Origin of the sequence: Acinetobacter sp. V115_6, from assembly GCF_031799025.1 — a bacterium.
Classification (GTDB): domain Bacteria; phylum Pseudomonadota; class Gammaproteobacteria; order Pseudomonadales; family Moraxellaceae; genus Acinetobacter; species Acinetobacter pittii.
Genome location: NZ_JAVQNO010000002.1, coordinates 1 through 51,626, shown reverse-complemented (window position 1 = coordinate 51,626; position 51,626 = coordinate 1). Strand labels below are relative to the sequence as shown.

48 protein-coding genes and 1 pseudogene are annotated in these 51,626 nt (G+C 38.1%); 20 read left to right on the top strand and 29 right to left on the bottom strand.

The features are described from left to right. Positions 1 to 255 precede the first annotated feature (255 nt). Complete coding sequence (tyrS, locus tag RMA94_RS00535) at positions 256 to 1,488, bottom strand: tyrosine--tRNA ligase (protein WP_002115433.1); 1,233 nt, start codon at positions 1,486 to 1,488, stop codon at positions 256 to 258. Between the two features lie 61 nt (positions 1,489 to 1,549). On the opposite strand from tyrS, the gene RMA94_RS00530 reads away from it, so the two are divergent. Both RMA94_RS00530 and RMA94_RS00525 read left to right on the top strand, forming a co-directional pair. After that, positions 1,550 to 2,677, top strand: coding sequence for an anhydro-N-acetylmuramic acid kinase (locus RMA94_RS00530; protein ID WP_311081437.1), 1,128 nt, complete (start codon positions 1,550 to 1,552; stop codon positions 2,675 to 2,677). Positions 2,678 to 2,804: 127 nt separating this feature from the next. Next, positions 2,805 to 3,647 carry an alpha/beta fold hydrolase gene (locus RMA94_RS00525; RefSeq protein ID WP_202724776.1) on the top strand — a complete coding sequence of 281 codons (843 nt, stop codon included), beginning with the start codon at positions 2,805 to 2,807 and terminating at the stop codon, positions 3,645 to 3,647. A 60-nt stretch (positions 3,648 to 3,707) separates the two neighbouring features. On the opposite strand, the gene erpA is transcribed toward RMA94_RS00525, so the two are convergent. From erpA to RMA94_RS00505, 4 genes are all read right to left on the bottom strand, one after another. After that, positions 3,708 to 4,043 carry an iron-sulfur cluster insertion protein ErpA gene (erpA, locus tag RMA94_RS00520; RefSeq protein ID WP_002115421.1) on the bottom strand — a complete coding sequence of 112 codons (336 nt, stop codon included), beginning with the start codon at positions 4,041 to 4,043 and terminating at the stop codon, positions 3,708 to 3,710. A 124-nt stretch (positions 4,044 to 4,167) separates the two neighbouring features. After that, entirely contained in the window at positions 4,168 to 5,172 is a 1,005-nt protein-coding gene (locus RMA94_RS00515) for a putative solute-binding protein (protein ID WP_005804873.1), read from the bottom strand. A gap of 351 nt (positions 5,173 to 5,523) precedes the next feature. After that, a complete protein-coding gene (locus RMA94_RS00510; protein ID WP_002115480.1) occupies positions 5,524 to 6,531 on the bottom strand; it encodes a putative solute-binding protein in 1,008 nt (335 codons plus the stop codon). A 255-nt stretch (positions 6,532 to 6,786) separates the two neighbouring features. After that, positions 6,787 to 7,791 (bottom strand): putative solute-binding protein, encoded by a 1,005-nt coding sequence (locus tag RMA94_RS00505; protein ID WP_032038234.1) that lies wholly within the window; start codon positions 7,789 to 7,791, stop codon positions 6,787 to 6,789. Positions 7,792 to 8,044: 253 nt separating this feature from the next. Between RMA94_RS00505 and RMA94_RS00500 the strand changes: the two genes are divergently transcribed. After that, positions 8,045 to 9,973, top strand: coding sequence for an ATP-binding cassette domain-containing protein (locus RMA94_RS00500; protein WP_069122206.1), 1,929 nt, complete (start codon positions 8,045 to 8,047; stop codon positions 9,971 to 9,973). A 50-nt stretch (positions 9,974 to 10,023) separates the two neighbouring features. Here RMA94_RS00500 and RMA94_RS00495 read toward each other — a convergent pair whose 3' ends face one another. The 6 genes from RMA94_RS00495 to dnaA form a co-directional block, all read right to left on the bottom strand. Then, complete coding sequence (locus RMA94_RS00495; RefSeq protein ID WP_069122204.1) at positions 10,024 to 10,950, bottom strand: hypothetical protein; 927 nt, start codon at positions 10,948 to 10,950, stop codon at positions 10,024 to 10,026. A gap of 136 nt (positions 10,951 to 11,086) precedes the next feature. Continuing rightward, positions 11,087 to 11,479 carry a cytochrome b562 gene (gene cybC, locus RMA94_RS00490; RefSeq protein WP_023187717.1) on the bottom strand — a complete coding sequence of 131 codons (393 nt, stop codon included), beginning with the start codon at positions 11,477 to 11,479 and terminating at the stop codon, positions 11,087 to 11,089. A gap of 35 nt (positions 11,480 to 11,514) precedes the next feature. After that, a complete protein-coding gene (gene gyrB / locus RMA94_RS00485) occupies positions 11,515 to 13,983 on the bottom strand; it encodes a DNA topoisomerase (ATP-hydrolyzing) subunit B (RefSeq protein ID WP_069122202.1) in 2,469 nt (822 codons plus the stop codon). 52 nt (positions 13,984 to 14,035) lie between these two features. After that, positions 14,036 to 15,118 carry a DNA replication/repair protein RecF gene (recF, locus tag RMA94_RS00480; protein ID WP_069122201.1) on the bottom strand — a complete coding sequence of 361 codons (1,083 nt, stop codon included), beginning with the start codon at positions 15,116 to 15,118 and terminating at the stop codon, positions 14,036 to 14,038. A gap of 14 nt (positions 15,119 to 15,132) precedes the next feature. Next, on the bottom strand, positions 15,133 to 16,281 hold the full coding sequence (dnaN, locus tag RMA94_RS00475) for a DNA polymerase III subunit beta (protein WP_069122199.1): 1,149 nt from the start codon (positions 16,279 to 16,281) through the stop codon (positions 15,133 to 15,135). Positions 16,282 to 16,378: 97 nt separating this feature from the next. Further along, complete coding sequence (gene dnaA / locus RMA94_RS00470; RefSeq protein ID WP_069122197.1) at positions 16,379 to 17,788, bottom strand: chromosomal replication initiator protein DnaA; 1,410 nt, start codon at positions 17,786 to 17,788, stop codon at positions 16,379 to 16,381. 681 nt (positions 17,789 to 18,469) lie between these two features. Between dnaA and rpmH the strand changes: the two genes are divergently transcribed. From rpmH to mnmE, 5 genes are all read left to right on the top strand, one after another. After that, positions 18,470 to 18,604 (top strand): 50S ribosomal protein L34, encoded by a 135-nt coding sequence (gene rpmH, locus RMA94_RS00465; protein WP_000831329.1) that lies wholly within the window; start codon positions 18,470 to 18,472, stop codon positions 18,602 to 18,604. A 29-nt stretch (positions 18,605 to 18,633) separates the two neighbouring features. Then, complete coding sequence (gene rnpA, locus RMA94_RS00460) at positions 18,634 to 19,026, top strand: ribonuclease P protein component (protein WP_005063921.1); 393 nt, start codon at positions 18,634 to 18,636, stop codon at positions 19,024 to 19,026. Positions 19,027 to 19,036: 10 nt separating this feature from the next. After that, complete coding sequence (gene yidD, locus RMA94_RS00455; protein ID WP_003656027.1) at positions 19,037 to 19,357, top strand: membrane protein insertion efficiency factor YidD; 321 nt, start codon at positions 19,037 to 19,039, stop codon at positions 19,355 to 19,357. Positions 19,358 to 19,362: 5 nt separating this feature from the next. Next, complete coding sequence (gene yidC / locus RMA94_RS00450; RefSeq protein ID WP_130174276.1) at positions 19,363 to 21,123, top strand: membrane protein insertase YidC; 1,761 nt, start codon at positions 19,363 to 19,365, stop codon at positions 21,121 to 21,123. 90 nt (positions 21,124 to 21,213) lie between these two features. Beyond that, on the top strand, positions 21,214 to 22,569 hold the full coding sequence (gene mnmE, locus RMA94_RS00445) for a tRNA uridine-5-carboxymethylaminomethyl(34) synthesis GTPase MnmE (RefSeq protein WP_311081427.1): 1,356 nt from the start codon (positions 21,214 to 21,216) through the stop codon (positions 22,567 to 22,569). 48 nt (positions 22,570 to 22,617) lie between these two features. On the opposite strand, the gene RMA94_RS00440 is transcribed toward mnmE, so the two are convergent. Further along, a complete protein-coding gene (locus RMA94_RS00440) occupies positions 22,618 to 22,881 on the bottom strand; it encodes a metal/formaldehyde-sensitive transcriptional repressor (protein ID WP_205470114.1) in 264 nt (87 codons plus the stop codon). A gap of 42 nt (positions 22,882 to 22,923) precedes the next feature. Here RMA94_RS00440 and dmeF point away from each other — a divergent pair, with 42 nt between their 5' ends. Together dmeF and RMA94_RS00430 are read left to right on the top strand one after the other, a co-directional pair. After that, the gene (dmeF, locus tag RMA94_RS00435; RefSeq protein WP_311081426.1) at positions 22,924 to 23,913 is read left to right on the top strand and encodes a CDF family Co(II)/Ni(II) efflux transporter DmeF; all 990 of its coding nucleotides are present in this window, start codon (positions 22,924 to 22,926) and stop codon (positions 23,911 to 23,913) included. 95 nt (positions 23,914 to 24,008) lie between these two features. Next, positions 24,009 to 24,707, top strand: coding sequence for a DsbC family protein (locus RMA94_RS00430; protein ID WP_205470112.1), 699 nt, complete (start codon positions 24,009 to 24,011; stop codon positions 24,705 to 24,707). 51 nt (positions 24,708 to 24,758) lie between these two features. Here RMA94_RS00430 and RMA94_RS00425 read toward each other — a convergent pair whose 3' ends face one another. From RMA94_RS00425 to RMA94_RS00400, 6 genes are all read right to left on the bottom strand, one after another. Next, complete coding sequence (locus RMA94_RS00425) at positions 24,759 to 25,010, bottom strand: GlsB/YeaQ/YmgE family stress response membrane protein (protein ID WP_130174275.1); 252 nt, start codon at positions 25,008 to 25,010, stop codon at positions 24,759 to 24,761. 172 nt (positions 25,011 to 25,182) lie between these two features. Further along, positions 25,183 to 25,710 (bottom strand): hypoxanthine phosphoribosyltransferase, encoded by a 528-nt coding sequence (gene hpt / locus RMA94_RS00420; RefSeq protein WP_002115408.1) that lies wholly within the window; start codon positions 25,708 to 25,710, stop codon positions 25,183 to 25,185. 214 nt (positions 25,711 to 25,924) lie between these two features. Continuing rightward, a complete protein-coding gene (gene guaD / locus RMA94_RS00415) occupies positions 25,925 to 27,250 on the bottom strand; it encodes a guanine deaminase (protein WP_057070383.1) in 1,326 nt (441 codons plus the stop codon). Between the two features lie 56 nt (positions 27,251 to 27,306). Beyond that, the gene (locus tag RMA94_RS00410) at positions 27,307 to 28,362 is read right to left on the bottom strand and encodes an aromatic ring-hydroxylating dioxygenase subunit alpha (protein WP_311081423.1); all 1,056 of its coding nucleotides are present in this window, start codon (positions 28,360 to 28,362) and stop codon (positions 27,307 to 27,309) included. Between the two features lie 292 nt (positions 28,363 to 28,654). Then, positions 28,655 to 29,815, bottom strand: a complete 1,161-nt coding sequence (locus RMA94_RS00405) for a glutathionylspermidine synthase family protein (protein WP_311081422.1) — start codon at positions 29,813 to 29,815, stop codon at positions 28,655 to 28,657. A 21-nt stretch (positions 29,816 to 29,836) separates the two neighbouring features. After that, positions 29,837 to 30,202, bottom strand: a complete 366-nt coding sequence (locus RMA94_RS00400) for a hypothetical protein (RefSeq protein ID WP_311081421.1) — start codon at positions 30,200 to 30,202, stop codon at positions 29,837 to 29,839. Between the two features lie 178 nt (positions 30,203 to 30,380). Between RMA94_RS00400 and RMA94_RS00395 the strand changes: the two genes are divergently transcribed. Continuing rightward, positions 30,381 to 30,962 carry a nucleotidyltransferase family protein gene (locus RMA94_RS00395; protein WP_069122187.1) on the top strand — a complete coding sequence of 194 codons (582 nt, stop codon included), beginning with the start codon at positions 30,381 to 30,383 and terminating at the stop codon, positions 30,960 to 30,962. Positions 30,963 to 31,013: 51 nt separating this feature from the next. On the opposite strand, the gene RMA94_RS00390 is transcribed toward RMA94_RS00395, so the two are convergent. Together RMA94_RS00390 and RMA94_RS00385 are read right to left on the bottom strand one after the other, a co-directional pair. Further along, on the bottom strand, positions 31,014 to 31,967 hold the full coding sequence (locus RMA94_RS00390; RefSeq protein WP_025464217.1) for a TerC family protein: 954 nt from the start codon (positions 31,965 to 31,967) through the stop codon (positions 31,014 to 31,016). A gap of 318 nt (positions 31,968 to 32,285) precedes the next feature. Then, a complete protein-coding gene (locus RMA94_RS00385) occupies positions 32,286 to 32,882 on the bottom strand; it encodes an undecaprenyl-diphosphatase (RefSeq protein ID WP_005804895.1) in 597 nt (198 codons plus the stop codon). Positions 32,883 to 33,017: 135 nt separating this feature from the next. On the opposite strand from RMA94_RS00385, the gene RMA94_RS00380 reads away from it, so the two are divergent. Then, positions 33,018 to 34,268, top strand: a complete 1,251-nt coding sequence (locus RMA94_RS00380; RefSeq protein WP_014207673.1) for a low temperature requirement protein A — start codon at positions 33,018 to 33,020, stop codon at positions 34,266 to 34,268. A 67-nt stretch (positions 34,269 to 34,335) separates the two neighbouring features. On the opposite strand, the gene mpl is transcribed toward RMA94_RS00380, so the two are convergent. Next, positions 34,336 to 35,709, bottom strand: a complete 1,374-nt coding sequence (mpl, locus tag RMA94_RS00375) for a UDP-N-acetylmuramate:L-alanyl-gamma-D-glutamyl-meso-diaminopimelate ligase (protein WP_069030245.1) — start codon at positions 35,707 to 35,709, stop codon at positions 34,336 to 34,338. Between the two features lie 240 nt (positions 35,710 to 35,949). On the opposite strand from mpl, the gene RMA94_RS00370 reads away from it, so the two are divergent. Next, complete coding sequence (locus RMA94_RS00370) at positions 35,950 to 36,312, top strand: DMT family protein (protein WP_075384089.1); 363 nt, start codon at positions 35,950 to 35,952, stop codon at positions 36,310 to 36,312. Positions 36,313 to 36,382: 70 nt separating this feature from the next. Here the strand turns inward: RMA94_RS00370 and RMA94_RS00365 are convergent, their stop codons facing one another. After that, on the bottom strand, positions 36,383 to 36,841 hold the full coding sequence (locus tag RMA94_RS00365) for a hypothetical protein (RefSeq protein WP_238517626.1): 459 nt from the start codon (positions 36,839 to 36,841) through the stop codon (positions 36,383 to 36,385). A 228-nt stretch (positions 36,842 to 37,069) separates the two neighbouring features. On the opposite strand from RMA94_RS00365, the gene purE reads away from it, so the two are divergent. The 3 genes from purE (at position 37,070) to RMA94_RS00350 (ending at position 40,697) form a co-directional block, all read left to right on the top strand. Further along, the gene (gene purE / locus RMA94_RS00360; protein WP_002115451.1) at positions 37,070 to 37,585 is read left to right on the top strand and encodes a 5-(carboxyamino)imidazole ribonucleotide mutase; all 516 of its coding nucleotides are present in this window, start codon (positions 37,070 to 37,072) and stop codon (positions 37,583 to 37,585) included. Between the two features lie 9 nt (positions 37,586 to 37,594). Then, positions 37,595 to 38,716: a 5-(carboxyamino)imidazole ribonucleotide synthase gene (locus RMA94_RS00355; RefSeq protein ID WP_002115409.1), complete on the top strand. Its 1,122-nt coding sequence runs from the start codon at positions 37,595 to 37,597 to the stop codon at positions 38,714 to 38,716. Between the two features lie 688 nt (positions 38,717 to 39,404). Continuing rightward, positions 39,405 to 40,697, top strand: coding sequence for a lytic murein transglycosylase (locus RMA94_RS00350; RefSeq protein ID WP_311081413.1), 1,293 nt, complete (start codon positions 39,405 to 39,407; stop codon positions 40,695 to 40,697). 63 nt (positions 40,698 to 40,760) lie between these two features. On the opposite strand, the gene RMA94_RS00345 is transcribed toward RMA94_RS00350, so the two are convergent. The 6 genes and pseudogenes from RMA94_RS00345 to RMA94_RS00320 form a co-directional block, all read right to left on the bottom strand. After that, positions 40,761 to 41,135 (bottom strand): hypothetical protein, encoded by a 375-nt coding sequence (locus RMA94_RS00345; RefSeq protein WP_014207668.1) that lies wholly within the window; start codon positions 41,133 to 41,135, stop codon positions 40,761 to 40,763. 101 nt (positions 41,136 to 41,236) lie between these two features. Next, positions 41,237 to 42,203, bottom strand: a pseudogene (locus RMA94_RS00340) (M57 family metalloprotease). A 137-nt stretch (positions 42,204 to 42,340) separates the two neighbouring features. Continuing rightward, positions 42,341 to 43,246 (bottom strand): matrixin family metalloprotease, encoded by a 906-nt coding sequence (locus RMA94_RS00335; RefSeq protein WP_311081412.1) that lies wholly within the window; start codon positions 43,244 to 43,246, stop codon positions 42,341 to 42,343. 329 nt (positions 43,247 to 43,575) lie between these two features. Then, positions 43,576 to 45,516, bottom strand: coding sequence for a molecular chaperone DnaK (gene dnaK, locus RMA94_RS00330; RefSeq protein WP_002115449.1), 1,941 nt, complete (start codon positions 45,514 to 45,516; stop codon positions 43,576 to 43,578). A 118-nt stretch (positions 45,517 to 45,634) separates the two neighbouring features. After that, positions 45,635 to 46,189, bottom strand: a complete 555-nt coding sequence (grpE, locus tag RMA94_RS00325) for a nucleotide exchange factor GrpE (protein ID WP_002115470.1) — start codon at positions 46,187 to 46,189, stop codon at positions 45,635 to 45,637. Between the two features lie 162 nt (positions 46,190 to 46,351). Continuing rightward, positions 46,352 to 47,245: a LysR family transcriptional regulator gene (locus RMA94_RS00320; RefSeq protein ID WP_238516033.1), complete on the bottom strand. Its 894-nt coding sequence runs from the start codon at positions 47,243 to 47,245 to the stop codon at positions 46,352 to 46,354. A 107-nt stretch (positions 47,246 to 47,352) separates the two neighbouring features. On the opposite strand from RMA94_RS00320, the gene RMA94_RS00315 reads away from it, so the two are divergent. Both RMA94_RS00315 and RMA94_RS00310 read left to right on the top strand, forming a co-directional pair. Then, positions 47,353 to 48,219 (top strand): MBL fold metallo-hydrolase, encoded by an 867-nt coding sequence (locus RMA94_RS00315; RefSeq protein ID WP_075384087.1) that lies wholly within the window; start codon positions 47,353 to 47,355, stop codon positions 48,217 to 48,219. A 391-nt stretch (positions 48,220 to 48,610) separates the two neighbouring features. Next, positions 48,611 to 48,841 (top strand): hypothetical protein, encoded by a 231-nt coding sequence (locus RMA94_RS00310; protein WP_000733015.1) that lies wholly within the window; start codon positions 48,611 to 48,613, stop codon positions 48,839 to 48,841. 167 nt (positions 48,842 to 49,008) lie between these two features. Here the strand turns inward: RMA94_RS00310 and RMA94_RS00305 are convergent, their stop codons facing one another. Next, positions 49,009 to 49,335: a hypothetical protein gene (locus tag RMA94_RS00305; protein ID WP_017399657.1), complete on the bottom strand. Its 327-nt coding sequence runs from the start codon at positions 49,333 to 49,335 to the stop codon at positions 49,009 to 49,011. A 210-nt stretch (positions 49,336 to 49,545) separates the two neighbouring features. Between RMA94_RS00305 and RMA94_RS00300 the strand changes: the two genes are divergently transcribed. Continuing rightward, positions 49,546 to 50,616 carry an alpha/beta hydrolase gene (locus tag RMA94_RS00300; RefSeq protein ID WP_017399656.1) on the top strand — a complete coding sequence of 357 codons (1,071 nt, stop codon included), beginning with the start codon at positions 49,546 to 49,548 and terminating at the stop codon, positions 50,614 to 50,616. 158 nt (positions 50,617 to 50,774) lie between these two features. After that, positions 50,775 to 51,332 (top strand): peptidylprolyl isomerase, encoded by a 558-nt coding sequence (locus RMA94_RS00295; RefSeq protein ID WP_311081408.1) that lies wholly within the window; start codon positions 50,775 to 50,777, stop codon positions 51,330 to 51,332. The last annotated feature ends 294 nt before the right edge of the window (positions 51,333 to 51,626 follow it).

The window sequence follows — 51,626 nt, the reverse complement described above, 5'->3', positions numbered from 1 at the left end:
AAGAATCTAAAGAATCTAAAGAATCTAAAGAATCTAAAGAATCTAAAGAATCTAAAGAATCTAAAGAATCTAAAGAATCTAAAGAAATAATAGAGTAAATACTCTACCCTGCTTTATATTTCTTATTATTTTTAATTTAATTCTTAACTATTAATTATGTTTAGATGGTTCCACGTGGAACGCTTTAATTGATTTTGTGATCCAGAAATAAAAAAAGCAGGATTACTCCTGCTTTTTTAATCTATAACTTTTTTATTAGTCAGTGAAAATTACACGTGCAATTGCTTTTTTACCTGATTGAATAATAAAGCTTCCGTTTTCTTTTACAGAGAAGCTTGCATCAACAGCATTCCAGTCAACTTTTACCGCACCACGAGCTACCGCATCTTTTGCCGCAGCTGCATTCGGATTTAGGCCTGCTACACGTAAAATCGTAGCAATAAAGATTTCCCCTCCAAACTCACCAAGTGAAATAGTCACTTCTGGTGTGTCTTCAGGTACTTCACCTTCTGTAATACGGTTACCAGCACTCTTATGGGCATTAGCAGCAGCTTCTGCATCATGGAAGCGTTCAACCAGCTCAAGCGCAAGGATACGTTTTACTTCTTGCGGATTACGACCAGCAGCAATTTCATCTAATAGAGCTTTGATCTCATCAAGAGATTTGAAGCTTAATAAATCGAAATAGCGTTCAATTAAAGAGTCTGGCATTGATAAAACTTTTTGGTACATGGCCCCTGGTGTATCAAATACACCAATATAGTTACCTAAAGATTTAGACATTTTATTTACGCCATCTAGACCTTCTAGAATCGGCACAGTGATACACACTTGAGATTCTTGGCCATAACGGCTTTGTAAAGTACGACCCATAAGTAAGTTAAAGGTCTGGTCTGTACCGCCTAACTCAACGTCAGCTTCAAGCGCAATTGAGTCATAACCTTGAACTAAAGGATATAAAAACTCATGAATTGCAATCGGCTGATGATTGCTATAACGCTTAGTAAAGTCATCACGCTCTAACATACGTGATACGGTTTGCTGACTTGCTAATTGAATAAGGTCAGCAGCAGACTTTTGATTAAACCATTCTGAGTTAAAACGTACTTTTGTTTTATTCGGATCTAATATTTTGAAAACTTGTTCTTGATAAGTTTTAGCATTGGCTTCTACTTGTTCACGTGACAACGGCGGACGAGTTGCGCTTTTACCAGTTGGGTCACCAATCATCGCTGTATAGTCACCAATTAAGAAGGTAACCTCATGGCCCAAGTCTTGGAAAGTTTTTAGTTTATTAATAAGAACCGTATGTCCTAAATGTAAATCTGGTGCTGTAGGGTCAAAACCAGCTTTAATTTTAAGAGGGCGATTCTCTTTAAGCTTTTTCAGTAAATCTTCTTCTGAAATAATTTCGTGCGTGCCTCGTTGGATGAGGGCAAGCTGTTCTTCGGCGGGCAAGAAATTTGACATCACAAAACCTAAACACATCAGTTATTCAATTTGTGCGATATACTAACATTTTTTCAGCGTCTTGCAGGGGAAGTTGCATATGAGCGCAATCTATATCGGCGTAATGACTGGCACTAGTATGGATGGTGTGGATATTGTTGCGGCTTCATTTGAGCCACTACAGCTTCATGCCACTCTTACAGTTCCATTCGAACCCGAGTTACGTGATGAGCTTATGGCATTAACTTTACCTGATGACAATGAAATTGACCGCATGGGTAAAGCTGATGTTGCTCTAGCCCAAATGATTGGTCATGGAATTAATACTCTCATTGAAAAGCACCAATTAGACCGTAGCCAAATAAAAGCAATTGGTTCGCATGGACAAACTATTCGTCATCGTCCAGAACATGGCTTTACGCTACAAATTGGTGATCCAAACATTATTACTGAAATCACTCAGATTCCGGTTGTTTCAGATTTCCGTCGTAGAGATATGGCAGCAGGTGGTCAAGGCGCGCCATTAGTTCCAGCTTTCCATCAAGCATTATTTCAACATCCAAGTATTCATCGTGTAATTTTGAATTTGGGTGGTATTGCTAATGTGAGTATGCTGCCTGCCAATAACAGTGTCGGCGTATTTGGTTTTGATACAGGTCCTGCAAATATTTTGATGGATGCTTGGTGCCATCGCCATACAGGTCATCCATATGATGAAAATGGTGACTGGGCAGCTTATGGTCATCCTATTCGCTCTTTACTCGATCGTCTTCATGCGCATGAGTATTTTTCTAAAGAACCACCTAAGAGCACAGGACGTGAAGACTTTAATATTGATTGGTTAGATGATCAGTTAATCGATTGGCGAAATGATTTAACTTACGATGAGTTAGAAGATACACCTGAAAACATCCAAGCCACCTTATTAAAACTCACTGTGCGTGCCATTCAAAAAGCGATTTATCGCTCTGAGATGGAAACAGGTGAAGTATATGTTTGTGGCGGTGGTGCTTATAACTCTTATTTGTTAGAACAATTACGCTGGCGTTTACGTAAGCACAATTGGTCTGTTCAACCTACCGATGTGTTAGGACTTTCCCCTACTTGGGTCGAGGCTACAGCATTTGCATGGTTAGCAATGCGCTTTGTAGATGGTTTAAGTGGTAATTTGCCAGCAGTAACAGGTGCTTCGGATTTCAGAATCCTAGGTACGATCACGGCGGTATAAAGCTACCTTTGCGATTTAATTAGACAGATTAGACCTCATAACACATTTACTGACCCGAAATGCTGTTATTTAAATGAGCATAAAAACTCATGATAAATGCCAACAAAAATAAGTAAGGCATGTTGTTATGGATCTGACCAAACGTATTCATCAATATACACGCGGGGCTTGGACATTCGATGTGATTGATTCAGGCCCTATAGATGGTCCTCTCGTTGTTTTATTGCATGGTTTTCCAGAAACTGCTCATAGTTGGGAGCAGACTTCGGAATTATTGCATGAGCATCAATTTAGAACACTTGCGATTCATCAACGTGGTTATAGTTTAAATGCTAGACCTCAAAGCCGATTTCAATATTCCTTGAGTCAACTTATAGAAGACGTAGCAAGTTTAATTAAACAGCTTGGCCAGCCAGTTTATTTAATGGGGCACGACTGGGGCTCGGCAATCGCTTCGGGCGTTGCTATAAAGTATCCACAATATATTCAACATCTCACTTTAGTTTCTGTGCCCCACCAAGCTGCATTTTTAAAAGCTTGTTTAAGCAGTAGACAACTTTTTAAATCTTATTATTTTGCAATTTTTCAGTTACCGATTCTGCCCGAACTTTTATTTAAAAAGATACCTAAATTGGGTCGTAGGTTTCTAAAGTCATCAGGCATGACTGAACAGCAAATTGCGATATTTGAGGCTGAGTTTATAAAGGAAAATAGATTAACCACGGCGTTGAATTGGTATCGTGGCTTTTTTTGGGACAAACCTCAAAATCCATTTAAAGCTATAGACGTCCCCACTCTTTTTATTTGGGGTAAACATGATATTGCCGTTACAGAAAAAAGCGCCGAGCTAAACTCACATTATTTTAAAAATAGTTATGAAGCAGTTTTTATGGATGCGTCGCATTGGATTCCCTATCAGAATGCGCCTGAACTGGTGCAATACTTTTTAGAATCTGTCCGTAAAAAATAATGATTTGATCAATAAAAAAACCTCTCAAAATAGAGAGGTTTTTTAAATTTTAAAATTCTATTAAATCGAGAATGAAGAACCACAACCACATGTTGTTGTTGCATTCGGGTTTTGTACGATAAAACGCGAACCTTCAAGACCTTCTACATAGTCAACTACTGAACCAATTAGGTATTGGTAGCTAAGTGAGTCAACCAGCATTTTTACATCGCCATTTACAAATTCTGCATCATCTTCATTTACGCTTTCAGCAAAATTAAAGCCATACGAAAACCCTGAACACCCGCCTCCTGTTACATATACACGTAACATGAGATCGTCATTCCCTTCACTATCACGGAGTTGGCGTACCTTATTGGCAGCATTATCTGTCAAAACTAGAGCTTGGGCATTCATGATGATTGTTCCTCGGATTTTGCTGTGCCTTTCAAAATAAAAAAGACCCTATATTGAGTATAGCATAATCAATATAGGGTCTGTCTTCGAAGTTTAAAGCGAATCTTGAGTATTTTTATCAAGATTATTTGTAATTCTCATCCTGTAAGCCACATTCGAAGTTTTTAGCATCTTGCTTGCAACGGAATTGCCATAGTAGTTTCATCATGCGTTTATCGTACACACCGCGTTGTGTAAGGTTAATTCGAGATTCACGCATAAGCTTTTGGTAACCCGGTTTATCGGCTGCTGGGACATCCATCCAGTATTTTTGTGGAATATCAGCTTTCATCTTACCCAAGATGGTAAAAGCACGTGGTAGCTGACCCGAAACCCACTCCCTAGATTTCTGGCCAAAACCAGCTGGGAACTTATCAGGTCGGATAATAATATTTCCTGTGACCTGTAAGATTGGATAATTCACGATCGCACCTTTTGTGCCTAAACCTTTTTGTAGTTCCAAAGGTTTAAATGCTGCTGCTGGCGCACCAATAATATCAACTTGATGGTTATTAAATTTTGCACCGAAATTTGTGACATCAGCACTCACAGCCTGTGCCCCGACCTGCTGAACCATAATTTTTTGTGCTTCATCATAATCAAGCACAGCAATTTTCTTACCTGCAGCTTTCGCTACTGTATTAATGCTGCGATCATTTACTAAAAGGTAAGCATCACCAACCGGAATAACACCGACAACCTCATAGCGACCATTAACCATATATTTACTAAAAGTCGGACTCGCTAAACCTTGCATCACTTTTACAGCAAGCTTGAGGTCAGGAATCGCTCCAATTGCGTCTAATGAACCAGTAAATGAGTTAAATTGACGCCCGCGCATCCCTGACACGCTAATACCATCACATTTACCTGCTTTAAAATCTTCGGCAATCACGGCTTCATTCTGGTTTACTTTAAGCTCGATATCAGCTCCCCAGTTTTTTGCGGCAAGTTGATAATCCTTCATCAGCGCATAAACGTCGCCATTTTTTCCAACGAAGTCAAAAACACATACTGTTTGTTTAGCCTCGGCTGCAAAAGAAACTGTGGTAAGTCCCATCGCAAGTAATAGCGTTTTGGAAAATTGCATATTCTTTTTCCTTTCCTTGTGGAGTTTTTGTTTTTCGATACCAAGAAATTTCACACCATCAGGTATGAATCGGATAGGCTTCATATAAAAATCATGATGGAATATTTGTATAGACCGTATTTGCTTTTATGATTTTATTTCCCTGAAAAATAGATAGCGAATGACCTATCTATTAGCAATTATTTTAATCACTCAAGTCCTTGATCTATTTTTATACCTTCATGTTTCCTTATGAAGTTTTTATCTAAATTTAGCTTAACGTCTTTCTAGTTATCCACAATGGCAGAACTGACAGCTCATATAAAACAAAAAGCCTAGAACTCAGTCTAGGCTTTTTGAAAGAAATTAGGATTATTCACCAGGCATTGAACATTCAAAGTTAGCTTTGTCTACAGAACAACGCGCTTTTTTGAGTACAGACATCATTCCAGCATCGTAAACACCGCGTTTAGTTAAGTCCATACGGCCATCACGCAACATTTTTTGATACTTAAGTTTGTCTTCTGCACTTAAGTTCATTTTGTATTTGCCAGGAATTTGCGCTTCTAAACGGTTGATCATTGCAAAGCTCTTCGGTAACTGTTTAACAAACCAGTCACGAGATTTTTGACCAAAACCAGCTGGGAATTTATCAGAACGTAATACTAGATCTGCTGTAACGTGTAATACAGGGAAGTTCCACATTACACCGTTTGCGCCTAAACCTTTATTTAACTCTAATGGTTTGTAAGCATAAGCAGGCGCACCTACCATATCTACCTGACCATTATTAAATTTAGCAGCAAAGTTTGAGATATCAGAAAGAACTGCTTGAGCTCCTACACGTTGCACCATAATTTTTTGTGCATCGTCATAGCCAAGTACAGCGAATTTTTTACCCGCAGCTTTTTCAACAGAGTTGATGTTTTTGTCGCGTACGAAAATGAAAGCTGAACCTAGCGGAGAAATACCAGCAACTTCGTATTTTTTACCACCCATATTTGTGGTCATTTTTGCTGCATTACGTGCATCTAATACATAAGTAATTGCACGTTGAGCGATTTGGTTATTTGGAACACCACCAAGTGAGTCGATAGATCCTGCGAATTTGTTATATTGGCGTGCACGCATTGCTGTCATTGCCACAGCATCACATTTACCCGCTTTAAAATCATTATCAGCAACAGCCTCGTCCTGACGAGGAACTAAGTTAATTTCAGTACCCCAGCCTTTTGCAGCAAGAGCCCATTCTTCCATCATTTTATATGAGTCGCCTGCTTTTCCTAAGAGGTCGAATACACATACGGTACTCGCTGCTTGCGCTGAAGCAGAAAAACCAACAACAGAAGCGGCAGCCATAGCAAGTACGATTTTTTTCATTTTCTTCATCCTTCCACGGAACAGATTTTTTGTTTGAAGTTTCCTTTCAAACACAGATATTAATCATGTTTTTTAGAAAAAAATAGAGCTTTTACTCAAATATTTTTATCTCATTGAACCATTGTTTGTTGGTTTTAAATTATTTATTAAAAGGAAAAATCGCTAATTTTCCGTAAGTTACTTTTTATATTCACAATTTTCATACCCATATTCAGCTTTGAAATATATGTAGCGTTTTTGTGTTTAAAAAATAAACTACTCTCCATTAAGCGTACATTCAAAATTTGTCCGTTCAACTGTACAGCGGGCGCGCTTTAGCACACTCATCATTGTTGCATCGTATACACCTTGTTTTGTTAAGCTGAGGCGACCTTCACGTAAAATTTTTTGATATTTAGTTTTGTCTTCTGCTGAAAAATTAATTTTAATTTTTGAGGGTACGCCCATTTCTAGCCGTTTTATCATGGCAAAATTCTGAGGTAATTTTTGTATAAACCAAGCACGTGACTTTATACCGAAATCTGTGGGGAACTTATCACTTCGGGCAATTAAATCACCCGTAACGTTAACTACGGGGAAAGTAAACATTGCCCCTTTCACGCCAACCCCTTTACCAATCTCTAAAGGTTTATAAGCATAGGCTGGTGCCGCAATTGCATCGACTTGGCCACTATTAAACTTTTTCACAAAATCGGTAATTTCTGAAGGAATGGGCTGAGCGCCAACGCTTTCCACCATAATTTTTTGTGCTGCGTCATATTGCAAAATAGCAAACTTAGTCCCACGTACTTTTTCAATTGAATTGAGATTTTTATCCTTCACAAATAAATAAGCTAATCCAATCTGGACAATACCAACGACCTCGTAATTGGTTCCATTTTGTGCAGTCACCATGCGATGTTTATTACGCTTATCTAAAACATAACTAATAGCTTTTTGAGCAATTGCATTACTGGTTACCCCTCCAATCGCATCAATTGAACCTGCAAATTTATTATAATTTCGCGCCCGCATGGAGGTCATATAAGCGGCGTCACATTTTCCTTCACGCAGTCTCCGGTCAACTAAGCCTTCATCTTGAAATGGAATTAAAGTGATATCTGCTTGCCATTCTTTCGCTGCAAGCGCCCACTCTTCCATCATTTTATAGGACTCACCTGACTTTCCTAATAAATCAAACACACAGACACTTTGCCCAGCATGTACTGTCCCCACAGCACAGCAAAATACTGCACCAATTATCCCCAATCTTTTTTTCATTTGACTTTCCTTAGTCTAGTTTTATTAGTAGCTCATTAATCAACCAAATTTCAAACTGTTTTTATTTTAGCCATATTTTTTTAAAAGTATTCTATCTTATTCAATATTTTGAAAATTTCGGATGAATAGCGAAATTTAGGATGTCTTGATATATCTAATTATTAATACCTGCTCACTAAAATCCGGAAAGTTTTGTTTTCATCGGCAGTTCTCTTTAAAATACAGCATCCCTAACTCACCTCGATACAATAAGATGATTCAATTTGACCAAGTTTCTTTACGCCGCGGTGGACGTGTTTTATTTCAAAAAGCGTCTATGCAATTACACCCAGGTTGGAAGATTGGTCTAACTGGTGTAAATGGCGCGGGTAAATCGACCTTATTTGCTGCACTACTTGGAAGTTTAGGTGCAGATGAAGGTTCACTTACTCGTCCGACAGGCTGGACCGTGGCGCATATGGCCCAAGAAGTGAAAGCCCTAGATATGCCTGCAATTGATTTTGTTCTTTCAGGTGATGAAGAGTTTTGGGATATTCAAAATAAGCTTGCTCAACCAGATCAACTGACTGATTTTGAACTGGCTAAATTGCATGGCCGCTTTGATGAAATTCATGGTTATTCAGCGCCCTCTAAAGCTGCGCAGCTCATGGCAGGTCTTGGCTTTCTAGAAAATCAATTACGTTTGAACGTTGAGAGCTTCTCAGGTGGATGGCGTATGCGTTTAAATTTGGCGCGTACATTGATGAGTCGTTCTGATCTACTCTTACTGGATGAACCAACAAACCACTTAGATTTGGATGCAATTCTGTGGTTAGAAGATTGGCTTAAAGCCTATGAAGGTACACTCATTCTAATTTCGCATGACCGCGACTTTTTAGATGCGATTACAGATCATATTCTTCACATTGAAAATCAAGAACTCACGCTTTACACCGGAAACTACTCTACGTTTGAAACCACACGTAGTGAACGTCTTGCCCAGCAACAGCAAGCTTTTGAGAAGCAGCAAGAAACACGTGCTCATCTACAAAAGTTTATTGACCGTTTTAAAGCAAAAGCGACTAAAGCTCGTCAGGCACAAAGTCGTATTAAACAACTTGAGCGCATGCAGCAACTTGCACCAGCCCATATAGATACGCCGTTTACTTTTAGTTTCCGTGAACCAACTAAAATGAGTTCACCTTTGCTGACTTTAGACAACGCCAGCATTGGTTATGGTGATAAGCAAATAGCCGAAAAAATCAGATTACAAATTACGCCAAACTCACGTATTGGTTTACTGGGTATGAACGGCGCAGGTAAGTCAACATTGATTAAGAGCTTGGTAGGTGATTTACCACTCTTGGCAGGTGAACGTAAAGCTTCCGAGCTGCTTAATATTGGTTACTTTGCGCAGCACCAGATGGATGCTTTAGATGGTCACGCTAGCCCAATGCTACAGCTTGCACGTATAGCAGATAAACAAATTAGTGAAGCCACTCTACGTTCGTTCTTAGGGAGTTTTGGCTTTAGTGGTGAACGCATGGATACACCATGTGAAAGCTTTTCTGGTGGAGAACGCGCTCGTTTAGCCCTAGCACTCATTGTATGGCAGCGTCCAAATGTTTTAATTCTCGATGAACCAACAAACCATTTAGATCTTGATATGCGTCATGCACTGAGCATGGCATTACAAGATTTTGAAGGTGCCGTTGTTCTGGTTTCCCACGAACGTCAACTTATTGCAAGTGTATGTGATGAGCTTCTTTTAGTACACGGCGGTAAATGTACTGAGTTCGAGGGTGATTTACAGGACTATGCTAAATGGCTACGTGAAGCACGTCAGCAGCAAATCAATGCTCAGACTGCCGTCGCACAGAATAATTCGTCCTCTGCCGCTCCAGCGCCTGCTAAAGTTGATAAAGAAGCACAGCGTAAAGAAGCAGCTCGCCGTCGTGAACAGACTCGACCTATTCGTAAAAATATTGAAAAGGTTGAATCACAAATTGAAAAGCTACAACCGCAGCTCGCCAAAATTGAAGAATCCTTAGCAGACACATCTTTATATGATGCTGCACGTAAGGATGATCTACTCAAACTTATGAATGAGCAGACAGAGCTGAAAGCTAAACTTGAGCAACACGAAGAGCAGCTTTTGGAACTCATGATGGAATTAGAAGAAATGGAAGCTTCTTTTGATTAATCCATTTTCTAAAATAAAAAAGCCGATTTCTTAATCGGCTTTTTTATTGATTAATAAGGCGTATAAAAAGCCCCTAATTCATTTAAATTGGTATTTATCGGTAAAGGCCAGACATTGCTTGATAAGCTGTCTGCAATATATAAATCGTATCCGCCTCGACTCCCTGTTTGTCCTGCAAGAGACACCACCATGTAACGCTGATCTAAAGGAGCTGGATCGGAAGAATCATAATTAATATTGTTAAATGGCAAACGTGTAGTCTGTTTATTAGCCATATCATAAATATAGATCTGGTCATGAGGATTTGTTGGGCTATACCAGCGCACATATAAGAACCGACTTCCTTGCCACCATACTGGATAATATGAAGCGATATTGGTCAGTTGTGTATCATAAGCACCCGACTGATCAATACTAAAAATTCTAGAATTATTTCCAGCACCTTTTGCATACAAAATTTGAGTGGTATTCACCATCGGATAAGGCATCGATTCTTCTATATCCCAACCATTTTGAGTCACAGAAGTCATCGTCCGATCCGTCATTTTAACGATTTTTAGATCGCCATTTTGTTTAAAAATAATACGCTGGTTATCTATAAATTTAGGATCTTCATCGCGCTTATTATTGCCTTGAGTTAGATTAATGGGTAACTCAGTGCTTCCGACCTTCCATACATATACATCCCATGCATCGCCATAATGCTGTCCAGAATTCACTCCCATAAACGTTAACCATTTTCCATCTGGAGAAAAATGACCATTCATCATATGGTCAATTTTCCAATTTGCGCCGAGTAATGTGGTCTGCTGTGTTGTGAAGTTATAAAGATAAAGCTTACTGTCCCATGCCTCATAATCACTATAACGATGAAATACTAATTTTCCATAAAAGGTGGGGGCTATCGCAGCATGCAGTTGAAATAAACAATTAAAAAATATGATTCCAATGCATAAGAGTTTTTGTATTTTTTTCATAATTATATTTCCTATTGTTATTAGTAAGTACCGCATAGAGAATATAACTTCGAATAGTTTACTTGTTAAACAAAATACTTTTTTCGGATACAAAAAAAGGGCTAATGATGATTAGCCCTTTACCATAAAAAATCAATTATCTAAATTTTTTATGATTTTCATTTCGTATTTTGACTAAATTAATTGCTTCAGTTTTGGCTTGATCTAATTGTCCTTGCTCAACTAAAACAGTTACTTTATCAATTTCGGCAACAAGCTGATCTAAACCAGCTTGGTACTCTTTTACCTTTACATTTTCTGATGGCAAACCTTCGAGTTTATGCGGCAAATATTGCTTAGAAGAAACTGCTGCTTCACGCATTACAACAAGCTGTTTTTTCGCGTTATCAGCATCTTTCGCTTCAGCAAATGCTTTCGTACTCTTAGCTAAAGTTTTCATATTCGTTTCTAGGTCTGCCGCCCAAACAGCAGAACTTCCTAAAAACACACATGAAATTAATAGGCTAGCTAATAATTTCTGACTCATCATTCTCTCCCTAGACTGATTTAGAATCATGTTATGAATTAAGCATCAATATCCGCATTTAAAGCATTCTCTTCAATGAATGCACGACGTGGTTCAACATCATCACCCATTAAGCAAGAGAACATACGATCTGCTTCAATCGCATCATCAATTGTCACCTGCAACATATTACGGTTTTCAGGATCCATCGTTGTTTCCCACAGCTGTTCAGCATTCATCTCTCCAAGACCTTTATAGCGTTGGATCATCATACCGCGGCGTGAATCTTGTAAAATATGTTGCCAAACTTGATGGAAGTTAGTCACTTGAATACGGCGATCACCTTTTTGTAAAAAAGCACCGTCTTCTAGTAAAGTGAACCAACTCTTCGAGTTTTTGAGTAAACGTGCATATTCAGCTGAATTCAATAAAGCTGCATCAAGCAAATACGCATGCGGCAGATTATGAACATAGACAGTAATACGCGGCCAATAATGCGCAGATTTTTCACCTTGAGCATTTTCACGCTCAAATGCCTCTAAAGAGATTTCTGGACGTAAACTTGGCTGTAATCTGGTAATGATATCGCGTACCTGATCTGCCCATTGTTGTACATAAGCTTCATCATGGTTTTGATCACTCTTGAATGCTTCTACTTCAAGTAAAGCATCAAGTAAGCTAGCTGGATAACGTAAAGTTAAGCGCTGTAAGCTCTTTTGTGAAACTTGATAGTCTTGAATCACTTTCGCCAGTGCTTCACCAGTAATTGCAGGTGCTTCAGCATTGGTATGTAGAGATAGCTCATCAATTGCATTTGAGATGAGATAAGTTTCCAACGCATCATTATCTTTGATGTATTGTTCTTGCTTACCTTTCTTCAATTTATACAAAGGTGGCTGAGCAATATAAATATGCCCACGCTCAACCAACTCCGGCATTTGACGGAAGAAGAACGTTAACAACAAGGTACGGATGTGAGAACCATCGACGTCGGCATCGGTCATGATAATGATTTTATGATAGCGAAGCTTATCAGGGTTATATTCTTCACGACCAATACCACAGCCAAGTGCAGTGATTAAAGTACCCACTTCCTGACTAGAAATCATTTTGTCAAAGCGTGCACGTTCAACGTTCAGAATTTTACCTTTCAACGGTAAAATAGCCTGCATTTTACGATTACGGCCTTGCTTAGCACTACCACCAGCAGAGTCACCCTCGACTAGATATAATTCAGAAAGTGCTGGGTCTTTTTCCTGACAATCTGCCAATTTACCTGGTAAACCAGCAATATCAAGTGCACTCTTACGACGTGTCATTTCACGTGCCTTACGTGCAGCATCACGTGCACGCGCAGCATCAATAATTTTACCGGCAATCGATTTTGCAGCTTGCGGATTTTCAAGTAAGTAAGCAGAGAACTCTTTATTCATTGCTTGCTCAACCGCTGGTTTTACTTCACTCGATACCAGTTTTTCTTTAGTTTGAGATGAGAACTTAGGATCAGGTACTTTTACCGAAATAATCGCGGTTAAACCTTCACGGGCATCATCACCTGTCACATTGACTTTTTCTTTCTTGAGAATATTTTCATTTTCAAGATATTGGTTAAGACCACGTGTTAAAGCCGCACGGAAACCTGCTAAATGAGTACCACCATCCTTTTGAGGAATATTGTTGGTAAAACAACGTACGTTTTCTTGATAACTTTCATTCCACTGCAATGCAACCTCTACACCAATACCGTTTTCTGTATCTGCGGTGAAATGGAAAATCTCGTTTAGATGAGTTTTACCTTCGTTAATGTATTTTACAAACTCAGATAAACCACCTTCGTAGTCATATACATGTTCAAGGTTAATACGTTCATCACGTAAAACAATGCGCACGCCCGCGTTTAAAAATGAAAGCTCTCGTAAACGACGCGCTAGAATTTCAACGTTAAAAATGGTTTGACTAAAAGTTAGCTCACTTGGCCAAAAACGTACAGTTGTACCACTGCTATCCGTTTCACCAATCACACGTAATGGATATTGCGGATCACCGTGGTGATATTCTTGTTCGTGCACTTGGCCAGCGCGATTAATAATTAAATGCAATTTACTTGAAAGCGCATTTACAACCGAAACACCTACGCCGTGCAAACCACCTGAAACTTTATAGCTATTGTCATCAAACTTACCGCCTGCGTGCAAGATAGTAAGAATTACTTCCGCTGCAGACACCCCTTCTTCAGGGTGGATATCGGTTGGAATACCACGGCCATTATCGGAAACACTTACCGATTCATCTTCGTGAATCGTGACAATAATTTCGTCACAATGCCCAGCTAAAGCTTCATCGATTGCGTTATCGACAACCTCGAATACCATATGGTGTAAACCGGTACCGTCGTCTGTATCCCCAATATACATCCCCGGACGTTTACGAACTGCATCTAATCCACGTAATACTTTAATACTAGAGGAATCATAAGCCTTTTCATTGGTTTGTTCTGTTTGAGAGGCTGATTGAGACTCTGAACTCATGGTTTCTCCCTAGCAAATATAGGTTTATTCAAAGATGGGTAACATCAAAAAATTATGGTGAAGCAAGACTAACTTGACCGGATTCAACATTGAATAATTGATATGAAATAGACAGATCATGTAAGTGTTTTTTTACCGATGCATGATCTAAAGTTGTCATAAAAACCTGGCTACCAAGTTGGCTTAATCGTTCAATTAAACGTTGTTGTGCGGTTAAGTCTAATTCTGCTGTCAGATCATCTAATAATACCACAGTTTCCTTATTACTCGCATGCAACATTGCAATTTGTGACAGTTTTAAGGCAATAATCAAGAGTTTTTTCTGACCTCTTGATAAAACTACATCAGCATGTCCAAACGGGGTTTTTAAGCGCAAATCTGCACGATGTGGGCCATATTCGGTATAGCGTCGTTCGATGTCTTTTTGGTGTTGATTCAGCAAGTCTTGCATGAGTCCCTGCTCTGTATGAAAACCGGGACTATATTCCAGTTCAATTTCTAGATCAGGTAGCAATTGACTTAAATCATTTTGAAAAAAGACATTCCATTGTTCCACAATACTTAAACGCTGAGAGTGTAAAATTTCACCATAATCACTCAACATTTTATTCCACGGCTCTAAATCCGCTAGAGAAATATTCCGTCTGGTTTTAAGTAAAGTATTACGCTGCTTTAATGCACGAGAATAATATTGCCAAGCAAAATAAAACTCTGGTTCCACGTGGAACATCAGCCAATCTAAAAGCTGGCGCCGAGGTTTCGCCCCATGGTCAATAATATCTGTACTTTGTGGATCAATATGCTGCAAAGGAAGCAGTTTAGCGAGTTGTCCTTGTGTAGCCACCGTATCGCCATTAACCTTCATCAACTGCTCACCAGAGGCTAACTTTTGCATGCCAATTTTTTCAGTTGCAGATTGTGCGAAGACAATCGCATCGTCAGCAGAGTACTGAATATAATTTTTAGGTATATGGGTACGGAACGACCGCCCTGTTGCAAGCAAATGGATTGCTTCTAGTATTGAAGTTTTTCCTGAACCGTTAGCGCCATAAAATACATTAAACGGTTGCAACCCTTGGAGTGCAACCGTTTTTAAATTACGCACACGTTCAATATTTAAACGCGTAAGATGCATATTAGATAGCCAGATTATACACGCATCGGCATAACGACATAGGTTTGATCAGGATGTGCCGGATCTTGAACCAATACAGATTGATTTGCCTCAGTCATGCTCATATTTACATCATCACCATCAAGCACACCTAAAACATCCAGCAAATATTGTGCATTAAATGACATTTCAAGTGGTATGTTTTGATACTGAATCGCTAAATCTTCAATCGCTTCGTCTTGTTCTGGGTTATTTGCACGCAGCTGTAATGAATCTTGATTAAAATTCAAGAAAACACCACGTAACTTCTCATTACTCAAAATTGCAACGCGTTGTAATGATTGTTTGAACACATCATGGCTAATTAATACATGTTTATCGCCACCACGTGGAATCACACGACGATAATCAGGGAATTTTCCATCAATCAATTTCGTAGTAAAGCGAACAGTGATATCACCCTGCTCTTTATCACGACTTGGCGTATTAATCGTTACATTTAGTAATTCACGGCCAATAAGCAACGTTAATTGTTCATCTTCAATGCTAAGTAAACGCTGTAATTCCCCCACAGCTTTGCGAGGCACAATTGCTTGAACCAATTGAGATGAGGTAGAAGAAGCTGTAATTTCACAAAGTGCTAAACGGTGACCATCTGTTGTTACCGCACGCAATTGATTTTCATCAATTTCTAATAAAGTACCAGTTAAATAGAAACGTACATCTTGTACAGCCATCGCAAAAGCAGTTTTTTCAAATAAACGCTTTAACTCACGTTGAGTGACCTGTACTTGTGTACCCTGACTATTTTCAGTGGTCAATAATGGATAATCTTCTGCTGGTAAAGTACCTAAAACAAAACGACTATTACCAGATTTTAAAATACATCTTTGATCTTCAGTAATTTGTAAGTCGATCAATGCAGCTGTTGGCAATGATTTACAAATTTCCATCAACTTACGAGCAGGAACAGTTGTTTCACCTGCTTCAATGCATGCCCCTTCTGTTAAAACAGTACTGGCAACCAGCTCGACTTCTAAATCAGAACCAGTAATGGTGAGTGCCTGAGCATTAGCCTGAATTTTGACGTTTGAAAGAATATTCAATGTATGACGACGTTCTACCGCACCGACAACATGCGATAAAACATTGAGTAAGCTTTCTTTAGCGATTTTCAAACGCACGATTCATTCCTCTAGCAACTTGGAGCAAATATTTCATTTTTTAGCTGTGTACTATGCTGCACTTACGTAGACTTTGCAACAACGTCTTATTATTTCATTAACTCTGAAGTAAACGCAGTAGATTTTTATAATCTTCGTCAAAAATCGGATCTTCTTCTCGTAGACTCACAACTTTTTCACAGGCATGCATTACGGTACTATGGTCACGCCCACCAAAAGCCATTCCAATCTCGGGAAAGCTATCACCAGTTAACTCACGAGCAAGTCCCATTGCCAACTGACGTGGGCGCGCATAGATTCGAGTTCGTTTTGGGCCAACCAATTCTTTTAACGGAATACGGAAATATTCACTGACCACACGTTGGATATTTTCTACACTAATCGTACGTGCACGAATTGCCAACACATCTTTTAAAGACTCACGGACAACATCAAGATCGATTGGCGCACCTTTAAATCGAGAAATTGCTACAACTTTATTAAGTGCACCTTCAAGTTCACGTACGTTAGCAACCACTTGCTGAGCAATAAATAAAGCACAGTTTCGAGGTAAATCAACACCACTATTTTCGGCTTTCTTCAATAAAATTTCGATACGAGTTTCAATATCAGGCGGTTCAACGCCCACAGAAAGTCCCCAAGAAAAGCGAGAAACCAAACGCGGATCTAACTCGGTCAATTCTTTTGGATAACGATCTGAAGTTAAAATAATCTGTTTAGATTCATCAAGTAAAGCATTGAATGTATAGAAGAATTCAACCAAGCTTGCTTCTTTACCTGCCAAAAGATGAATATCATCGACCAACAGTAAATCTAAAGAACGGCAATTTTTCTTAAACTCTTCAACTTTGCCTTTTTGCAAAGAACTTACAAAATCCTGAACGAAGCTCTCAGAGGTCATATACATCACCCGTGCATTAGGCTTGGCTTGCAATAAAGCATTACCAACTGCCTGCATCAAGTGAGTCTTACCCAATCCTGTCGGACCATATAAGAATAAAGGGTTATGCTGTGAAGCACCTAATTGTGTTAATACCTTTCTACATGTTTCAGCAGCCATCTGGTTCGAACGGCCTTCAACAAATAAAGAAAAAGTAAATTGGGGATTTAATAGTTTCTTTTTCGGTGTTTTGGGGTTCACTACACTATTAGTAGTAGGTGAACTGGGAACAGAATCCGATTCTTTTTTTACTTTAATGCTTTGTTGGGGCGCAGTTTGCAAAGCAGCAGTTGTAGTTGCCGGCTGCTCACCTGATGACAAAATACTACCAGGACGAGAATCAACCAAAATCTCAACCTGACGTACACGGCCTTCTGATAACTGTTCGGCCAATATAGAAATTAATTCTAAATGGTTCTCTTGAATGTAACGCGTCCAATAAGGGTTAGGTGCATAAAGACGCAGTATTCCTTCTACTTCTTCAGCAACTAATGGGCGAATCCACATCGCAAAGACGTTATCAGAGAGCTCTTGTCGCAAGCGAGTTAAGCAGTCTGTCCAAAGCATGTGTATCCCCTATTTCTGCGTTTTTAAATTCAAATAATCTAAAGATTAACCCTTCCTGATAAGAAGGGGTCGCCATTCTAACCAAGTTATCCACATCTGTCATGACGATTTCGTTTGATTTTGTCTAAAAAGAAATCTCTTGTGAATAAATTTAAATTCAAAAGGGCTTGTGTATAACTTTTTGCACAACCTGTGGATAAATTAGCACATAAACTTATCCACAATCCATAAATATAATAAAAACAGAGTTATCAACAATTCAAATATATGTTTTTTAAATTTAAAAGTGTGAAATCCACAGAAAAAGTGCTCCCTAATAAGAGTAAATTTAAATTTCTAAATTTGAATTTATTTAATAGGGTGGCGATCTTTTGTGGATAACTACAAAATATGAATTTAAATTCAAATATAGCAAATCGAAAGCAAAAGGATATCTTCTTTTGTTGATAAATATGTATATAAGATATGTATATGTTAAAAGTTATAATAAAAATAGACAATTAGCTTGTGTATAACTTTTAAAACTATATTTTGCACTGAATTATGGCAAGGATAAAAAGAACTAAAGAGATTAAAAATTTGGGTTAAATACAAAACTTTCTTGGTTTTTCATTGACAGCGTAAACATTGCACAATAAAATCGCGGACCTTTATAGAAAGATCATTTTTGGGAGTTTCAATATGAAACGTACTTTCCAACCATCTGAATTAAAGCGTAAACGCGTTCATGGTTTCCGTGCTCGTATGGCAACTAAAGCTGGTCGTCAAGTATTAGCTCGTCGTCGTGCAAAAGGTCGTCATAGCTTAACTGTTTAATACTGTTACGCTGACCAGACTTGGGTGTGATGACACTTTACAGTTTTAGCACAGACGTGCGAATACGCTGTGCTGCAGATTATAAAAGTGTATTTGATGGTGCGCTTTTTAAAGTGCATCAACCCCATTTTTTATTTCTTGCAAAATTAACCGAACAGCCTAAAAGCCGTTTGGGTATTGTTGTTGCTAAGAAAAAAGTGCGCCGAGCGCATGAAAGAAATCGAATAAAACGTCTTGCTCGTGAGAGCTTTCGTCTACATCAGCCGAATTTTGGATCAGACATAGATGTTGTGGTGATGCCGAAAGTTGGTATAGAAACGATTACGAATGCTGAGCTATATCAACAATTAGACTTTGCTTGGCAAAAATTACAGCGCTTAGCAAAAAAACATTCTAAAGTTGGCACAACCTCGCAGAATTAAGAGATAGCCAATGGTCCGTTTTCTACGTTGGTTGATTCGACTGTATCAAATTGCGATTAGTCCGCTTCTTGGACCCCGTTGTCGTTATATCCCGACTTGTTCCCAATATGCGATAGAAGCATTGCAAACTCATGGTGCGATAAAAGGCGTTTGGTTATCTTCTAAACGGATTTGTCGTTGTCATCCGTGGGGAGGATCTGGATATGATCCGGTACCGCCAAAAGCAATTCGTTTTATTTCGTTTCATCAAATAGATTCTCAAACGCATCATGTTGCTGTACCCTTTCGTGATCGTTTACTGAAGCAAAATCTCTCTAACCATTTGGGGTAATAGATATGCAACAATGGGCCAGGTTTGCAATTCTCGGGGCCATGTTTGTCACCGCATATTTGCTCATTTTGGCTTGGCAAAAAGATTATGGAAATGCTGCAACTGCACCGCAACAACAAGCGGCAGCTGTAAGTTCGCATGAAGTATCTGCTGATTTGCCAAATGCTAAAAATGCAACAGTGGCTTCCGATGTGCCACAAGCAAATATTGCGCAGTCACAAACCACAGATGCAACTGCACCTGTGAATCAACAGCTTATTTCAGTACAAACTGACCTTTATCATCTTTGGATCAATCCAAAAGGTGGTGATATTGTTCGTATTGAATTACTCTCACACGACAAAAGCAAAGACAGCGATCAACCTTTTGTTATGCTTGAAAATGATGCCAAGCGTACATATGTTGCTCAATCTGGCTTAATTGGTTTGAATGGACCAGATAGTAGTCGTGGTGGTCGTCCATTATATGCTGTTGAAAAGACATCATATACTTTGGCTGATGCTAAAGGTGTACAGGACCAAAAGGGTCAATCTGAAAAAGTTTTAAACGTTCCAATGGTATTTAAAACACCTGAAGGCGTTGAAATCATTAAAACTTTTACCTTTACCCAAGGTCAATATCCAATTGTTGTAAAACATCAAGTAATTAACCGTAGCCAACAAAGCTGGCAAGGTCAGATGTTTGGACAATTAAAGCGCGATAATTCTGAAGATCCAGGTAAATCTTCTCAAGGTATTTTCACTCTAGGAACTTTCTTAGGTGGAGCTTGGGGAACGCCTGATGCACATTACAACAAGCTTAAATTTGCTAATTTCTCAGAAGAAAAAGTAAATACTGAAGCGAAAGGTGGATGGGTTGCGATTGTTCAGCATTATTTTGTAAGTGCTTGGATTCCTGGGAATCTTAAACTGACTCAAGCTAACGGTCAGCCTTATGTAGCTAAACTTGAATCTCGTCAGTCTGCGGATCAAATGAATATCATTGGTTTTACCTCACCAGTGATTAATGTTCCTGCTGGCACTTCAATGGAAGTTGATGCAAAACTTTATTCAGGTCCGAAAGTACAATCTGAATTAAAAGATTTAGCTGTTGGTTTAAATCAAACTGTTGATTATGGTTGGTTATGGCCGATTGCTAAACTCTTGTTCTTAGGTCTTCAATTCTTCCATAGCATTGTGGGTAACTGGGGATGGTCAATCATCTTGCTTACCATTATGGTGAAGATGATCTTGTGGCCTTTATCTTCAAAAAGTTATCGTTCTATGGCGAAAATGCGTGTGATTGCACCAGAAATGCAACGCATGAAAGAAGAGTTCGGTGAAGACCGTATGCGCTTCTCACAAGAAATGATGGCTTTATACAAGCGTGAACAAGTAAATCCACTTTCAGGTTGTTTACCATTGTTGCTACAAATGCCAATTTTCCTTGCTTTGTACTGGGTACTCATGGAAAGTGTGGAATTACGTCACGCACCATGGTTAGGTTGGATTCAAGACTTGTCAGCAATGGATCCTTGGTTCATCTTGCCGTTAATCATGGGTGCTACCATGTTTGCACAGCAAATGTTGAACCCGCAACCGGCTGATCCAATGCAGGCAAAAGTGTTCCGCATTATGCCGATTATGTTCACGGTATTTATGTTGTTCTTCCCTGCCGGTCTCGTACTGTACTGGATTGTGAACAACAGTATTACTATTTTACAGCAGTCGTTTATTAATAAGAGCGTTGAGAAAAGTCGTATCAATAAGACTGAATCAGCTTCTTAATCGTTGAACTTTTGCTGAATAAATCCGCTTAAGATGGTAATCTTAGGCGGATTTTTCTTTGGCTGGATTTTAGGTTTTTAGGTGAATAATATGCAAAGTCAAACCACGATTGCCGCAATTGCAACGCCACCTGGGCGTGGTGGTGTGGGCGTGATTCGCCTATCTGGACCTAAGGCTTATGAAATTGCTCAAAACCTGACACAAAAAAACTTGCCTGAAGCGCGTATGGCGGGTTTCCGTAAATTTTATGATGCTGATGGCAGCATTATGGATGAAGGGATTGTTCTATGCTTTCCCAATCCTCACTCGTTTACAGGTGAAGATGTTGTAGAACTACAAGGCCACGGCGGTCCAGTCATTCAAAATGCCTTGCTTGGTCGTCTATTTGAGCTTGGTGCAATCGCTGCAAAAGCTGGTGAATTTTCCATGCGAGCTTTTGAAAATGGCAAGATGGACTTGGTTCAAGCAGAAGCCATTGCCGATTTGATTGATGCAACATCACAAGCTGCTGCACGTTCTGCTGTTCGCTCTTTACAAGGCGCTTTTTCGACCAAAATTAATACCGTTTTAGAAAAACTAATCCATTTACGCTTACATGTGGAAGCCGCAATTGATTTTCCTGAAGAAGAAATCGATTTCTTGGCAGATGGCAAAATTTTAGCTTTACTTGAAGATGTTCAGCAGTCGGTACATGCCGTTCAAACATCTGCACGACAAGGTCAATTATTACGTGAAGGTTTACAAGTCGTTATTGCCGGTAAACCAAATGCGGGTAAATCGAGCTTGTTGAATGCGCTTGCTGGTGTTGAGCGTGCAATTGTTACCGATATTGCTGGTACAACTCGTGATGTTTTGCATGAAAAAATTAGCTTAAATGGCCTACCAATCACCTTAACAGACACTGCGGGCCTTCGTGAAACGGGTGATATCGTTGAAAAAGAAGGGATTCGCAGAGCAATTAAAGAAATTGAACAAGCTGATTTGTTATTGCTGGTTTATGACCTAAATCAAGGTGATGATCCATTAAAACTCGCTCAAGAATATTTTGCTGAACATATTGAGCCGCGTCGTTTAATGTTAATTGGTAATAAATGCGATTTAACTGGTCAGTTAGCTGAAATAAGTGATTTTCAAGGATTCCGTCATATTACCGTTTCTGCAAAACAAGAGATGGGTGTTCAAGGCCTCGTAGAGGCGATTACAACGCATGCAGGCTTTCATCCTGAGGAAGACACCTTTATTGCGAGAACGCGTCATTTAGACGCAATTAAGCGCACACAGCTCTATCTATCCGAGGCACATGAGCAACTTGTTGTATTTAATGCAGGTGAACTCGTTGCTGAATCATTACGTCTTGCTCAGAATGCTTTAGGTGAAATTACCGGTGACTTTAGCGCCGATGACCTATTAGGTAAAATCTTTGGTTCATTTTGTATTGGAAAATAATTAAAAAATTCTGAATGATACAGATGGCTGTGTCATTCAGTAATCTCGTTAACCGTATCTTTTTAGAACCTTTAAAAACTCATCTAATTCATTCTGATCAACTTGTGATTCTTTGAGCACATGGTGATGTAAATGCTGTTCCATCAATTCACTCATCAAACCGTTTATCGCACCTTTAATTGCGGCAACTTGTTGCAGTATTTCTATGCATGAAAGATCCGACTGTTCAACGGCATGCTCGATACTGTTAATTTGTCCTTTTAGTCGTTTTACACGATTAAGTATTTTTTTATCCTGACCAATGTGACTCATCTGTGTTCTCTTGTATAATTCAATATACTGGTAGGGAGTATATTGGGTTTAAATTTTATGCAGGATCATAGTGTATCACGTCATCATCAACATCAGTTTGATGAGGGAAATCCACTTGCACAAAAACGTATTTTGATTGCAACCATTTTAACGGCGTCCATGATGGTGTTAGAAGTATTTGGTGGGTGGTTCTTTAACTCAATGGCATTATTAGCTGATGGTTGGCATATGAGTTCGCACATGTTGGCACTCGGTTTAGCCTACTTTGCCTATCGTGCGGCCCGTCATTATTCAAAAGATCACCGTTTTAGCTTTGGAACCTGGAAAATCGAGATTTTAGCGGGTTATAGCAGCGCAATTTTGCTTATGGTTGTAGCTATTTTTATGGCATTTCAGTCGGTTCAGCGTTTATTTAATCCGGTTGAGATTTTTTATAATGAAGCTATTCCAATTGCAATTTTAGGTTTAGTAATTAACTTGATTTGTGCGTGGTTACTTCATGATGATGGTCACCATCACCATCACCATCACCATCACCATCACCATCACCATCAAGAGCATGGGGATCACCACCACGATTTAAACCAAAAAGCTGCATTTTTACATGTGGTTGCAGATGCTGTGACCTCCGTTTTTGCAATTATTGCGCTTTGTGCGGGTAAATATTTTGGCTGGGATTTTTTAGATGCACTTTTAGGAATTTTAGGTGCTATTTTGGTTGCAAAATGGTCTCTTGGGTTAATCAAAGAGACAGGAAAAACCCTTCTTGATGCAGAAATGGATCATCCTGTGGTTGAAGAAATTCGTGAAGTGATTGCTGAATTTCCTAAACACATCGAAATTACAGATATTCATGTCTGGAAAGTCGCAAAAGGCAAGTTTTCTTGTATTTTGGCGCTCGGAACTGATGATATTTCTTTAACCGCAGACCAGATTCGCCATGCTTTATCGATTCATGATGAAATCGTCCATATTTCGGTAGAAATTAACGATTTAAAACCTGCTTATGTTCCACGTGAAACATTGGCATAACTGAGTGGGAGTTTGGTTATAACTCGGTAAGCAGTTCTGTTTTAATCATCTGAACTGATTAAAATAAACTTCTCTCTTACCTATGAGTTGGTTTTATGCTTAAAAAATTAGGAATATTGGCATTATTTAGCTTAACGGCGAGTTTGAGTTTCGCTAATGTGGACTCGGTCAGAGAAAATATTAAAAAACAATATCCTAATTTAAAAATTAGCAATATTCAGAAAACTGAAATGCCTGGGCTATATAGCGCTAATCTGGATCAACAAATCATCTATGTGGGCGAAGATGGTCAGCATATGTTTGTTGGTTCTATGATTCGATTAAAAGATCAGAAGAATTTGACTAAAGATCTAGTTCTAGGACAGAACTCAATTGACTGGAATCAACTTCCTTTAAAAGATGCGATTAAAACGGTTAAAGGTAATGGACAGCATGTTTTAGCAGTATTTTCTGATCCAAACTGTCCTTATTGTAAACAGCTTGAACCTGAACTCGATAAGCTGAAAGATGCGACAATTTACACGTTTATCTATCCTTTGAAACCTCAATCTATTGTGGTTTCTAGGCAGGTTTGGTGTGCGCCGAATCAATCCTATTCATGGAAAAAACTGATTCAGCAAGGCGTTAGACCAACAGTTGCGAGCTGTGCTAATCCAATTGACCGTAATTTAGAGCTTGGAAAGAGATTAGGTTTTAATGGCACTCCTACCTTGATTTTTGCAAATGGTTTTAAAATGGTAGGTGCTCGTTCTGCAGAAGAAATTCAAGCTGTTTGGAAAGAGTTAGGTTTATAAAACAAATTAAAAAAAGCACCATTCGGTGCTTTTTTTATTGCCTGAAAGTAATTAACTTTTTCGTGCAATCAAGTTGTAAAGAAAGAGAATAATCACAGCACCAATAACGGATGCGATAAATCCAGCAACTGAATTTTCTCCGTAAAGCCCCAGTAATCTTCCGCCATAGGTAGCTAAAAGTGAACCTGCAATACCGATGAGGGTTGTTATGATAAAACCTGCTTTATCATCGCCAGGATGTAAGGCACGAGCGATTAAACCAGCAAAGAAACCAACCACAATAGCAACAATAAGTGACCACATATTTGTTCTCCAGTTGTTTTTTTGGTGAAGTTAATGATTTTGCTTCATATTCTATCGTGCGGTAGAGCTGTCTATTTTGTCTGTAGCAGATTGCGACTTTTTGTGTCTTTTTTGTTCAAAGCTAAGGCTTTATATAAAAAAATAGCACCTTGCGGTGCTATTTCTCTGAAATTTATAAACCAATTTCACCAATAAATGGCAAGTGGCGATATTTTTGATCGTAGTCTAAGCCGTAACCCACAATGAATCTGTCTTCAACTTCAAAACCTAAAAATTTCACTTCAAGATCAATTTCACGGCGAGATGGTTTACTCACTAATGTGCAGAGTTGAATCGAATTTGGCTCGCGAGTTTGCAACATTTCAACGACTTTGCTTAAGGTATTGCCTGAGTCGATAATGTCTTCAACCACCAATACATCTTTACCGCGAATTTCACCGTCAAGATCTTTTAAGATTTTAACATCTCGACTTGAAGTCGTACCGCCGCCGTAGCTAGACACTGTCATGAAGTCGAGTTCATGCGGTTTGGTAATTGTACGGCACAAGTCTGCCATGAAAATAACAGAACCACGAAGTAGTCCAATAAGAACTAATTCTTTATCACTATTTGCATAGTGAGCGTTAATTTGCTCGCCGAGCTCTTTGACTTTTGCTTGAATTTCTTCGGTTGAAATCATGATGCTCATTGCAACAGTCATGGCAGATTCCTACAAGATATAAAAGAAAAAATAAAAAAGGTGTTGACCTGCAACACCTCGAAAATCTGAGTTAATGGTAAAATTTTAAAGCAAAATGACGTTTCATGCACCCTTTGATGGCTGTGAAATTTTATCATTTTGCGGATTATGTCGATCACGCTTTAATGCAAGAGCGCATATTCCAAATAATAACAAAAACTTAACAATGCCTTTTTTATTTGGCTGTTTCTTTTTGATAAGCACGGTTTCCATAAATATAAGTCGCCTCAATATTACGGTCATCACCTAAAGTGAATAATGCAAACAGTGAATCTTCAACAGATTTGGATTTAGACTGGCGAAGTTCCTGTAATGCTGTTGGCTTGAGATTCAGTACCACAAAGTCTGCTTCTTTACCGACATTGAAGTTGCCTAACTGATCTTGTAAATCAAGCGCTTTTGCTCCACCTAAAGTTGCATGATAGAGCGCTTCATAAGCTGAAAGTTTATCACCTTGTAACTGCTGAACCTTATAAGCCTCGTTAACGGTTTGCAGCAAACTAAATGATGTACCAGCACCGATATCTGTACCCAAGCCTACTTTCACTTGTTTTTCCCAAGTTTTTTTCAGTGGAAATAAACCACTGCCTAAGAACAGGTTTGACGTTGGGCAAAATGCAATAGCCGATTGTGTATCATGCATACATTGCCATTCTTGATCTTCTAAGTGAACGCAATGAGCAAATACAGAACGTTTACCAGTCAGGCCATAATGTTGATAAACATCTAAATAGCCTGCTTGTTCTGGAAATAAAGATTTCACCCAAGCGATTTCATCTTTGTTTTCACTTAAATGGGTATGGACATACACATCTGGAAATTCTTGTTTTAACTGCCCTGCTCTTTCTAGCTGTTCAGGTGTAGACGTTGGTGCAAAACGTGGAGTAATCGCATAGAGAGCACGGCCCTTACCATGCCATTTCTCAATCAGTGCTTTGGTGTCGCTGTAAGCTGTTTCTGGCGTATCACAAAGCGCTTCAGGTGCATGGCGGTCCATGAGTACCTTACCAGCAATTAAACGCATCTGAACGTGTTCTGCGGCTTCAAATAAGGCATCAACAGACTCAGGATGAACCGTACAGAAAACCAGTGCTGTGGTTGTACCGTGTTTCAGTAGCTCTTGAACAAAGAACTGGGCAATTTCACTTGCATATGCTTTGTCCTGAAATTGAATTTCAGTTGGGAAAGTATAAGTATTGAGCCAGCTTAAAAGTTGTTCGCCGTATGCTCCAACCATTTCGGTTTGCGGGAAGTGAATATGGGTATCAATAAAGCCGGGTACAATCAATTGTTCTGGATAATGTTGAATCTCAACCCCAGCAGGTAGATGCGTCTGAGCGTCTTCCCATGCACCAAACCATTTGATTTTTCCATGTTCACTAACCAATACACCATCTTCCAAATAGCGCACTTGATTTGGAATATCTGTTGGCTCAGAGACGGTTTGCTGGATATCTAAAAAACGACCACGCACAACGGTGGTATTTGCGATCAATGACATGGAAAGCCTTTATATTTTCACTTTTTTCGATTGATTGTACCCCAGTTAGCCAATATTTAAACGGTATAACGTTTACTTAGTCCCCATTCAGCCAAAATCCGTCGATAAGTTGTTGATGAACGGTCTGCTTCAAAATGTGCTTCCATCATTAAATCAAGCGGCAGTTCTTCTGGCTTTTGTGATTCGACCATATCTTGGTCTTCGGCAAAAATTTGGGCATTAAATGCATATACCTTTTCTAAATCGCCTGTTTGGTCAAAGTTACGGGTGAGTGGAACAAATAAACGGGTTTTATTGATTGAAATAGGACAACAGGCATTCAAAATTTTTAAGACCCCACCTTCTGGAAAATCGACAGTAAGTACGGCAGAAAATGGTGGATAAACCTCAAAAGTGCGCTTCCACAAAAAGCCTTCTGGCTCGAGATGTTTTAGTTCATGTGGATAATTACTGACATTACTGATATAGACCGTTTTTAAGCCATAGTCGGTACGTTCAGTGTGATATTTAGGGACGATGGGATTATCGCGATTCGCAAAGGCATTGTGATGTACCCACGCAAAATGAGCGACATCAATAAACCCTTCAAGTTGACGTCCACTAGAACCACCAATATCGACGAAAGGCGGTAAAATTGATTGATGCTCTGCGTGGTCCCAAGTATCTAATATAGGAATATTGGCTTTAGCAATATCACGACCATGAATACTGGTCCAAATGAGACCATATCTTTGTACAACTGGAAATTTGGTCAGAGAAAAACGATCAGAAATTTTAGTTAGTTCGGGCTGAGCTGGTATTTGGGTACATTTCCCTTCGGTGTTATAGCGTAGACCATGATAAGGACAGACAATCTCCTCACCATCCACCCAACCTTTGGTTAATGGCACCCCACGATGTGGGCAAATATCTCGAACCAGATGAATTTCCCCACTTTCTGTTTTATATAACGCCATATTGACGTCTAGTAGCGTGACTCGTTGAGGTGCAGTAGAGACATCTTGAGTACGTGCGACGGGATACCAGTGAGTAGATAAAATTTCCCAATCTTTTGCTTCAAAACTGCTGTTACACGGCATGGCAAGGGGCGTTAAAGTTGGAATCGCATTCATGGCATCACTCCTTAAAAAAATCAGGGCTCTCACGAGCCCTTAAAATCTAGGCTTTTTTCTTTTTAGGAGATGCAAAGAGCTTGCCAATATTGATTTTTAATTGAAGAAATAAGAATAAAATTATTAAATTACATAATATTAAGTCATTATATTTTTGAATTTTTGTTCTAATTTAGCTTTAAAAACCAAAAATTATTATTCGCTATATATTTAAAATGCACTGATTGACCACGTGGAAGGCATAATAAAAAAGCACCTAAAAAGTGCTTTTTAAAATACCTCTAGGTACTTATTACTCGACAAAATAATGTGCTGCAAAGTGAGCATCATTACCAATAATGTCATAGCAATCTTCACGAATAGACATGCCTGAACATTGATGTCCAACCATCCATAAACCGAGTGTAGGTAGTTGCCCTGAAAATAATGGGGTATCTACCCATTTCTGTACGACATAACCGTATTTGTCATAGTCATCAAAATAAAAGCTACCAGAAGCCGCGCCTTGGTCATGGCCGTCTTGTAAAACTCGAATATTGGCCCCTTCCCTTGCCAAAATCGGCTTTTTCACCCATTTGCCAGACAACGCTTGTTGCGGGTCATAGGTATGGGTTTCGACCAACAATGGATGGTTTGGATAACGCTTCCAAAGCTCAACCAAAATCGCTTTATTTGAAAGTAACATTTTCCAGCAAGGTTCAATCCACTGTGTTTGTGGATGGATATATTGAGAAAAGGCTTCTTCCCAGATCCATTCCCATGGGTAGAGCTTAAATATGTTTTGAATGGGCTGATTATGAAGATCGACAAAGTCATGCCCGTTCCAACCTATGTTTTCCATAGAAAGCTCGGAAACTTGTAGATGAGCTTGATAGGCAGTATCCATCAAATACTCTAGATTGCCCCAGTCTTCTCTTCCCGCTTCCTGACAAGCAGCAAAATGCACATGGCTAGCACGCGGTAAAATTGTTTTCCAGCGTTTAATCAGGTCTTCATGAATACTATTGAATTGATCTCGGTTTGCAATGCCTGAGACTTGTTCTATCCACAGCCACTGCGCGACAGAGGCTTCGAGTAAGCCAGTCGGCGTGTCGGCATTATATTCCAGCATTTTGATATTTCGCCCATCGTAAGCGAAATCGAAGCGGCCATACAGCATGGGGGCATTTTGTTTCCATGAATGTTCAATATGGTTTATAGCTGTTTCTGGAATTTGAAAATAAGCAGGATAGTCGCCCCGTTGAATGAGTTCTCCTACTACCGATAAACACATCTGATGCAGTTCATTTGCCGCATCTTCCAGTTGTTCAATCTCCTTAAGGGTAAACTCATAAGCAACTCCTTCAGACCAGTAAATTGAGCCATCAAGAGAAGGTAAATTAAAATAATCAAAACCAATATTTTGATGCTCCACTCGCCAGTCTGGTCGTGGAGTAAATATTTTTCTTTTCATATTAAGTGAATGCCTAAAGACTTAGCCGCCGAAAGAAAAACCGCTACGGCCAAAACCACCACGAATTGGGGATGAAGAAGACGCGCTTTTCGCTGTGCTTGAAATAACTGGTCGGCCTACACTCAAATTGCTGTAAGGATGTAAGGTATTGCCGCGAAAAGAAACTTCCCGATTATTTCGATAATACGCAGGACCTAAATAGCGATTACCAATATAGCTAGAACCATGTCCACTGGAGCTATTTTCTTGTTTACATGTTTCATTATTCCAGTCGCGAGCACAGTCATATTGGTTGTTATATACGTCTTGTACTAAAGGACCATCATTATGGCTACATGCCGTGAGTAATAGAGGGACAACGACAAGATTAATTTTTTTAGAACGCATGAGACTCCACACATTTTAATAAGTATGTTCGGCATAAAATACCGAATAGCTGTTATCTATTATGTTTCTGATTAGGAAAGATAAATTTTAAGTTGGCATATGATATTGATCAGCGCTTTTAAAGTACAGAGCTTCTATGTACTATTACATGGTGGATAACTTTAGTATTCTTTAAAATATGACAAATATATATAATAATTATCAACAAGATTTTATTGATTTGGTAATGAAATCTCCTTGTTTATTAAAGATATTATCTATTATTTCTCAATTGCATCCAAAAGTTTATTTAAGTGCTGGTGCTGTGAGAAACACTGTTTGGTCATATTTACATGGTAAAACTTATGATTTAAATACAAGTGATATGGATGTGATTTATTATAATGCTAATGAATATGATGATAGTTATCAAAAAGAATTGCAAAGTGATTTAAAAAGCAAATTTCCAAATCAAGATTGGGATGTTGTTAATCAGGCTTTGGTACATACATGGTACCGTAAAGATAATGGTGAAAAAATTCAGCCATTAACTTCGATTGAGGAAGCATTATCATTATGGTCAGAAACAGCAACAGCTGTAGCAATACGTTTCGATACTTTCGGCAATTTAGAAATAATTGCACCTTTTGGCTTATCAGATTTATTTGAATTGAATCTACGTTGGAATTCAGCTTTAGTTAGCTATCAGACTTTCAAAAATCGTGTAGAAAGCAAAAATTGGTTACAACAATGGCCAAAATTAAAAATAGTCAATTCCTAAGTTAAAAAGGGCTTTCTATGAAAGCCCTTTAATATTATTCAAATAAAGATTCTATGAGATTTGTCGCTTATTATGACGTAGAGAAAGGTAAGCAGTGATTGCTAACACTATTACGATAAAGCTTAACGAGATCCAGATTGGCATGTGGAATACATCAAGCAACAACATTTTCGCACCAATGAACAATAAAATGATGCCTAAGCCGTATGGCAAGTAATGCAATTTAGTTGCAGCGCCAGCAAGTAAAAAGAACATTGCGCGTAAACCTAAAATTGCCATTAAGTTCGCTGTTAAAACAATAAACGGGTCGCTAGTTACCGCGAAAATAGCAGGAATAGAATCTACTGCGAAAATCACGTCCGAAGCTTCAACCAGAATCAAAACTAGAAATAACGGCGTTGCCCACAATAAACCGTTTTGACGTACAAAGAATTTGTCACCTTCAAGCTGTGGTGTAATACGCATATGGTTACGTAACCATTTTAAGAGCTTGATATCTTCAATATTGGTCTCTTCATCTTGGCCTTTTAAGAACTTAAAGCCTGTATATACCAAGAACGCACCGAAGATATAAAGTACCCAAGAAAACTCTTGAACGAACCATGCACCAATAAAAATAAAGAGGGTACGCAGTACGATGGCACCTAATACGCCGTAGAGCAAAATTTTACGTTGTAGTGCAGCTGGAATAGCAAACGCTGCGAAAATCATTAACCAGACGAAAACGTTGTCAATTGCGAGGGACTTTTCGAGTAAGTAACCCGCAAAGTATTCCATAGTTTTTTGGTTTGCTAAGGTCACCCCAACTGTTTGTTGTAGGTAAAGCCATAAACCACCACCAAATAGGGCTGCGACGCTTACCCACGCCACACTCCAGTAAGCAGCTTGCTTAATTGAGACATCCTGACCTTGCTTTTGCTTAAAGCCTAAAAAGTCAATCAGGAGCATCACAATGACTATGCCAAAGAATGCTATGTACAGCCATAAATTGCCGATCGATTCCATAAATCCTCCATACATCCGGCAATTGGGCATAAAAAAACCTCGACCAGTTGCCAGATGAATTAAACATCTGTATCAACATGATCAAGGTCTTGCCTACACCATGAATTTCACGATGCTCAGATACCGACTTTTTAATAAAAGTGTATTGACGATATCTGACACATAACATTGCTGTTATGTTTGGAGGAGGCTACTCCCCTTGTCAAACTAAATTCTGTTTTGGATAAAACATATCCAAGTCGACATAGAATGGCAGATTTTTTTGTATTACGCAACTGAACTTAAAGTCGTGGTATGAATGCCAAAAAGATCTATAGGTTATTTAATCAAACCGCGGTCTAAAAGTGGTTTGCATATAATTTGATAAAGGTGAATACAGAATGCGGTCAAACTTGTACCGTAAGCATTCCAGAAGTAATAACCTGCTGTATTGACTAGTAGTGCGACAATAAAAGCCCCTAACATGTCTAAAGGGAAATGCACACCTAAATAAATACGTGACCACGCCACTACAAATGATAAAAATAACAGAATGATTCCAATTATTTTGCGCTGAGCAAACAAATAAGATAAAGCAATGGTGCTGAAAATCAGCATATGATTACTTGGAAAAGATGCTGTTGGCGCATGTTCAATAAAAGTCGTACCCACACCCATTACAAACGGTCTTGCGTGATGGTAAAACAGAGAAATAACGTAACCGACTAAAAGTGATACGCAGGTTAAAAAGACAGATTTAATGACCCTATTTTTTAAATCTTGATCGCCATAAAACCATAAAAATGTAAGGATGAATAAGAGAATATAGAGGAGATCATTAGCAAAAAAGATAGCAAGACGAATGATAAATTGACTCGCATCCTGAGCCCCATTAATCACATGGAATAAGCTAAGGTTGAGTGTTTCTAAAGACATTCATATTCCAAACAAGAACAAAAACGTGAGCTATGATAAAGAATTAAGCTTAAGGTCTTGATAAAGAATTGTCACAAAAATGAAATATAGTTTGTTTGTGAGTAAAGATTAAACAGCAGGTCTAGATAATTTTTAATGCGTGTTCTGGACGTTAATATTAAAGTGTTAACGTGTTGGCACTTTATTCGAGAACGTTATTTTATGACTACTCAAGAAAAACAGAAAAAATTAAGCTTGAGGCCCCTATCCCCAAGAGATCCTGATCAGCAGCATAGAGCAGCGACTCCACTCGAATTATTGTTCGATTTAATTTTTGTGGTCGCGATTGCAACAGCGGGTCAGCAGTTACATCATGCAATTATTGAAAATCACCTCTGGCATGCATTACCAAGCTACCTGATGGTATTTTTTGCGCTGTGGTGGGCATGGATGAATTTTTCATGGTTTGCTTCGGCTTACGATAACGATGATGCATTGTATCGGTGCCTTACCTTTGTACAGATTGTAGGGTCATTGGTCATGGCAGCGGGTATCCCTGATGTATTTCGTAGTCAGGATTTTGATGTAATCATTATCGGTTATGTGATCATGCGCATGGCCTTAGTGACTCAGTGGCTCAGAGCAGCAAAACATGATCCTGAACGGCGAGTTACGGCTTATCGCTATGCAATAGGTATAGTCTTAGTACAAATTGGCTGGCTTGTGGCTAACTTTGCTCATGTACTTTCAATACCTCTATTTTTATTTCTGGTTGTAGTGGAGTTATTTGTTCCAATCTATGCAGAAAAATATTCACCAACGCCGTGGCATCCTCATCATATTGTAGAACGTTATGCCCTACTCACAATTATTGTGTTGGGTGAGTCGATTGTCGGTAGTTTTAATGCCATACGTGATGCTTTAGCCGCTCAGTCAATGAATATCCCTGCTATTTTCTTAATGGTCGGTGGATTGATGTTAATGTTTGCGATGTGGTGGGCTTATTTTGACCGTAGCGAACAACACCATCATGTAAAAGGTGTACGCCCATTTGTTTGGGGATATGGTCATTATTTTGTTTTTGTCAGTATTGCTGCAGTAGGTGCTGCGCTTGCTGCTGCCGTGGATGTTACAACCCATCATGCGCATATTTCTGATTTATATATGGGAATAGTTGTTGCGGTGAGTGTGGTGCTTTATACCACCTGTATTTGGATACTTTATGAGTTCCAATGCTTATCTGGAATCACGAAATGGTTTTATCCAATCACAGCGCTCATTATTTTATGTATTCCGTTTATTTGTAATAACGTGGGATATAGCGTTTTTGCGATGGGCATTGTCTATAGTTTACGTTTAATGGTCTCTAATAAATTTATGGCCAATATAGAGCCAGAAAAGCTTTAAAAGTCACTGATAAAAAAATGGGTTTCAATTTGAAACCCATTTTTTATTGAATCATCTAAAGCGAAATTTAAGCAGCTTTTGCTTTTAATGCGCTCATTAATTTTTGATGTAAGCCACCGAAGCCACCATTAGACATAATCACAATGGCATCGCCCTCACCTGCTTCATTGACAATACGCTCAATAATTTCATCAAGTGAACGGCTCACTTGAGCATGGTTAGAAGCAGCTTCAATCACAGGTTGTAAATCCCAATCTAAGCCTTCTGGCTGATACCAGATCACTTCGTCTGCTAAGCGTGCTGAATGTGCCAAGCCATCTTTGTGACTGCCCATACGCATCGTGTTTGAACGTGGTTCAATAATGGCCCATAAACGGCGTTCACCTAAGCGTTTGCGTGCGCCATCTAAAGTTGTGTCAATTGCTGTTGGATGGTGCGCGAAGTCGTCATAAACCTCAATGCCATTGACTGTGCCGAGTAACTCCATACGACGTTTCACACCGCCAAAGTTAGACAAAGCTTCACAAGCTTGTTCAAGCGTAACACCTACATGTTGAGCAGCTGCAATTGTTGCCAAAGCATTCGCTACACTATGTTGCCCTGTCATGCTCCATTTCACTTCGCCAACGACATTGCCATTTTCGAGTACTTTAAAATGGCTGCCATCAATTGAAATGAGTTCGGCAGAGAGAGCAGCTTTTTCATTCGCTTCTAGACTTGTACGAATTACTGGTGTCCAGCAACCCATTTCAAGCACTTCATCAATATGCGTTTCAGTAATTGGCGCAATAATACGGCCTTCACTTGGAATGGTACGCACAAGATGATGGAACTGCTTTTGAATCGCTGCTAGGTCATCAAAAATATCGGCATGGTCAAATTCAAGGTTATTTAAAATCGCCGTTTTTGGATGATAATGAACAAACTTAGAACGCTTATCAAAAAAAGCAGAGTCATATTCATCGGCTTCAACACAGAAGTATTTACCACCGCCTAAACGAGCACTTTCACTAAAACCAAGTGGAACACCACCAATTAAAAAGCCCGGATTTAAACCAGCCTGATCAAGTACCCAAGCCAACATAGTTGTAGTTGTTGTTTTTCCGTGAGTACCTGCTACACCAAGTACATGTTTACCTTGTAAAACATGATCTGCAAGGAACTGTGGACCAGAAATATATGGCAGGCCTTCGTTTAGCATGTATTCGACAGCATCAATACCACGTTTCATGGCATTGCCGACAATGACTAAATCTGGATGAGGCTGTAAATGACTACGGTCATAGCCTTGCATGAGTGTAATGCCTGCATTTTCTAACTGGGTAGACATCGGTGGGTAAACGTTTAAATCGGAACCGGTTACCTTATGTCCTAAATCACGAGCTAAAAGTGCTAAAGAGCCCATAAAAGTGCCACAAATACCCAAGATATGCAGATGCATTGCTCGCCTTCTCCACTGCTTTTGTACACAACATTAAAATGAATTGCTGTGTGTGCATTATTGATAAATTTGCCAGCAACGATAGCAAGGCTAAACTCGAAAAGATAGTCAAAAATCGTTGTTGTTCTATGTGATTGAGGCCCTGATAAAACTACAGCTTTATTTTTTAGATTTAAGCTGAATTACAGTTTTATCTTTTATAATGTTTTGTATCGTTAAAATACTTAAATCATCGTGATGATGAAGGATGTGCCTTTGAGCCCAACGGTTTTAGCTTTTACGCTATTAATTATTTCTAACTGCTTTATGACACTTGCATGGTATGGGCATCTTAAATTTTTGCACCACGCTCCACTTTGGCAAGCGATTCTATTCGGTTGGATTATTGCCTTACTTGAATACAGTTTTATGATTCCAGCCACTCGTATGTTAAGCGCGCAAGGCTGGTTACTCGGTGAAATGAAGATCACTCAGGAAGTGGTTACATTGGTAGTGTTTGTACCTTTTATGATTTTCTTGTTTAAGCAACCCTTTAAACTCGATTACTTATGGGCGATGTTATGCCTATTTGGTTGTGTTTATTTCGTATTTAGAAGCCAGTAAGCTCCTATGGCTTGTGAATTAAATGATTTATTCTATTTAATAACAAGCCATAGTTAGTAGACATAACTATTTATTTAGTTGAATACTTACATGCTTTTTTTAGAATTTTAGAAAATTGCTGATCTCTTGGCGTTGGGTCTTCATAGTCAAAAGCATAATTACTGTCTGTTGTAGTTAAACTTAAGGCGCCATCAGGCTCAAAATTAGACATGGCAAAACCATAGGTGTGATCGTCACAGTAAATGCGATATTCAGTAATTGAATATAAATTTCCTACCTCAGTTGCTCCAAGATAATAACCAGTCATCAGAACTGGTTCTCTCTCATCAGTAGCAGATGTTCCAGTAACAATAAATTTCTCTTGGACTTTACCAGTTAATGCTCCACTTTTGATTTCTCCGTTATAACCTTTTTCTTTATTTAAAGTTTTAATGGTTTTTTGAAATTCATCGATGTTTAAATTTACTAAAGCCGCGTAACTCGTTGTTGTGCAAAGTGTGAGTGTTAGGACTCCAAGAAATTTTTTCATTATTAAGCTCTTATTGATTTGATTAAGCGCGTTATATTAATAAAAATTGAGAATGTGTCACTGTTAAACCATGACATTTTTTGATGATATTAAAAATATTCACAGAGCTGGTCAGTTAAATTTTCGTGAGATGAAAAATCAGTCTATAATAATGGGCTTCCGAACCATTTAAAACTTGGCTCTCGTCGAGATTTATCTTCTTTTACTTTTGTCTCTGGAACATTAGCAATGAATGCGGCCGCAGCACAAGACGCTCAACCTCTCGTTGGAATTATTATGGGTTCTCAATCTGATTGGGCAACTCTCGAAAACACAGCCAATATGCTTAAACAGCTTGGTGTCCCATTTGAAGCGGAAGTGGTATCTGCTCATCGTACTCCAGATCGTTTATTTGAATATGCAGAAACTGCACGTGATCGCGGTATTCAAGTGATTATTGCTGGTGCAGGCGGTGCAGCGCATTTACCTGGAATGTGTGCCGCAAAAACTGATTTACCTGTTTTAGGTGTGCCAGTTAAATCATCAATTTTAAATGGCGTAGACTCTTTGCTTTCAATTGTACAAATGCCAGCAGGTATTGCAGTGGGTACTTTAGCGATTGGTCCAGCTGGTGCAACGAATGCGGCAATTATGGCTGCACAAATCTTAGGTTTAACTCGTCCTGAAATCGCGAAAAATGTTGCTGATTTCCGTGCTGCGCAAACTGATAAAGTTGCAAGCAAAAATATTCCGGGTCAGGTGTAAGAGGCTGAGATGGATAAAACTATCGGTATTTTTGGTGGTGGGCAACTGGGCCGTATGATGGCTCAAGCAGCGTTACCATTAAATATTCAATGTACTTTTTTTGAAGCAAATACAGATTGTCCTGCAGGTGTTTTAGGCCAGGTCTTTTCTAGCCAAGATGAGCAAGGTTTAAAGCAGTTTATTGAAAGTGCTGATGTTTTCAGTCTTGAATTTGAAAATACGCCAGTTGAAGATGTTGATGTTTTGACACAAACTAAAACATTGCACCCTCCCCGTGTTGCTTTAGCAACTGCGCAAAATCGTTTGTCAGAAAAAGCATTGTTTGATGAGCTTACTATTCCTGTTGCGCCGTATCGTGCTGTAGATAGCTTAGAAAGCTTGAAAAAGGCTGTGGCTGAGCTTGGTTTACCGATCGTGCTTAAGACTGCAACTGGTGGATATGACGGCAAAGGTCAGTTTGTACTTCGTTCAGAAGACCAGATTGATACTGCTTGGGCTGAACTTGGTCCTGCAAAAAGTCTAGTTGCCGAAAGCTTTGTTAAATTCTCTCGTGAAGTTTCAATTATTGCAGTGCGCGGCCAAAATGGTGAAGTAAAAACTTGGCCACTGGCTGAAAACCATCATCATAATGGTATTTTATCGCATTCAATTGTTCCTGCACCGAATAGTGAAGCTTTGCAACCCGTTGCTCAAGACTACATTACTCGTTTGTTGAATCACCTTAACTATGTAGGTGTGTTAACTCTAGAGCTATTTGTGACAGAACAAGGTTTATGTGCAAATGAGATGGCACCACGTGTGCATAACTCAGGCCACTGGTCAATTGAAGGTGCTGTTTGTTCTCAGTTTGAAAACCATATTCGAGCTGTTGCAGGATTACCATTAGGCTCAACAGAAGTTGTTCGCCCAACGGTTATGATCAATATTATTGGTCAACATCCTAAAACTGAGGATGTACTTGCCTTAAATGGTGCTCATCTGCATCTTTATAACAAGTCAGAACGTGCTGGCCGCAAATTAGGCCATATCACTTTAATGCCTGTGGATAGTAATGAATTGACGAATTTATGCCGTCAATTGGCGGAAATTTTGCCAGAACCACTCGCTTTAACAGCAGATATGACCCTCTAAAAGTATTTTTAATTCTCTAAAAAGCGATCTTTGGATCGCTTTTTTTATCTTTTAAATTTAAAAAATAATAGAACAGGTATATTTTAGGGTTGTGGATAACTTTAAGTGGAGCTTTTGAATTTAAAAAAGTTGCTGCAATTTGAATTTAAAACTACAAATAACTGTCTTGGTTGTTTTTGAATTTAAAATTAGTTATCCACAAAAGTATTTTTAAATTTAAATGAGAGAGCTGGATGTGTCTTTTTAAATTCAAAAATAGAAGTCTATTGGTATGAGGTTTTGAATTTAAAATTTTTGGCTAATCTTTAAATTTAAAAAATATGGATTTCTGTGGTGATTGGCTCCAACCTGTAATAAATAATAAGGTGATATAGAATAGGATTAAGAAATAGAAGGTTTTTTGCTCTGTTGTGGATAAAGTTATCCACAATAAAGAAGGTTTTTTATTTTTAAATTTAAAGAAGTCCTTTTGAATTTAAACTTGAGTATTGGTTTTAAATTCAAAACTAATAATTTGGATCTGGAGAATTTTAAATTCAAAAATAAAGTAGAAAATTTGAATTTAAAACATGGGAAATGAATTTAAAGTAGAGATTATGAATTCAAATTTACGTTTTCTCTCTGAAATTTTGGACTCATAATGGTATGGTACTTACAAATTTAAATTTAAAAATCGAACTAGGATAATATGCGACGTTTTTCTTGTATTGTTGGCTCTGTATTTTTAGCGATGACTCAGGCTCAAGCAGAGCTCGTAATTAATGGTTCTACAATATCTAGCAGTGCTACTGTTCCAGTAGTGACGAGTGAAGATTATACGCCTAATAATAATTTCCAAAGCTGTTTGGCAAATTTACGTTCTCAAGCAATTGCTGCTGGAGTATCGGGTACAACTTATGATCGTTATACCCAAAACTTGACCCCAGATTATTCAGTTATTGATAAATTAAACTATCAACCAGAATTTTCGACACCAATTTGGGATTATCTTTCTGGTCTAGTTGATGAAGAGCGCGTTGAGCTAGGTAAACAAAAACTGGCGCAACATCGAGATGTTTTAAACCGTGCTTCTCAAACCTACGGTGTGCCGCCGGAAACAATTATAGCAGTGTGGGGTGTCGAAAGTAATTTTGGTGATATTTCTGGTAAATATCCTTTATTACAAGCACTCGGCACTTTAAGTTGCGAAGGGCGTCGACAAAGTTATTTCCGCACTGAGTTTTTTGCCACTATGCGTATTTTACAACGTGGTGATTTAACCGAAGATCAACTGAAAGGTTCATGGGCTGGGGCATTTGGTCATACTCAATTTATGCCATCTACTTATGAACGTTTAGCTGTTGATTTTGATGGAGATGGTCGTCGAGATTTAGTGTCGAGTACAGCTGATGCACTGGCTTCAACTGCTAATTTCTTAAATAAAGCAGGTTGGCAAGCAGGAATGCCGTGGGGTTTTGAAGTCAAAGTTCCCCAAGGTATGTCAATTGATGGAGAAGGGCGACGTTCAAAGAAAGCTTTAAGTAGCTGGAGTGCACGAGGGGTGACCCGAATTGATGGTTCTCCACTTGTTCAAGGGGCTTTATCTGGCAATACTTCAGCGGGTTTAATGGCACCTGCAGGTGTAAATGGTCCAGTATTTTTAGTATTTAAGAATTTTGATGCTATCTACAGCTATAACGCTGCGGAAAGCTATGGACTTGCGATTGCACATTTATCTGATCGTTTAAAAGGTGCTGGGCCATTTGTTGCATCTTGGCCAACTGATGATCCGGGAACTTCACGTGCAGAACGTCGTGAAATCCAACAGTTTTTGATTAATCGTGGCTATGATATTGGTGCAGTTGACGGTCTTATTGGAGATAAAACCCGCGTAGCTATTCGTCAGGAGCAGACTCGTTTAGGTTTAAATCCAACAGGACGGGCAGGGCAGCAAATTTTACGTGCATTCCGTCAAGAACAAGCTCAAAAAATGATGCAATAAACTGGAAATAATAAAAAAGGTCTGCTCATGCAGACCTTTTTTATAGGTACATATATAAGATAATCACTCTAATTTAACTGCTTCCAAAATATCAAAAATAACTGACGTAACATCTTGGCTTAAATCACGATCATTAAAGATTTCATACGCAGTGATCGTGACATCAGTATCACTTGGTAATTGCTTTTGCTCTTCTTCAATTAAATGTTCAATCGGTAACAGAGTCTGTTTTACTTCAAGATGGAGAATATCTTTATATTCGATATTTTCATCCTCAAGCTCGATTTCATGCTCATTGAAAAAGGGAATTAAAATAGAATGGAGGTATGGTTTAATTTCAATAATATCAAACAGTTCAATATCTCGTGTCTGTTCAATTGTGCTGATATGATCATTTACTTCAATCAGGATATGATAATAACTCATCTTGATCTCCATTCTATTTTCGTTAGCTCTTATGACCACAATAACATGACTTTGATACCAATTTCGATGTATCTATATAGAAATAGATACATCATTTTATATCAAGCTCTTAATTATTGAGGTAAAGCACTTAATAGATCACGGTCAGCATCCGTAAGTCCAGTGATTTTTTTGTCACCATCTTTACGTACTGAGTACATCAATGCATTTGGTTGATCACTATGTTTTAAACCAAGTGCATGTCCTAACTCATGAGCAATGGTTAAACGTAAGTCATCAATAGATTTAAACTCATAAATCACAATTTGTTTGCCGTTATAGATACCTTTTTTAAAGACATCCGCTTGAGCATTTTGCTTAAATTGGTTCAATGAATTATTAAACTCATTATTAATCTGATTAAAATGAGTAACTTTGACATTTAAGTCTTTAGCTTGCTGATTATATGCAGCAATTTCTTTCTTTAAAGCAACAGTTTGTTTTTGCAAATCTTTCTGAGTTTTAGCCAAAGATTTAGCGCTGTATTCAGGTGCTAATTTGCCTTGGTTAAGCTGCATCATTAGTTGGTCAAGATTTTTCAATTTGCCATTCAAAATCTGCTTCTTATTTTCAAGCTCAGACTGAGTTTGACCAAGAGTTTGCTTCAATTGCTTAATTTGTTGCTGTTCATCAATTACACGTTGCTGTTCTTGTTGGAACTGAGCTGCAATTTTTTGACGCTGTTCAGAACGGCTTTGACTATTATCGTAAACTAAACGAATTTCTAACTTTGCATTTGGATCATAAGTAAAATAATCCTGTCCAGTACCTTGTTTCCAAATGTCCGCAGCTTGTTGACTAATTTGAATTAATTGGTCTTGGCTTAAACCAAAACGTGGATCAATATCAGCAATTTTATAAGTCAAATGTTGACCTGTTTTTTGCTGGATTTGAGTATGTGCTGGAGTTGCAAGATTAGCATTAGCCTGAAAATTAGAAAAAGCAAAGGCTACGCCTAATAACAAAGATGTTAAACGCATAATAGAAGGGGGAGATTTTAAAAAAACGTATTATAAGAATATAAAATGAAAAATCAATCAAAAAACGTACAAATCAGGAAAATAAATGAGACTTTAGTCTCATTATTTTTTACCAAATGCCAAATTATTTTTTAGAAAAAATTTAATATATTCCGTTTTATTTAGTTTTTTTAATCATTTAACTTTAACGATTTTTCCTTAATTTGGTCTATAAATTGAACTTAATAAATCTAAATCTGAATCTGTTAGTTTAAAGTTATGAATATCTTGCTCTTTTAACCGTGGATACATTAATGATTTAGGATCAGTAGTATGTTTTAGTCCTAATGCATGGCCGAACTCATGAGCAAGGGTCAAACGTAAGTCATTTAAAGAAGCATAGCCGTAAATCTGGATTTGGTTTTGACTGAATAAACCTTTATGGAAGGTTTGAATACTAGTTTTCTGCTCTAGTTTGAATTGTGTTTTTAAAGCGCTTAAATCACTTTGCTCTCGATTTAGCTCTTTAATTTTTAAGTTAAGTGATTGAATCTTAAGATTTAGAGTGTTGGATTCATTTTGTAAATCTTCCGATTTTTGCTTTAGTTGTTTTTGCCATTCTTTTAAATTATTGGCACTAGAGTACTGCTGTTCTCCTTGATTAAAGCGCGTTACCTCTTGTTGATATTGTTCAAACTCCGCTTTTAGATTGGCCTTTTTCTTGTTCAAATCAGTTAATAGTTGAGCAACTTGCTGTTTGTTTAGAACAATTTCTTCATTTTTAATGTGCCAAGCTTCCTGCTTTTGCAAAAGTGCATCCAAATTGTTTTGTTGTTCATCTTTAAGCATTTGATGATCATCATAGATTAAGTTAATTGACAATTGAGCTTGTGAATCATAAATAAAATAGGTCTTCCCAGTTTCTTTTTGCCAGATTTCAGCAGCTTGCTGACTTACCTCGACTAATTGTTCTTTAGTAAGTTGAAATCGTGGATCAATAAAAGCAATTCGGTATTTTAAAGGCTGATGAGATGAATTAATTGGCAGATTGCTTTGAGCAAAAAGTGTTGTTTGTAAGCCCATGCATAAGCATAAGCTCAATCCCCACCATAGAAATTTTTTCATGGCAAAATAAAAAATATAAATAAATCTTATTGTTAGCTACTTAATTTAATTCGTCAAAACGATAAAAATCTCAATAGATTAGGTGAGGTTTGTGATATTGGTCGAAAAATTAAAAAAGATGTTCTCAGACTTGGCAATAATCAAATAATTAATGTAGTAAATAACAGTGGTTTTTTAACAAAAAAATATTATTTAAAATTAAATGTTTAGTTTTTATCATTGATCTTTCTGACAGAAATATTTGAATAATATCATTAAAAAACTTATTGTTACTTTTTGTAAACAATAAAAAACCGCGCCTAAGCACGGTTTTTTATTAAAGAAACAAATTATTTTTTGTCATCTTTAACTTCAGTGAACTCAGCGTCTACAACACCATCATCTGCTTTTTGTTGACCCGCATCACCACCTTGGAATGCATTTGGATCAAAGCCTTCAGCACCACCAGCTTGTTGCGCTTGTTCATAAGCACGTTGAGTGATAGGCATCAAGATGTTTTGTAAAGCTTCAGTTTTCGCTTTGATATCTTCTACATCATTTTCTTTTGTTGCTGCTTCAAGTTCAGAAACGGCAGTGCTTACAGCTGTTTTTTCATCTTCAGTAACTTTATCACCAAGATCTTTAACAGCTTTGTTCGAGCTTGAAATTAATGCATCAGCTTCGTTACGCGCTTTTGCAAGTTCTTCAAACTTACGATCTTCTTCAGCATTCGCTTCAGCATCTTTAATCATTGCTTCGATTTCAGCATCAGACAAACCTGAGTTCGCTTTAATCTGGATCGATTGCTCTTTACCAGTGCTCTTATCTTTAGCAGATACTTTCAAGATACCATCAGCATTGATGTCGAAAGATACTTCAATTTGTGGCACACCACGTGGAGCAGGTGGAATATCGCCTAATTGGAAGTTACCCAACAATTTGTTTTGTTGAGCCATCTTACGTTCACCTTGGTAAACTGAAATGTCTACAGCAGGCTGGTTGTCAGCAGCAGTAGAGAACACTTGTGATTTCTTCGCAGGAATCGTCGTGTTTTTCTCAATGATTGGTGTTAATACACCACCCATTGTTTCAATACCTAAAGTTAATGGTGTTACGTCTAATAAAAGAACGTCAGTTTTGTCACCAGACAATACAGCACCTTGAATCGCAGCACCGATTGCAACAGCTTCGTCAGGGTTCACGTCTTTACGTGGCTCTTTGCCAAAGAATTCTTGTACTTTTTGTTGTACAAGTGGCATACGAGACTGACCACCAACCAAGATCACGTCAGAGATGTCAGAAGTCGAAAGACCAGCATCTTTAAGTGCGATTTTACAAGGCTCAATTGTACGAGCAACTAAATCAGCAACTAAACCTTCAAGTTTCGCACGTGTTACATTGATCACTAAATGTTTAGGACCAGTTGCATCAGCAGTGATGTATGGAAGGTTGATTTCAGTTGCATTTGATGAAGAAAGCTCGATTTTTGCTTTTTCAGCAGCTTCTTTCAAACGTTGTAACGCAAGTGGATCATTTTTCAAGTTCACACTTTGTTCTTTCTTAAATTCTTCAACTAAGAATTCAATTAATGCGTTATCAAAGTCTTCACCGCCAAGGAAAGTATCACCGTTTGTTGATAACACTTCGATTTGTTGGTCGCCATCAAGGTCTGCGATTTCAATGATTGATACGTCAAAAGTACCACCACCTAAGTCGTAAACTGCAACTTTACGGTCGCCTTCTTTTTTGTCCATACCGAACGCAAGTGCAGCAGCAGTTGGTTCGTTAATGATACGTTTAACGTCTAAACCAGCGATTTTACCCGCATCTTTAGTTGCTTGACGTTGAGCATCGTTAAAGTAAGCAGGAACAGTAATAACTGCTTCAGTAACTGTTTCACCTAAATAGTCTTCTGCAGTTTTTTTCATCTTTTTCAAGATTTCAGCAGAAACCTGTTGAGGCGCTAATTTTTTATCGTTTACTTCAACCCAAGCATCGCCATTGTCTGCTTTGATGATTTTATAAGGTACAAGACCGATATCTTTTTGTACCGCTTGATCTTCATAACGACGACCGATTAAACGCTTAATAGCGAATAATGTATTTTTCGGGTTAGTTACTGCCTGACGCTTAGCACTTTGACCTACTAAGATCTCGCCATCTTTATAAGCAATGATCGATGGAGTTGTACGTGCGCCTTCAGCGTTTTCGATTACTTTTACTTTATCGCCTTCAAGTACAGCAACGCATGAGTTGGTAGTACCTAAGTCAATACCAATAATTTTTGCCATGTGACGTTTTCCTCAAAAATTCTTTTGCAATGTTTTTGCTTGTTATCCGATATGAGAGTGAATCTATTTTTTTCAAGCGTTTTAGCGAAAAAAAATCTAAAAACTCTCAAAAAATTATTTATTGACCAACCATAACCATAGCAGGGCGCAATAAGCGACCGTTTAATGTATAGCCCTTTTGTAAAACGCTACCGATTTCATTCGCTTTAGCATTTGGGTCAATACCTACAGCTTGATGTAAATCCGCATTGAAGCCATTTTTTGTATCAGCTTCTACAACACCAAATTTTTCAAGTGTGGTTAACAGGGACTTCAAGGTTAGTTTAATACCTTCAAGTACTGGTGTTTCTTCATCGCCAGCTGCTTGAATTGCACGCTCTAAATTATCAACAGAATCTAGTAATTCTTTTGCAAATTTTTCAAGCACAGTCTCTTTATGCTTGTCAGACTCACGTTGAATACGCTCTACACTTTTTTGTGCTTCGTAAACTGCATTCGCAGTACGTGCTTTTTCAAGTTTTAGGCTTTCTTCTAATTTGGTGATTTGCGCTTGTAAAGATTCAACGGTAACGTCGTTTGCTTGCTCTACACCTTCAGCCTGAGTTTGCTCATTAGATTGCTCTGCTTGCTCGTGTTGAATGTCTTGAGCTTGCTCATTTTGCTCATTAGCCATTGATGATCTCCGTTTAAATGGGTTTTTAAACATGTACAGTCCTTTTGGCATCAGCATTTACTGGGTAAAACCTGAACTGCCATGCATATGCTGTAATTCATTAATAGGGATGAAGTATGGGCATTGCCTAAAAATTCAAGCGTACACGGCAATTTAAAACTTTTAATTTTGCGGTTTTAAGTAAAAATTTAAATTTTCGATCATAAAAGCAATAAATTCTTGCGTTATTTTGGGTAAATGTTGCCTTGAAGCATATACCACCGACAAACTTAATTCAGGAGCTGAAAAGTTTTTAAATAAAGGAACTAATCGTTTTTCTTTTAAATCTTTTTTAACTAATAAAGTAGGTAGCATCGCTACCCCTTGAGCATGTATACACATGTCATAAACAGCATTTACATCATTACTTTTAAAGGTAACGTTCAAAGGATAGTTTTGAGGCTGCTGTTCATTATCAAAAAGAGTCCAAAATTGATGTTGGCTATGGTGAGCTAAACATTCATGTTGAATTAGTTGTCTTGGATGGGAGAGGGGACTGTGCTGTTTTAAATAATCAGGATGAGCACAGAAAACAGACTCGATTTGACAAACTGGTCTCGCAATTAAACCATCTGCAACTTTTTGCGTTATACGTAAAGCTAAATCGACCTGTGCATCAATTAAGTCCATTGTATTTTCAGTCAGATATACATCAAATTGAATATGTGGATGTTGCTGTTTAAATTGGCGAATACATTCTCCAACCCCTAATTGAAATAAAAATAAACCACAGGTAAAACGAATCGTACCATTATGTTGTTCAGGTGCAGCTAGCTCTTGTAAAAGTTGCTGTTGTTGTAAAATATTCTCACAGTAGAGTAGGGCTTTTTCACCTGCTGGTGTGAGAGATATTTTTCGTGTATTTCTTTGAAATAGTCGAGTTGAGAATGTGTGCTCTAGGTGCTCAAGATAGCGTGAAACCATGGCACGGGAATAATTTAGGTGTTCTGCGGCTTTGGTTAAATTGCCATGCTGAGCAATAGAAACAAAGACGTGTATGGCTTTTAATGTGTCCATATACTTTATCATTGTTACAATATGTGCAACAGTTTATCTTAATTTAGTGCATTTACCTTACAAGAATTGCAATTTAAAGTATTTCTCATGAATTTGGAGAATACATAATGAAATTTTTTAAATTAACTGCTTCAGCCCTAGCAACTGCCACTGCTTTAACGGTAGCTTCCTCAGCTTTTGCGCAAGATTTGAAGATCCAAAGTTTTCTGGCTAAACCCGAACATTTCGGCGTGACTTCTACTTTAATTGAAGGCGATAAAGAAGTTCTGTTGGTGAATGCACAATTCTCAAAATCTGAAGCATTACGTATTGCTGCCGATATTCTCGATAGCGGTAAAACACTAAAGACAATTTTCGTAAGTTATGGCGATCCGGACTATTACTTTGGCTTAGATGTATTTAAACAATACTTCCCAAATGTACAAATCATTGCAACACCAGAAACTGTTAAACATATCCAAGATACTCAAGCGCTTAAAGTAAAATACTGGGGCCCACAAATGGGTGCAAATGCGCCTAGCCAAATTATTGTGCCTCAAGCTTATGCTGCTAAAACTTTAAAACTAGAGAATGAGTCAATCGAGATTAAAGGTAAGAAAGAACTTACTTATTTATGGATTCCTTCTTCGAAAGCTGTTGTAGGCGGTATTCCAGTATCTTCAGGTATTCATTTATGGATGGCAGATACACCAAAAGTTAAAGATCGCAATGAAGTGATTCAAGCTTTAGAAAGTATTAAATCACTCCAACCTCAAACTGTTGTTCCCGCTCATATGGTTGAGGGAGCTCCACAAGGTTTGGATGCGGTTAACTTCTCTATCGACTATCTCAAGAGCTATGAGAAAGCGGTCAAAGTAAGTAAAAATGCGAGTGAGCTAAGTCAGCTCATGCAGAAACAATATCCAACATTAAAGAGTGTAGATAGCCTAGAGCTAGGTGCAAAAGTTGTAAAAGGCGAGATGCAATGGCCATAATTAAAATCGAAACACCATAAATTTTCTAAAAAGCCGTGGTCTATCCCCGGCTTTTTTTATGAAATAAGGCATTTTCAAGTAAAAAGTCTCTGTAACATTCTACGCACCTTATATAGCGTTTCTATGAAGAGAAAATTTTTAACGAGAGTAAAAGGCTAAGATAAAAATTAGAAATTGATAAAAATAAACAAAAGCTTAAGTTGTAGCTTCTATATAAAAGGTAGAGGTGAGGCTAAGGAAGAGGTTTTAATAAAAAATTGCACAATTTGTACTTCTATTACTACAAAAGACAACCAATGATACGCACGCCAGAAAAAAAAATTGTGAATTATAGGCAGCGCGAAGATGAACTTTGCATTTAAATGTTTGTCGTAATGAAAGGAAAGTGATTATGAAAAAATTAGGTCTTATCTCTGTAGTACTTGCTGGTGTTGCTTTTACAGCTGTTGGTTGTGCATCTGAAGCTGGCTTAAATGCATCAGGTTCAGCTCAAACTAGCGCTAGCCCATCTGGCGTACAAGCTGGTGTTGGTGTAGATGCAGGTGTTTCTGGTCAAGCACAACCAGGTCAAGTTGATGCTGGTGCTTCTGGTTCTGTTTCAGGTTCTGCAACTGCTCAGTAATTCTTAGCGATAAGAACAGTTAAAAGATTATAGAGTACATATATTCAAGATGCCGATTTATATATGAAATGAGCTGCTACTCATTATTCTATAGTCAAGAGAATGTGGATTTCTCAACAAAAAAGCCCCAAGAGTTTTTCTTTGGGGCTTCCATATTCCAATAGATTTTAGTCATCATCATGATAATCTCTATGATTGTGATCACGATCTTCTAATCTTTTCTTCTCCCATTCACGGTGTCTTTTTTCCCACTCACGACGATTTCTATCTTGTTCGCGAGCATCCTTACGTTGTTGTTCGTATATTCTCTTACGCTCTTCCCAACGTTTTCGTTCCCAGTCACTATAGCGACGTCCATCGTTGCGGTCATAGCGATCATCATCATGATCATGGTAACCATAACCACCGCGGTAATAAGGATCATCTGTATAAGCAACACAACCTACAGTTAAAAGACTGGTTGCTAATAAAGTAACAACTAGTTTTGCTGACATAGCACAATCTCCTTTTGTCTGTTAACAATAATTGGCAAAAAAGTCCTGTTTTAAACGACAGATTTGTTAATGACATTTGCTATAAATCAGATTAGCGTAGATTGGTTTTTACCTTTGTATCTTGATTACATGAGTTGTATGCGAATATAGTCAAACAACAAAGAATTCTGTAGAAAATATGAAGGATAAGAGGAATTCATGGAGATAGGCATGACAGCATTTAATCAAAAAATTCAAACATTGCTAGATAAGGGCCAAGGGCCTGCTGCTCGAGCTCTTGATAAGTTACCTCGATTAGCTCAAGAATCACTTGCCAAAATCCTTGGATATGCCTACCAATACCCAGAGCTCGACTCGTTTACTAAATGTATGATGGCCGTACAAATTAAACAGGGACGTATTGGTTTCATTGGTTCAGATCCTATTGAATCTAGACGGCAGTTTGATACACAAATGTTGGCTATACGCCAGAAATCAACTGAAATTGATTCAGTAGAAGACATTCGTTTGCCGCTTCAAAGTGGAACTGTTTTCGCAAGACACTATCATCCTTCACCGAATAAAAAATTACCTCTGATTGTTTTCTATCACGGGGGAGGGTTCGTTGTAGGTGGTTTAGATACTCATGATGAGGTTTGTCGTATATTGGCAAAATATGCAAAAGTACAAGTACTCAGTATTGATTATCCACTTGCACCTGAGGTCTCACCTCAACATTTAATCCAATCATGTGAAGATGCATTAGCTTGGGTATATCAAAATCGCAGACAACTAAAAATATTAAAAAATCGTATTGCTGTAGCAGGGGATAGTGCAGGCGGCAATATCAGTACGGTTGTGGCTCAACGATCAGTAAACAAACCTTATGCTCCACAAGCACAGCTTCTCATTTACCCTACAGTTGATTTTAAAAGCCGACATCCTTCTTTTTATGCTTATAACGAAGGATTAGTTTTGACGGATAGCGATATTAATTATGTCACTCAATATTATGCAACTCAGCATAATGTAGAATTAGACGATCCGATTATTTCTCCAACCTATGGTAATTTGAAAAAGAACCCGCCAGCTTTCGTGATTACGGCTGGTCATGACGTATTGCATGATGAAGCGAAAATTTATAGCTATAAGCTAAGACAAAATGGCGTCAAAATGCATTATGAAGAATATCCAGATCAAACCCATGGTTTTATAAATTTGACACCTATTTCTAAAAAGGCAAAAAGATATACTATCGAGATCAGTAAGAACTTCAGAAAGTTCTGGGATAAAAATAGTTAAATAAAAGTTTAGTCCATGTTTCACGTGGAACGTGGACTAATACTCAAATCTAAAATATAAAGTACTAAATAAAAGATAATAAATACTCACTAGAATTCTTTTATATAGATGATTAAATTTATCCTTCATTAAGTTTTGCATTTTGTTGTAGGGAAAATATGAAAAAATTATTAATGTTATGTTGTTTGGGTATAAGCAGCCATTCAGTCTGGGCGGACACTTTAGTTGAAATGCAAACAAATTTAGGCAACATTGAAATACAACTTTATGATGATAAAGCACCAAACAGTGTGAAGAATTTTAAAGACTATATAAAGTCAGGCTTTTATAAAGATACGATATTTCACCGCGTAATTCCTGGTTTTATGGTGCAGGGCGGTGGACTTGCTGCAAATATGCAGGAAAAGACTACGCGAGCACCTATCAAAAATGAAGCTGGAAATGGAATTGCTAACACACGCGGAACGTTGGCGATGGCTCGTACTGCAAATCCTGACTCAGCTACTAGTCAGTTTTTCATAAACGTTGCAGATAATAATTTTTTAAATCGTTCTGCGGGTAATGCGGGTTACGCAGTTTTTGGAAAAGTAATTAAAGGAATGGAAGTGGTTGACCGTATTGTTCAGGTCCCTACATCAAACTATGGCATGCATCAAAACGTACCAAAACAGGCTATAAAGATAGTAGATATAAAGTTTAAAACTCTTCAAAAATAAATTAATCATACAAATCATATATTTGTTTATTTTTGAGATTTTTTTTGGCTGAAAAAGAATCGGTCGAACGTGCATATTTATAAAAGTGCTTGCGTACCAGTTTTTTTTCCCTATAATGCACTCATCCCGACGCGATACACGAGAATATCTTAGCTTACAGGGTTAAGATGAAAGCTTAGTATTGCGTTGAATTCTGTCTCTGGCGAAGAGCAGAAAAATCATTAAGAGAATTGAAGAACAACTTGTGTGGATTTTTACTGATTGATTAATCGAAATAATTTTCATTGATTGATT

What these genes read in the sequence shown, in the direction of transcription:
- rnpA (WP_005063921.1), top strand. Translation starts at nt 18,634, where the DNA reads ATGACACTTTACAGTTTTAGCACAGACGTGCGAATACGCTGTGCTGCA.
- mnmE (WP_311081427.1), top strand. Translation starts at nt 21,214, where the DNA reads ATGCAAAGTCAAACCACGATTGCCGCAATTGCAACGCCACCTGGGCGT.
- RMA94_RS00505 (WP_032038234.1), bottom strand. Translation starts at nt 7,791, where the DNA reads ATGAAAAAAAGATTGGGGATAATTGGTGCAGTATTTTGCTGTGCTGTG.
- cybC (WP_023187717.1), bottom strand. Translation starts at nt 11,479, where the DNA reads ATGATGAGTCAGAAATTATTAGCTAGCCTATTAATTTCATGTGTGTTT.
- RMA94_RS00310 (WP_000733015.1), top strand. Translation starts at nt 48,611, where the DNA reads ATGAAAAAATTAGGTCTTATCTCTGTAGTACTTGCTGGTGTTGCTTTT.
- RMA94_RS00400 (WP_311081421.1), bottom strand. Translation starts at nt 30,202, where the DNA reads ATGCGTTCTAAAAAAATTAATCTTGTCGTTGTCCCTCTATTACTCACG.
- dnaK (WP_002115449.1), bottom strand. Translation starts at nt 45,516, where the DNA reads ATGGCAAAAATTATTGGTATTGACTTAGGTACTACCAACTCATGCGTT.
- erpA (WP_002115421.1), bottom strand. Translation starts at nt 4,043, where the DNA reads ATGAATGCCCAAGCTCTAGTTTTGACAGATAATGCTGCCAATAAGGTA.
- RMA94_RS00440 (WP_205470114.1), bottom strand. Translation starts at nt 22,881, where the DNA reads ATGAGTCACATTGGTCAGGATAAAAAAATACTTAATCGTGTAAAACGA.
- RMA94_RS00500 (WP_069122206.1), top strand. Translation starts at nt 8,045, where the DNA reads ATGATTCAATTTGACCAAGTTTCTTTACGCCGCGGTGGACGTGTTTTA.
- RMA94_RS00410 (WP_311081423.1), bottom strand. Translation starts at nt 28,362, where the DNA reads ATGAATGCGATTCCAACTTTAACGCCCCTTGCCATGCCGTGTAACAGC.
- RMA94_RS00320 (WP_238516033.1), bottom strand. Translation starts at nt 47,245, where the DNA reads ATGGACACATTAAAAGCCATACACGTCTTTGTTTCTATTGCTCAGCAT.
- RMA94_RS00350 (WP_311081413.1), top strand. Translation starts at nt 39,405, where the DNA reads ATGCGACGTTTTTCTTGTATTGTTGGCTCTGTATTTTTAGCGATGACT.
- RMA94_RS00395 (WP_069122187.1), top strand. Translation starts at nt 30,381, where the DNA reads ATGACAAATATATATAATAATTATCAACAAGATTTTATTGATTTGGTA.
- RMA94_RS00530 (WP_311081437.1), top strand. Translation starts at nt 1,550, where the DNA reads ATGAGCGCAATCTATATCGGCGTAATGACTGGCACTAGTATGGATGGT.
- grpE (WP_002115470.1), bottom strand. Translation starts at nt 46,189, where the DNA reads ATGGCTAATGAGCAAAATGAGCAAGCTCAAGACATTCAACACGAGCAA.
- mpl (WP_069030245.1), bottom strand. Translation starts at nt 35,709, where the DNA reads ATGCATCTGCATATCTTGGGTATTTGTGGCACTTTTATGGGCTCTTTA.
- RMA94_RS00495 (WP_069122204.1), bottom strand. Translation starts at nt 10,950, where the DNA reads ATGAAAAAAATACAAAAACTCTTATGCATTGGAATCATATTTTTTAAT.
- RMA94_RS00510 (WP_002115480.1), bottom strand. Translation starts at nt 6,531, where the DNA reads ATGAAAAAAATCGTACTTGCTATGGCTGCCGCTTCTGTTGTTGGTTTT.
- RMA94_RS00430 (WP_205470112.1), top strand. Translation starts at nt 24,009, where the DNA reads ATGCTTAAAAAATTAGGAATATTGGCATTATTTAGCTTAACGGCGAGT.
- dnaA (WP_069122197.1), bottom strand. Translation starts at nt 17,788, where the DNA reads ATGCTTTGGACAGACTGCTTAACTCGCTTGCGACAAGAGCTCTCTGAT.
- RMA94_RS00525 (WP_202724776.1), top strand. Translation starts at nt 2,805, where the DNA reads ATGGATCTGACCAAACGTATTCATCAATATACACGCGGGGCTTGGACA.
- yidD (WP_003656027.1), top strand. Translation starts at nt 19,037, where the DNA reads ATGGTCCGTTTTCTACGTTGGTTGATTCGACTGTATCAAATTGCGATT.
- hpt (WP_002115408.1), bottom strand. Translation starts at nt 25,710, where the DNA reads ATGACTGTTGCAATGAGCATCATGATTTCAACCGAAGAAATTCAAGCA.
- RMA94_RS00355 (WP_002115409.1), top strand. Translation starts at nt 37,595, where the DNA reads ATGGATAAAACTATCGGTATTTTTGGTGGTGGGCAACTGGGCCGTATG.
- RMA94_RS00305 (WP_017399657.1), bottom strand. Translation starts at nt 49,335, where the DNA reads ATGTCAGCAAAACTAGTTGTTACTTTATTAGCAACCAGTCTTTTAACT.
- guaD (WP_057070383.1), bottom strand. Translation starts at nt 27,250, where the DNA reads ATGTCATTGATCGCAAATACCACCGTTGTGCGTGGTCGTTTTTTAGAT.
- RMA94_RS00295 (WP_311081408.1), top strand. Translation starts at nt 50,775, where the DNA reads ATGAAAAAATTATTAATGTTATGTTGTTTGGGTATAAGCAGCCATTCA.
- RMA94_RS00345 (WP_014207668.1), bottom strand. Translation starts at nt 41,135, where the DNA reads ATGGAGATCAAGATGAGTTATTATCATATCCTGATTGAAGTAAATGAT.
- gyrB (WP_069122202.1), bottom strand. Translation starts at nt 13,983, where the DNA reads ATGAGTTCAGAGTCTCAATCAGCCTCTCAAACAGAACAAACCAATGAA.
- RMA94_RS00315 (WP_075384087.1), top strand. Translation starts at nt 47,353, where the DNA reads ATGAAATTTTTTAAATTAACTGCTTCAGCCCTAGCAACTGCCACTGCT.
- yidC (WP_130174276.1), top strand. Translation starts at nt 19,363, where the DNA reads ATGCAACAATGGGCCAGGTTTGCAATTCTCGGGGCCATGTTTGTCACC.
- RMA94_RS00385 (WP_005804895.1), bottom strand. Translation starts at nt 32,882, where the DNA reads ATGTCTTTAGAAACACTCAACCTTAGCTTATTCCATGTGATTAATGGG.
- RMA94_RS00515 (WP_005804873.1), bottom strand. Translation starts at nt 5,172, where the DNA reads ATGCAATTTTCCAAAACGCTATTACTTGCGATGGGACTTACCACAGTT.
- RMA94_RS00380 (WP_014207673.1), top strand. Translation starts at nt 33,018, where the DNA reads ATGCGTGTTCTGGACGTTAATATTAAAGTGTTAACGTGTTGGCACTTT.
- RMA94_RS00335 (WP_311081412.1), bottom strand. Translation starts at nt 43,246, where the DNA reads ATGAAAAAATTTCTATGGTGGGGATTGAGCTTATGCTTATGCATGGGC.
- RMA94_RS00370 (WP_075384089.1), top strand. Translation starts at nt 35,950, where the DNA reads ATGAAGGATGTGCCTTTGAGCCCAACGGTTTTAGCTTTTACGCTATTA.
- RMA94_RS00405 (WP_311081422.1), bottom strand. Translation starts at nt 29,815, where the DNA reads ATGAAAAGAAAAATATTTACTCCACGACCAGACTGGCGAGTGGAGCAT.
- purE (WP_002115451.1), top strand. Translation starts at nt 37,070, where the DNA reads ATGAATGCGGCCGCAGCACAAGACGCTCAACCTCTCGTTGGAATTATT.
- RMA94_RS00300 (WP_017399656.1), top strand. Translation starts at nt 49,546, where the DNA reads ATGACAGCATTTAATCAAAAAATTCAAACATTGCTAGATAAGGGCCAA.
- RMA94_RS00390 (WP_025464217.1), bottom strand. Translation starts at nt 31,967, where the DNA reads ATGGAATCGATCGGCAATTTATGGCTGTACATAGCATTCTTTGGCATA.
- recF (WP_069122201.1), bottom strand. Translation starts at nt 15,118, where the DNA reads ATGCATCTTACGCGTTTAAATATTGAACGTGTGCGTAATTTAAAAACG.
- RMA94_RS00365 (WP_238517626.1), bottom strand. Translation starts at nt 36,841, where the DNA reads ATGAAAAAATTTCTTGGAGTCCTAACACTCACACTTTGCACAACAACG.
- RMA94_RS00425 (WP_130174275.1), bottom strand. Translation starts at nt 25,010, where the DNA reads ATGTGGTCACTTATTGTTGCTATTGTGGTTGGTTTCTTTGCTGGTTTA.
- tyrS (WP_002115433.1), bottom strand. Translation starts at nt 1,488, where the DNA reads ATGTGTTTAGGTTTTGTGATGTCAAATTTCTTGCCCGCCGAAGAACAG.
- rpmH (WP_000831329.1), top strand. Translation starts at nt 18,470, where the DNA reads ATGAAACGTACTTTCCAACCATCTGAATTAAAGCGTAAACGCGTTCAT.